This is a genomic window from Streptomyces sp. NPDC026672, assembly GCF_040638185.1.
Classification (GTDB): domain Bacteria; phylum Actinomycetota; class Actinomycetes; order Streptomycetales; family Streptomycetaceae; genus Streptomyces.
Map to the genome: position 1 here is coordinate 108,569 of NZ_JBEZXS010000020.1, position 53,606 is coordinate 162,174.

Sequence of the window (53,606 nt, forward strand, 5' to 3'; positions counted from 1 at the left end):
CACGCCGGCCGCCCACCAGATGGCGACCGTGTAGCCGTGCACCACGCCCGCCGGGACCACGGCCGCCCGGTCGGCGGGGCCGTGCAGATGGGCGGTGATGTAGGCGGCGCTGCTGGTGGTGGCGATCGTGTTGAGCAGTGCCGTGCCGATCGAACCGCCCACCTGCTGGGCGGTGTTGACGGTCGCCGAGGTGACGCCGGAGTCCTCGGGGGCGACGCCCGCGGTGGAGGTGGCGAACACCGGCATGAACGTCAGACCCATGCCGAGGCCCATGAGGATCAGGGCGGGCAGGATCTCCGTGGTGTACGAGGAGTCGACCGTCATCCGGGTCAGGATCAGCATGCCGCCCGCCGCGAGCACCATGCCGGGGACCATCAGCGTGCGCGGCGCCGTGCGCTGGAGCAGCCGGGCGGATATCTGGGTCGAGCCGATGATGATGGCCGCCGTCAGCGGCAGGAACGCCAGGCCGGTGCGCACGGGCGAGTAGCCGAGGATGACCTGGAGGTAGTAGGTCATGAACAGGAACAGCCCGAACATGCCGATCACGGCCAGCGCCATGGTCAGGAAGCAGCCCGCGCGGTTGCGGTCCCGCACGATGCGCAGCGGCAGCAGCGGCATCGGGGTCCTGGCCTGCCACCACACGAAGGCCGCGAGCAGGACGGCGCCCGCCGCGAACAGGCCCAGCACCAGCGGGTCGCTCCAGCCGCGCGGCTGGGCCTCGCTGAAGCCGTAGACGACGGCGACCAGTCCGCCGCAGCCGAGCAGGACTCCGGGCACGTCGAGCCGGGCCCCGGAGCGGGCGGGCCGGTCGTGCAGCAGGGCGAGCGCGCCGATCACCGCGACGACGGCGATGGGCACGTTGACGTACAGGCACCAGCGCCAGTTCAGGTACTCGGTGAGCAGCCCGCCGACGATGAACCCGATCGCCGAGCCGCTGCCCGCGAGCGCGCCGTAGATGCCGAACGCCTTGCCGCGCTCGCGCGGGTCGGTGAACGTCGTCGTCAGCAGGCTGAGCGCGGACGGCGCGAGGACCGCCGCGAACACGCCCTGGAGGGCGCGGGCGCCGAACAGCATGCCCGAGCCGGTGGCTGCGCCGCCCAGCGCGGAGGCCGCCGCGAAGCCGATCAGCCCGACGACGAAGGTCCGCTTGCGGCCGACCAGGTCGGCTATTCGGCCGCCCAGCAGGAGCAGACCGCCGAAGGCCAGGGTGTAGGCGGTGATCACCCACTGCCGGTTCCCGTCGGACATGCCCAGGTCGTGCTGTGCGGACGGGAGCGCGATGTTCACGATCGTCGCGTCCAGCACCACCATCAGCTGGGCGAGGGCGATGATGACCAGTCCCCACCAGCGGCGCGGGTCGACATCACCCTTCTGCGCCTCGGATTCACCTTTTCGGGTGATATTCACCCGGTCAGAAGACCATGATTCGGGAGGCATCGCATCCCGAATCCTGCTGTTCCTGGTCATGGTTCCAGGACCACCTTTCCGATCGTCCTACGGTTCTCCAGCGCACGGTGCGCGGCCGCCGCGGCGGCCAGGGGGAAGCGGGTGAGCGCGGGCCTCAGCCGGCCCTCGGCGGCCTGGGCGAGCGCCCGCAGTTCGAGGGTGCGCAGCGGGTCGGGGCCGCCCGTGCGGGCGAGCATCACCGGCCCGAGGACCTGCTCCGACACCCCGTCGACGAGATACGGCCGCCCGTCCGCGAGACCGGCCGAGGACCAGCCGAAGACCAGGTGCCGCCCGCCGGGCCCGAGCAGGTCCACCGCCTGCCGGGCGACCTCCCCGCCCACCCCGTCGAACACGACGGTGGCCGCCCGGCCGCCCAGGTGTGCGCGGACCTTGTCCGGCCAGGCCGGGTCGGTGCGGTCGACGGCCGGGTCGGCACCGGCCGCCCGTGCCCGCGCGACCTTCGCCGGGCCGCCCGCGATCCCGACGACCGTGGCGCCGACGTTCCGCGCGTACTGCGTGAGCAGGGTGCCGAGCCCGCCGGCCGCCGCCGGGATCACGGCCACGGAGTCCGGGCCCAGCTCGGCGAACTGCACGATCCCCATGGCCGTACGGCCCGTGCCGATCATCGCGACCGCCTCGGCGAAGTCCAGGCCGGCCGGGACCTCGTGCACACGGTCCACGTCGCAGACGGCCAGCTCGGCGTAGCCGCCGGGCGCGAACCCGAGATGGGCCACCACCCGCCGGCCGAGCCACAGCCGGGCCACGCCCTCGCCGAGCGACTCCACGACCCCCGCCACCTCGCGGCCCGGCACGGTCGGCAGGGCGGGCAGCTCGGGCAGCGGGCCCCGGTGGCCCGCGCGCAGGGCGGCGTCGAGCAGATGGACGCCCGCGGCGGCCACGGCGATGCGGACCTGCCCGGGGCCGGGCTCCGGGTCGGCGACCCGCTCGTGTCTGAGGTTCTCGGCCGGGCCGAAGCGGTGCAGACGGATGGCGTGCATCGGGGTTCCCCCGTCGAAGGTCGTCGGTCGTGCGCTGTCCGCCTCACTGTTCGACCTCAAGCCCGCTTGAGGTCAAGGGGGCCGGCGGCCGGGGGCGCCTTACGCGGATAGGACGCCCGCGCCGCCGCGAATGTGACATCGGCCGTGTCGCCGCAGGTCGGGGCGATTGTCAGTGGCGGGGTGCAGCATGGGCGCATGGCGAGGAGAACGACCGGGGGCACCGGGGTGCCCGTACCGCGGCGGCCGGAACTGCGACTGCCGCCCCTGGAGCCGTACGGGGACGAGGAGTTGGCACCCGACGGCGACTACGACGGACTGGCCTTCACGGAGACCGACCTCACCGGTCAGGACGGGGCCGGGGCGCGCTTCATGGACTGCGCGCTGAGCGGCTGCGTCCTCGACGGGACACGGCTGCACCACGCCCGGTTCCTCGACTCCGCCCTCGGCGCGGTGCGAGGGGTGGGCACCGACCTCGCCGAGGCCACGCTCCGCGACGTCGAACTGACCGACGCGCGCCTGGGCGGCACCCAGCTCCACGGCGCCGTCCTGGAGCGGGTCGTCGTCCGGGGCGGCAAGATCGACTACCTCAATCTGCGCACGGCCCGGCTCAAGGACGTCGTCTTCGAGCACTGCGTCCTGGTCGAACCCGACTTCGGCGGCGCCCGCTTGGAGCGGGTCGCGTTCACCGACTGCGTCCTGAGGTCGGCGGACTTCACCGGGGCGACGCTCAAGGACGTGGACCTGCGCGGGGTCGCCTCCCTGGAGGTCGCGCGCGGGATCGACCGGCTCACGGGGGCGGTGATCAGCACGGGGCAACTGCTGGACCTGGCCCCGGTGCTGGCGGCCCAGCTGGGCATCAGGGTCGACGACGGCGCCCCGTAGACCGCCCGCGCGGCCTCACGCCACCCTGGGGAACCTCGCCTGGAGCGTCCAGATCGCCGGGTTCTCCGCCAGGTCCTCGTGGAGGTCGGTCAGGTCGGCGATCACGTCGTGCAGGAAGTCCCGTGCCTCGCGGCGCAGTTCGGCGTGGGAGAAGCTGAGCGGCTTCTCCTCGGCAGGCATCCAGTCGGACTCGATGTCCACCCAGCCGAAGCGGCGCTCGAAGAGCATCCGGTCGGTGGACTCGGTGAAGTCCAGCTCCGCGTGCTGCGGCCGGGACGCGCGGGAGCCCGCCGGGTCGCGGTCCAGCCGCTCCACGATGTCGCACAGCGCCCAGGCGAAGTCCAGCACCGGCACCCATCCCCAGGCCGTGGACAGTTCCCGGTCCGACTCGGTGTCCGCGAGGTAGACGTCCCCGCAGAACAGGTCGTGCCGCAGCGCCCGCACGTCCGCACGCCGGTAGTCGGTCTGCGGGGGGTCCGGGAAGCGGTTGGAGAGGGCGTAGCCGATGTCGAGCACGTACGAGATGGTGTCACGCCCCGTCGGAGGCCCCGGCAGGGCCATGGGGGCGACGGGGCCATGAGGTCGACGGACTGTGGGGTCGACGGGGCCGTGGGGCCGGCGGGCCCTACGCCTCCCACTCGTCCAGGAGCCGGGCCAGGTCCGGGGGCCACACCGGCTCGGCCTCCGCGGCGAGTTCCGCGCGGGTCCACCAGCGCCAGGTGAGGATGCCGTCCGCGGCGTGGGCGGCGGCGAGCTGGGGACCGGTCGGTTCGCGGCGCGGGCCCCGGGTGACGTAGACGTGCTCGTGCTGGTGCACCGGGGTCGAGCCGTGCGTGAAGTCGTGCTCCCACGTGCACAGCAGGTCGCCCGGCGCCAGGTCCGTCCAGCCGGTCTCCTCGCGCAACTCCCGCAGCGCGCCCTCGCGGGGGCCCTCGTCCGCCTCCAGACCGCCGCCGGGCAGGGCCCAGTGGACGCCGATCTCGACGTTGTCGTAGCGCAGCAGGAACACCGCGCCCTCCGGGTCCACCACCGCGACCCGGGCCGCCCGGCGCGGGGTGCGCAGCAGCTTGCGCAGGACGGTGCAGGGGCGGCCGTGCGCGAGGTCGGGGCGGTGGTCGACGACCTGGTGACCGAGGGCGGTCCAGAAGGCCAGCGCCCCGGGGTTGTTGTCGAGGACGGCGAGCCGGACCGCCGTACGGCCGCTCGCCCGCAGGCGTTCCTCCACGAGCTCGGCGATCCGGCGGCCGTGGCCCCGGCCCCGCACGGCCGCGTCCACCATCAGCAGACCGATCCACGGGTCCGGGTCGGCCGGGTCCGGGTGCCGGTCCAGGGTCACCACGACCCCGATCAGCCGCCCCTCGCTGCGGGCCATCAGCACCTCCGCGCCCGGCTGCGCCAGCTCGTCGGCCAGCGCGGCGGCCACCTGCTCGGCCGTGACGTCGTCCGGGTCCGGGAAGTCACCGCTCAGGGCGTGGAACTCCCGGTTGGACGCGTAGAGCGCGGTGAGCTCGGTGAGCACCGCGACGGGAATGTCCCGCCCCCGGGGAAGCCCTTCAAGGATCACCGGGGCAACGTACCCCGAAGCAGGCGCGAACCGCTCCCGCGGCGGGATGCCGGGACGTCCGCCGCGTGGCACGTGGGGCGTAGGGCATCGGGCGTGGGACGGCGGCTCGGGGTGGTCGCCTCGGCATGGGCGGGGGCACCGGGAGAGCGAGTCCCTCCGGTGAGAGCAGGGGCACGGGGGTGCGGGTGCCTCCCCTGGGAGCAGGCGCGTCAGACGCGCGGGTCCCTCCCGTGGGAGTGGGTGCGCGGGGTGTGGGTCTCTCCGGTGGGGCGGGTGCGTCGGGAGCGCAGGTTTCTCCCGTGGGAGCGGGTGTGTCGGGCGGGCGTTTCACTTTCGTGAGATGAGAGGGGTGCGCCGGGAGTGTCGGTCCCCCCCGCGGCAGCGGATGCGCCGCGAGCCCCGGGCGCGGTGTCGGTGCGGCCGGGGCTCGTCGGTGGGGCGTGGTCAGACGTTGACGCCGAAGTCCTGGGCGATGCCGACCAGGCCCGAGGCGTAGCCCTGGCCGACCGCGCGGAACTTCCACTCCGCGCCGTTGCGGTACAGCTCGCCGAAGACCATGGCCGTCTCCGTGGCGGCGTCCTCCGACAGGTCGTAGCGCGCGATCTCGGCGCCGCCGGCCTGGTTGATGATCCGGATGTACGCGTTGCGGACCTGGCCGAAGTTCTGCCCGCGGTTCTCGGCGTCGTAGATGGAGACCGGGAACACGATCTTGTCGATGTCGGCCGGCAGGGCGGCCAGGTTGACGTTGATCGCCTCGTCGTCGCCCGCGCCCTCGCCGGTGCGGTTGTCACCGGTGTGGACGATCGAGTTGTCCGGGGTCTGCTTGTTGTTGAAGAAGACGAAGTGGGCGTCCGAGTAGACCTTGCCCTGCGTGTTGACCGCGATGGCGGAGGCGTCGAGGTCGAAGTCCGTGCCGGTGGTGGTGCGGACGTCCCAGCCGAGGCCCACGGTGACGGCGGTCAGGCCCGGAGCCTCCTTGGTGAGCGAGACGTTGCCACCCTTGGACAGGCTTACAGCCATGGTTTGGGAGTCCCTTCCCTCGTTGCGTACGTACGGCTTCGTACTGGGGACGAAGCTACCGTCACCGGGGACAACGTCGAGGGGGGTACCAGTGGTTCCGGGTGCCTTTACCTTTTTTACCCGGGAAAACCGGATGACGTGGCCCGCCCGCCCCGCGACCATGGACACATGTCCGAACCCCATGTCGTCCGCGGCTCCGTCGTGCTTCCCGACGCCGAGCTCATGTGGCGTTTCTCGCGGTCGTCCGGGCCGGGCGGACAGCACGTCAACACCAGTGACTCCCAGGTGGAGCTGAGGTTCGACCTGGCCCGCACCGAGGCGCTGCCGCCCGTGTGGAAGCAGCGCGCCCTGGAGCGGCTGGCCGGCCGCCTCGTCGACGGCGTGCTCACCGTACGGGCGTCCGAACACCGCTCACAGTGGCGCAACCGCGAGGCCGCCGCCGTACGGCTGGCCGCCCTGCTGGCCGAGGCGACCGCGCCCCCGCCCAAGCAGCGCAGGCCGACCCGCATCCCGCGCGGGATCAACGAACGCCGGCTGCGGCAGAAGAAGCAGCGCTCCGACACCAAGCGGGGCCGCTCGGGCCGGGACTGGACGTAACGGACCGGCACCCGCGTCCACGGCCACGGCCACGCCCACGGCCCCGGACCCTCCGTTGTCACATTCCCGTCCTCCCGTTCGTCAGCACACCGACGGCATCGGCGACAGCGCCGGACGAGAGGCGGGTACGGACATGGGTGGCGACGACGTCCTGGCCGAGCGGTTCGAGGCGCACCGGGCACGGCTGCGGGCCGTCGCGTACCGGATGCTCGGTTCGGCGGCCGAGGCCGACGACGCGGTGCAGGAGGCCTGGCTCCGGCTGAGCCGCAGCGACGGCGCGCAGGTGGAGAACCTGGGCGGCTGGCTGACGACGGTCGTCGGACGGGTCTGCCTGGACATGCTGCGCTCCCGCACGCACCGGGCCGAACAGCCCCTGGAACAGGGCCCCGAGGTGCCCGTCGCCACCGCCGGCCCCGAACAGGACGCGCTGCTCGCCGACTCGGTGGGCGTGGCGCTCCTGGTCGTCCTGGACACGCTCTCGCCGGCCGAGCGGCTGGCGTTCGTGCTGCACGACCTGTTCGCGGTGCCGTTCGAGGAGGTCGCCCGCGTCCTCGGACGCAGCCCGGCCGCGGCACGGCAGTTGGCGAGCCGGGCCAGGCGGCGGGTGCAGGGGGCGCCGGTGCCGGACGTCGACGTGGCGCGGCAGCGGGCGGTCGTGGACGCGTTCCTCGCCGCCGCGCGCGGGGGCGACTTCGACGGGCTGCTCGCGGTGCTCGACCCGGACGTGGTGGCCCGCGGCGAGACCGGGGAGACCGTGGGGGCGGCGGCGGTCGCCTCCGGGGCGTGGCGCTTCGTGTACCTCGCAGCCGCCGCCCGCACCGCCCTGGTGGACGGCGTGCCCGGCCTGGCCCTCCTCGCGGGCACCCGCCCGGACCGCCTGCTGACCTTCGGCTTCGCCGGCGACCGCATCACGGCCGTCACGGTCGTCGCGGACCCGGACCAGGTGTCCCGCATGACGGTCGTGCTCGACTAGTGCCCCGACAGGCGCACCAGCCGCCGGGTGCCAGGGCCGGCACCCCGACCGTCTGGCCCCCGCTGGTCTCCCCGTTCGTCCGGAAGCCGAGGCCCAGGTAGAAGCCCTCGGGGCCGGAGGGGCCGGGGTGCCGGGTGACGTACAGTTCGCGGCCGCCCCGCCGGCGGATCTCCTCGGCGACGGACTCGACCGCGAACCGTCCGTGGCCCCGGCCCTGCCGCTCCGCCGCGATGTTCAGCCGCCACAGGCCCGACCGTCGCACCCGGCCGTCGCCGTACCGGTCGATGCTGCCCGCTCCTGGTCCGGGTGGACGCGAATAGCGGTCGCCGCGTCGAAATTCCGGGGGGTGAGTTCTTCCAGGCGGGGTGTCATCGGGGCACCTTAGTGAGGCGGTTCACATAACTGCCACGGGAATTCCGCCCGCGCCCTCGGCCGCCGTATTAGCCCAACTGTCGGTAGCGGCCCCGGAAATAGAGCAGGGGCCCGCCGTCGGCGCTCGGCACCCGGGCGGTGAGGACCCGGCCGATCACCAGGGTGTGGTCCCCGGCCGGCACCCGCCGCTCGGTCCGGCACTCCAGGGTCGCGAGCGCCCCGCCGACGAGCGGCGCCCCCGTCACCTCGCCGCGCGTGTACGCGATGTCCTCGAACAGCAGCCGGTCGCTGATGCGGCCCTTCATCGCGAAGCGCCCGGCGATGTGCCGCTGGCTCTCCGTGAGCACGGACACCGCCCACAGCGGCTGCTCGTCGAGCAGGTCGTCCATCCGGGCCCCCGTACGCAGGCTGACCAGCACCAGCGGCGGTTCCAGGGACACGGAGAGGAACGCCGTCGCCGTCATGCCGGCGTCCTCGCCGGGCGGCGCCGAGGGGTCGTCCGGGTCGAGCGGGGTCTCCCGCGCGGTCACCAGGACCACCCCCGCGGCCAGCCGGGACATCGCGGCCCGGAACGCGTCGTTGCTCACCCCCACAGCATGCCCGGGGGAGGCCGGGAGGGCGGACGGCGGCAGGGGAGCGGGGTTGTTCGACACGCCGGAAACGCTAGTGTTCGCTGCGCGCGGACCGCATCGGGCCTCCGCCCGAACCGGGTCCTAGGACTACGGAACGACCGTGCGGAAATCCCGGGGAAACGCGGAAACCCCACTCAATTGTTCATGTTCTTCTGTGACTTGAGTCACAAGGGCCATGAATTGTTGACCCTGTGTACCGGGTGGGGAGCGCGCTGTGATTCAGTGGCGGGGAAGATGCAAGGGGCACCACCGATAAGAAGCGCCGAAGACATCCCTTGATTCGCTGCTGAGGTCTCGGGGGGAGGGCGAGCATGGAGACCGAGTCGGAGCCGTACGTCCGCCTTGCGTCCCTGCGACAGCTGCACCAGGTCATGGCCGACATGAACACGGCCCGCAGCCTGGCGGACACACTGCAGACCGTCGCCGACGGCGTGGTGGGCGCCCTGGGGTACGAGATGGCGTGCGTCAACCTCGTGCGCCCCGACGGCGACCTGGTCGTCGCCGCCTTCGCCGGGAACTCCGCCGCGGAGGCCCTCATCACCGGCCGGGTCGGCTCCCGCGGGTCCTGGGAGCGCCGGCTCACCATGGGCGAGTCCTGGGGCGACCTGCGGTTCATACCGCACACCGAGGGCTGGGTCCTGGACGACGACGACGTCCCCCAGTGGTACACCGACGGTCCCGCCCCCCGCTTCGAGGACGAGTGGCACCCCTCCGACCGCCTCTTCGCCCCGATGTACACCCCGGGCGTGCAGGGCTCCTCCGGCGAACTGCTCGGCGTGATCTCCGTCGACCGGCCGCGCAACGGCCGCCACCCGGGCGCCTGGGGCCGCGAGGCGCTCCAGATGTACGCGTTCCAGGCGGCCATCGCCATCAGCAACGCCCGGCTGCGGGCCAACATGCAGCGCGCCCTGGTCCGCCTGGAGCGGGAGCAGCAGGCGTTGCGCGCCAGCGAGGAAAGCTTCCGTCAGGCGTTCGAGTACGCCCCCTCCGGCATGGCCATCGCCGAGATGGGCGGCGACCAGCACGGCCGCATCCTGCGCACCAACGACGCCCTGTGCCGGCTGCTCGGCCGCCCCGCCTCCGCGATGCGCCGCTACTCCTTCTCCGACCTGGTGCACCCCGAGGACATCGGCACCCTGCTGCGCACCTCGGCAGAGGGCGGGCGCGCGGAACTGCGGCTCGGCCGCCGCGACGGCTCCTACGTCTGGGTGTCCCTGCGCAACTCCGTCGTCGCCGACGCCACCGACGGCCCCCGCTTCCTGCTGACCCACGTCGAGGACATCGAGGAGCGCAAGCGCCGCGAGCTCCAGCTCGCCCACCGCGCCTCGCACGACTCGCTCACGGGCCTGCCGAACTCCGCCGAGCTGCGCTCGCGGCTCGCCTCCCGGCTGTGCCGGCGCCCCTCGCACGTCGGGGAGATCGAGTCCGCGGACGCGGCCTACGGCCATCCCGCCTACGACGTCAACGGCCACGGCTTCGACTTCGCGGCCGCGCCCGAGAGCTTCGACGGCTTCGACCACCATGTGCACACCGTCGCCCCCGACAGCGGCCAGGACGACGGCACCAAGGGCCTCGCGGTCCTCTTCTGCGACCTCGACGGCTTCAAGTCGATCAACGACCGGTTCGGGCACAACGCGGGCGACGCCGTCCTCATCGAGGTGGCCCGCAGGCTCAGCAGGGGCGTGCGCGACGGTGACACCGTGGCCCGGCTGGGCGGCGACGAGTTCGTGATCCTCGCCGACGGCCTCGGCAACGCCGACGCCCAGGACCTGGCCGTACGGCTGCGCAACGAGATCATCCAGCCCATCAGGGCGGAGGGCCGGGCCGTGCGGGTGGGCGCCAGCTTCGGCATCGGCTGGGCACATTGCGGGATGACTGCGGACGAAGTGTTGAAATCCGCCGACGAACGGATGTACGTCGAGAAAAGATCTCGTCCCAAACAGCACAGGCGCGCGGGATGATCCCCAGGTCAGCGATGTGATGCCTGTCGAGTCACCCGTTCGGCCCAGCGAGAGCGGGTAGGCTCGCCATTCAAAACCTGTACCGGATCCGCCCGCACCTGTTGAGGAGTACCAAGGGATGACGCCCGGCGACAACGGCGCGAGCACGCCCGAGGACGAGGACCCGTTCGGCTACCTGTACGCCGACGGGCAGGCCAGAGGAGCCCAGCCGCCGTCCGGTGGTTACGGCTACCCGAACGCGGTCAACAGGGTGCGCCCGGTCGGCGAGCGTCAGTACGGACAGCAGCCGCAGCCCACCTACGGCGGCCAGCAGACCGTCGCGCAGCCGCAGGGCGGCTACGGGCAGCCGCAGCAGGGGACGTACGGCCAGCCGAACGCCCACTACCAGGCGCCGGAGACCTACCCGGGCGGTGCCCCGAACGGCCCGCGCGCGCCGCAGGGCGGGGGGCGGGGCCGCGGCCCCAACACCAAGGGGCTGCTGATCGGCGCGATCGCCGTGGTCGCGGCGGTTGTCATCGGCATCGGCGTCGCCATGCTCAACGGCAACTCGGACGACGGCAAGTCCGGGGACCAGGCGCAGACGCAGCCCACCCAGTCCGAGAGCGCGGGTCCCAGCCCGAGCGACGGCGACGAGACCGCCCCGGCCGAGCTGCCCAAGACCGACGCGAAGACGCTGCGCCTCGCCGGCACGGCGGCCACGGCGTCGGACGTCGCGGGCGCGGACTCGGCGGGCGGCGCCTATGTGGGCGGCCTCAACCAGGTCGGTTCCTCCGTCACCTGGACCGTGGACAACATCCCCGAGGACGGCACGTACACGCTGTTCACGCGCTACAGCGCGGCCGGTGAGGACCAGTCGATGACGCTGAGCGTCAACGGCAAGCCGTTCGGCAGCAAGCTGAACCTGTCCAACTTCACGCACAACAACGACCCGGCCAAGGCGTGGACGAAGACCTTCGCCTGGCCGACCCTGTCCAAGGGCACCAACGTCCTGTCGATCTCCTGCGAGGCCGGCGACAAGTGCGACGTCCTCCTCGACCAACTGTGGCTGAAGAAGGGCCAGGTCAAGGACTGACGGCCCGGGGCGTCGTCAGCGTCCGCAGGGGGTCGGTGTGGGGTCGCCGGTCACCGTGACCCGGGCCAGCAGGGCCTCGTACGCCGTGTGGTCGAACTCGCCCGCGGTGGGGGCCAGTACGGTCGCGGCCGACAGGGCCACCGCGCGGGCCAGCCGGTCCGGCCAGGGCAGCCGGTCCGCGAGGCCCGACAGCAGACCCGCGACCGCCGAGTCCCCGGCGCCGGTGGGATTGCCGCGCAGCCGCTCGGGCGGGGCGGCAGACCAGTTCCCCTCGGGGGTGTGCGCCAGCAGGCCCTGTGCGCCCAGGGAGGCCACGACCGCGCGGGCGCCGCGCCGCCGGGCGTCCCGTACCGCACGCAGCGGCTCGTGGGAGCCGGTGAGTTCGGCCAGTTCCTCCGCGTTCGGCTTGACGACGTCCGGACGGGCGGCCAGCCCGCGCCGCAGCGGCTCCCCGCCGGTGTCGAGCAGCACCGGCACCCCGGCGGCGTGCGCGGCCCGTACCAGTCCCGCGTACGCGCCCACCGGCACCCCCGGTGGCAGGCTCCCGCACAGCGCCACCGCCGAGGCGGGGCCGAGGAGTTCCTCGTAGGCGCGCTGGAAGCCGGCCCACTCGGTCGGCGCTATGGGCGGCCCCGGCTCGTTGAGCTGGGTGGTGTCGCCCGTGCGTTCGTCCACGACGGCGATCGTGCGCCGGGTCGCCCCGGCCACCGGCACCAGCGCGTCGACCAGCCCCGGGATGCCCGCGAGACGGTCGCGGACCTCGCGCCCGGTGCCGCCGCCCGCGAACCCGGTGACCGTCACCGGGTGGCCGAGCGCGGCCAGCACCCGGGCCACGTTCAGTCCCTTGCCGCCCGGCCGTTCGGTCACCTCGGAGACGCGGTGGGTGGTCTGCGGGCGCAGGGACCGCACCCGGTAGGTGAGATCGAGCGCGGTGTTCAGCGTGACCGTGAGGATCACCCGGGCCGACCTCCCTCGTGGACATGTGCCGTTCGCGTCCTGATCATGCCAAAGACACGGCGGCCGGCCCAGAGCGCGGGACGGCCGCCGTCGTCTATTGGCGGGACGGATCAGGACAGTCGGGGAGCGACCACCCAACGTCCCTGGCGCATCACGCCCTTGACGTCGAAACCGGCGTCGAGCAGGACCAGGTCGGCGTCCTTGCCGGGCTCCAGGGAGCCCACCCGGTCGGCCATCCCGAGCAGCCGGGCCGGGTTCGCCGACAGGGCCGCCACCGCGTCCTCGACGGGCAGCCGGTCCACGGTCACCGCCCGCTTGAACGCGCGGTCCTGCGTCAGCGTCGACCCCGCGATCGAGCCGCCCTCCACCAGCCGGGCCACGCCCTCCGTGACCTCGACCTCCAGCGGGCCGAGCATGTAGCGGCCGTCGCCGATGCCGGCCGCGTCCATCGCGTCGGTGATGAACGCGACCCGCTCCGCGCCCGCGCGCCGGAACGCCAGCTCCAGCGCCGCCGGGTGCAGATGGGTGCCGTCGTTGATCAGCTCGACCGTGACCCGCTCGTCCTCCAGGAGCGCGGCGACCGGCCCCGGCGCCCGGTGGCCGAGCGCCGGCATGGCGTTGAACAGATGGGTCGCGACGGTTGCGCCGGCGTCGATCGCCTCCACGGTCTGTTCGTACGTGGCGTCCGTGTGCCCGACGGCGGCGATCACGCCGTGCTCCGCGAGCAGCCGTACGGAGTCGATGCCGCCCGGCAGCTCGGTGGCGAGGGTGACCATGCGGGCGCTGCCGCGGGCCGCGTCGAGCAGCTTGCGCACCTCCGCCGGGTCCGGGTCGCGCAGCAGTTCCTCGGAGTGGGCGCCCTTTCGGCACGGGGAGATGAACGGGCCCTCGAAGTGGATGCCGGCGATCTCGCCCTGCTCGGTCAGCTCCGACAGCAGCCCGGCCTGCTGGGCCAGGAGGTCCATGTCGTCGGTGACGGTGGAGGCGACGAGTGTGGTGGTGCCGTGCTGCCGGTGGGTGCGGACGGCCGTCATGATCTCGTCGGCCGTGCCGGAGAAGGACGCGCCGCCGCCGCCGTGGTTGTGGAGGTCGACGAAGCCCGGGACCAGCCAGTGGCCCCGTACGTCGACGGTCTCCGCGTCCGCGCGGGCGGCACCCGCGACGCGGGTGCCCTCGACGATCACGCGCCCGTCGTCCACGATCCCGGTGGGCAGCACCACCCGGGCACCGGCGAGAACCAAACTGGGGGCCATCAGGCGCTTACCTCCGAGGGGTCAGTGGTGTCGAGGAGATCCCGGGCGAGCAGTCCCGCGCCCAGGCAGCCGGCGGTGTCGCCCAGGGCGGCGGGGACGATCGAGGGGAGCTTCTGGAAGGTGACGCGCCGCCGGACGGCCTCGCGCAGCGGCGCGAACAGGACGTCCCCCGCCTCGGCGAGCCCGCCGCCGACGATGAGGGTGCGCGGGTCCAGCAGGGTGAGCGCGGTCACCAGTCCGTCGGCGAGCGCGTCCACGGCCTCCTGCCACACCCGGACGGCGTTCGGGTCGCCGGACACGACGGCCTTCGCGCAGTCCGCGGCGTCCGCGTCCTGCTGCCCGCCGGCCGCGGCCCACGCCTCGCTGACGGCGGCGGCGGACGCGTACCGCTCCAGACAGCCCCGCTGCCCGCACGGACAGGCGGCGCCGCCGGGCCGTACGACGATGTGGCCGATCTCGCCCGCGAAGCCGTGCGCGCCCGCCTCTACCCGGCCGTCGGAGCCGATCGCGCCCGCGATGCCGGTGCCCAGCGCCACGAACAGGAAGCGGTCCGCGCCCCGGCCCGCGCCGATCCGGCCCTCGGCGAGGCCGCCGGTGCGCACGTCGTGCCCGAGCGCCACCGGCACCCCGAGCCGCCCGGCGATCAGCGCGCGCAGGGGGACGTCACGCCAGCCGAGGTTGGCCGAGTAGACGGCGGTGCCGTGCGCCTCGTCGACGATGCCGGGGACGGCGACGCCGACGGCGGAGGCGGGCGCCCCGAACACGGCGGCGCCGTGGGCGCTCAGCTCGGCGGCGAAGTCGACGATGTCCCGGACCACGGCGTCGGGCCCGCGCTCGCGCCCCGTCGCCCGGCGTCCCTGGTGGAGCAGTGTGCCGCCGGAGTCGATGAGGGCGGCCTTCATCCCGGTGCCGCCCACGTCGAGGGCGATGACATGTCTCACGGGGAACAGTGTGGACCTCCGACCCGCAAGAGGTCTAGTCCACTTCCGTGGTGTAGACCTTTACGAGTCCAAATGTCGAACAAGAGTCAGGACAGGAGCTGCGACTGTGGGGCGGCACAAGGCAGGTATCACCGCGATCGTGTCGGCGCTGGGGATGACGGCGGTCCTCGGCGGCTGCGGAACCACGGGGTCCTCCGACGTCACACTCAGACTCGTCGCGGCCGACTACGGCGACTCGCCCGCCAACAGCTCCCGCAAGTACTGGGACGAACTGGTCCGGGCGTACGAGAAGGAGCACCCCGGCGTCCGGATCGACGTCGGCGTCTACTCCTGGAACGACGTTGACCGCAAGGTCAGGGAGATGGTCGACGCCGGGAAGGCCCCCGACCTCGCCCAGATCGGCGCCTACGCCGACTACGCCGCGGAGGGCAGGCTCTACGAGGCGTCCGACCTGCTCTCCATACCCGTGCAGGCCGACCTCCTCTCCCAGCTCGCCGAGGCCGGCCAGGTCAACCACGTCCAGTACGGCATCCCCTTCGCCGCCTCCACGCGCGTCCTCTTCTACAACAAGACCCTCTTCGCCAAGGCCGGCATCACCCCGCCCACCACCTGGGACGAACTCGAGTCCGACGCTGAGGCCCTCAAGGCGGACGGCGTCACCTACCCCTACGCGCTGCCCCTCGGCCCCGAGGAGGCGCAGGCCGAGACCATGCAGTGGCTGCTCAGCGGGGGCGACGGCTACACCGACACCATCGGCACCTACACCATCGACTCCGCGCAGAACGTCCAGACGTTCACCTGGCTCAAGAACGAGCTCGTCGGCAAGGGCCTCACCGGGCCGGTCGCGCCGGGCGAACTCAACCGGGCCGACGCCTTCGGCGCCTTCGCGGACGGGCGGGTCGGCATGCTCAACGGGCATCCCACGCTGATGCGGCAGGCCGCCGCGAAGGGCGTGAAGTTCGGCATGGTGCCCATGCCCGGCCGCACCGGCGGGGCCAAGGCGTCCATGGGCGTCGCCGACTGGATGATGGCCTTCCGGAAGAACGGCCACGCCGAGCAGATCGGCGACTTCCTCGACTTCGTGTACAGCGAGCGGAACGTGCTCGACTTCTCCCGCGAGTACGGGCTGCTGCCGGTCACCGCGTCCGCCTCCGACGCCATGGGCCAGGATGCCGGAGACAAGGACCTGCACGCCTTCCTCGACCAGCTCACCACCGCCCAGCTGTACCCGGTCGGCAAGACGTCCTGGGCCGCGGTCAGCGCCGAGATCAAGAAGTCCGTCGGGCAGGCGGTCGCCCCCGGCGGCAGCCCCGCGAGCGTGCTCAGCCGCATCCAGGCCACGGCCACCACGGCGGACAGCGCCGCGGCCGGCTGAGCCGCTGTCGGTGCCCGGCGCTACGGTTCGGGGATGGAACCGGACGAGCTGGGCCCGCGCGAACGGGCCGTCCTCGCGCTGGAGCGCCGCGGCTTCGCGGGCCCCGGCGCGAAGGAGCGCGCCATACGCGAGGAGCTGGGCCTGGCGCCCGTGCGCTACTACCAGCTCCTGAACGCCCTCCTCGACGACGTCCGTGCCCTGGCCCACGACCCCGTCACCGTCAACCGCCTCCGCCGCCTCAGGGACTCTCACAGAAACCAGCGCTGACGGGGCCCTCCGGGGGTTCGCGGGACGGTCAGGTCCCGGCCGGGGGCCGGCCGTGCCGCGAGGGCGTGCGCCGGTCGCGCCGCGTCGGGGACCTGGAACGCCGAGGGGCGGAACCCCGGGGTGCGGGCGGTCGGGAGGGGGAGCGGTGGGGCGGCTCGTCGGGTCGGGGGGCTTGGCGGGGGGTGTGCGTGGATAGGGTCGGGGCATGGGTATGCGTGTGAGCGACTCGGACGAGACCGCGGGACCGTTGCCGACCCCCGTCACCCCGGCCGGGCGGGAAGGGCTCGCTGCGCTGCTCGACCGGCCCCGCACCGCGGTGGTCGGCCTCGACTTCGACGGCACGCTCGCCCCCATCGTCGCCGACCCCGAACAGGCCCGCGCCCACCCGGACGCCGTGCCCGCCCTCGCCGCCCTCGCCCCGAAGGTGGCCTCCGTCGCGGTGGTCACCGGCCGCCCCGCGGGCGTGGCCGTCCGCCACGGCGGCTTCGCCGACGTCCCCGGCCTGGAACACCTCGTCGTTCTCGGCCACTACGGCGCGGAACGCTGGAACGCCGCCACCGGTACGCTCACCGCGCCCCCGCCGCACCCCGGCATCGCCGCCGTCCGCGCCGAACTGCCCGGCCTCCTCGATCGGATCGGCGCCTGGCGCGGCACCTGGATCGAGGAGAAGGGACGGGCCGTCGCCGTCCACACCCGCCGCGCCGAGGACCCGCAGGCCGCGTTCGAGGCCCTGCGCGCGCCCCTCACCGAGCTCGCCACCCGGCACGGCCTGATCGTCGAACCCGGCCGCATGGTCCTCGAACTGCGCCCGCCGGGCATGGACAAGGGCGTCGCCCTGCTGGACCACGTCCGCGAGACCGGCGCCGGCGCGGTGCTCTACGCCGGCGACGACCTCGGCGACCTCCCCGCCTTCGCGGCGATCGACAAACTCCGCTCCGACGGCGTCCCCGGCCTGCTGGTGTGCAGCGGCAGCACGGAGGTCACCGAACTGGCGGAACGCGCCGACCTGGTCGTGGCCGGCCCGGAGGGCGTCGTGGCCCTGCTACGGGCCCTGGCCACGAGACTGGACTGACCCCCGGCTCGATCACCGCACCGAGCCTCCGGCAGATCCCTGTCCCGGGCTTCCGGCCGATCGCCGTTCCGGGCCTCTGGCCGATCGCTGTTCCGGGCCCCCGGCCGATCCTCGCGCCGGGCTTCCGGCCGACCTCCGTTCCGGGTTTCCCGTCGATCTCCGCACCGGACCTTCGGCCGATCCTCGCGCCGGGCTTCTGGCCGATCACCGCGCCGGGCCTCTGGCCGATCGCCGCGCCGGGCTTCCGGCCGATCGCCGCGCCGGGTTTCCCGTCGATCTCCGCACCGGACCTTCGGCCGATCTCCGCACCGGGCCTCTGGCCGATCGCTGTTCCGGGCTTCCGGCCGATCGCCGCACCGGCCCCCGGCCGATCTCCGTTTCGGGTTTCCCGTCGATCTCCGCACCGGACCTTCGGCCGATCCTCGCGCCGGGCCTCTGGCCGATCGCTGTTCCGGGCCTCCGGTCGACCTCCGCACCGGGCCTCCGGCCGATCTCCGTTTCGGGTCTCCCGTCGATTGTCGGACCGGTCCCCGGCCGGTCTTCGTGCCGGGGCTTCCCGGTCCGGCGTTCCGTGGTCAGGCGTCCAGTGCCCGCAGCTGGTCCAGGAACCACTGGGTCGGGGGCAGGGCGGTGGCCGCGGCGGCGAGACGCTTCGTGCGTTCCGCCCGCTCACCGGAGGGCATCGTCAGCGCCCGCTGCAACGCCTCCGCCGTCCCCACCACGTCGTACGGGTTCACCGTGATCGCGTCCTCGCCCAGCTCCTCGTACGCCCCCGCCTCCCGGGACAGCACCAGCGCGCACCCCTCGTCGGAGACGACCGGCACCTCCTTGGCGACCAGGTTCATCCCGTCCCGGATCGGGTTCACCAGCGCCACGTCGGCCAGCCGGTACGCCGCCAGCGACCGGGCGAAGTCGTCCTCCAGGTTCAGCAGCACCGGCGTCCAGCCGGGCGTCCCGTAACGCGAGTTGATCTCCTCCGACAGCCGCCGCACCTGCGCCGTGTACTCCCGGTACACCGCGAGGTCCTGCCGGGACGGATAGGCGAACGCGACGTGCACGACCCGCTCGCGCCACTCGGGCCGCTCCTCCAGGAGCTGCCGGTAGGCCAGCAGCCCGCGCACGATGTTCTTCGACAGCTCGGTCCGGTCCACCCGTACGACGGCGCGCCGCGCGCTCCCGTCCGGCCCCGTGCCGATCTCCTCCCGCAGCGTAGCCATCCGCTCGTCGACGTCCGCCCGGTGCGAGCGCTCCCGCAGGAACTCCGCGTCCGCGCCCAGGCCGTGCACCCCGATCCGGGTGCCCGCGGGGATGCCGGGCCCGAGGACGTCGTGGCAGCAGGCCGTGAACGCGTCCGCCCAGCGGCGCGTCAGGAACGCCGCCCGGTCCGCGCCGAGGATCCCGCCGAGCAGCTCGGCCGCGATGTCGTCGGGCAGCAGCCGGAAGTAGTCCGGCGGCGCCCACGGGGTGTGCGAGAAGTGCCCGATGCGCAGATCGGGCCGCAGTTGCCGCAGCATCCGCGGCGCCAGCGCCAGGTGGTAGTCCTGGATCAGCACGGCCGCGCCCTCGGCGGCCTCCTCGGCCAGCGCCTGGGCGAACGCCCGGTTGTAGGCCCGGTACGACTCCCACCGGCGCCGGAACTCCGCGTCGAAGACGGGCTCCAGCGGTGTCTGGTAGAGCATGTGGTGGACGAACCACAGCACCGAGTTCGCGATCCCGTTGTACGCGTCCCCGTACACGTCCGCCGGGATGTCCAGCATCCGCACGCCCGGCTCGCCGACCCCCCGCCGTACCGCCTCGCGGTCGCCGTCGCCGAGCGCGGCGCACACCCACAGCGAGTCCGCGTCCGAGCCGATCGCGGACAGCCCGGACACCAGTCCGCCGCCGCCGCGCCGGGCGTGCAGCGAGCCGCCCGCGTCGTCGGGCCGGACCTCGTACGAGACCGGGCCGCGGTTGGAAGCCACCAGCACCTGTGCAGCACCCTGCGTCGAAGCCATAAGCCTCAACCTAGCCCGGCCCGTAAACGCTCAAACGTACGGTCCACCCCACGTGGGCGCTGTATACGGCCGTTCTCGCGAGGCCGCCGCCCGCGGTCAGGCGACCCGGCGCGCCGCGTACTCCGCGATCTCCGTCATCGGCGGCCGCTCCTCGGTGTCCACCGAGTAGGTGCGCGGCTCGAACCCGTCCTCGCCGCGCTCGAACTGGGTCAGCGACGGGCGGACCAGATGGCCGCGGGCCAGCCGCAGCTGCGCGGTGCGGTAGATCGCGGCGGCCATCCTGCCCAGCGCCTGCCCGTCCTGGTGCCGGTGCTTGCGCACGCCGACGTCGACCTGCGCGAGGGCGTCCAGACCCACCAGGTGCAGGGCGTCGACCAGCATGCCCAGCTCCACGCCGTAGCCGACGGGGAACGGCAGCTGTTCGAGCAGCGAGCGACGGGCGGCGTACTCCCCGCCGAGCGGCTGCACGAAGCCCGCCAGCCGCGGCCAGTGCATGTTCAGCAGCGGGCGGGCCATCAGCTCGGTGACCCGGCCGCCCTGCCCCGAGGCCCCGCCGAGCGGCCGGTCGTACATCGCCTTGACCAGGTCCACCCCGGGGTCGGTGAGCAGCGGGCCCACGATCCCGGAGACGAAGTCGGAGGAGAACTCGCGCAGGTCGGCGTCGACGAAACAGACGATGTCCCCGCTCGTGACCAGCAGCGAGCGCCACAGCACCTCGCCCTTGCCGGGCACGGCGGGCATCCGCGGCAGGATCGCGTCCCGGTGGACGACCCGGGCGCCCGCGGCGGCGGCCACCTCCGCGGTGCGGTCGGTGGAGCCCGAGTCGACGACCACGATCTCGTCGACGAGCGGGACCTGTTGCACGAGGTCGTGACGGATGATCGCGACGATGTCGCCGACCGTCTCCTCCTCGTTGAGGGCGGGCAGGACCACGGAGACCGTGTGTCCCGTGCGCTGTTTCGCGGCCACGATCCGGTGGAGCGGGCGATCGGTCACCGACCAGGAGCGGGTGGCCAGCCAGCGCTCGACTTCTTCCAGCACAGTCAGCGGCTCCTCACTGTCGTGATCACACCAGGTGACCGTGTGATCCATCTCGCGGTTCGGACGACTATCTCAACTGTCCTGGCCTTCGGTTACAGTCTTGAACAACGCCGGTGACCATCGCATGTCGGGGGTCGAGGGCGTCCACAACCGCATACAGCTCATCCAGAGGGGCAGAGGGACACGGCCCGATGAAGCCCCGGCAACCCTCCAGCCGGTTCTCGTTCTCCGCGAGGCTCCCGGCTAGGGAAGGTGCCAAATCCGTCTCACGACGAGATGCGTCGTGAGGAAGATGAGGAGAAAGGGCCTCGCCTCACATGGCTGCGCAGACTGTTGCCACCACTTCGGACCCCACGGTCGACCTCGGTCCCGCCACCGCCCTGAGCTGCCGCGAATGCGGCCACCGCGTGCCCCTCGGCCCCGTGTTCGCCTGTGAGGAGTGTTTCGGCCCGCTGGAGATCGCCTACGACTTCTCGGCGTACGACACCGAGGACCTGCGCAAGACGATCGAGTCGGGCCCCGCGAACATCTGGCGCTACGCACCGCTGCTGCCCGTCCCCGCCGACGTGGCCGGCAAGCCCAACATCAACCCCGGCTGGACCCAGCTCGTCAGGGCCGACAACCTCGCCCGTGAACTCGGCGTCACCGGCGGCCTGTTCGTCAAGGACGACTCCGGCAACCCGACGCACTCCTTCAAGGACCGGGTCGTCGCCCAGGCCCTGGAGGCCGCCCGCGCCTTCGGCTTCACCACCCTGTCCTGCTCCTCCACCGGCAACCTCGCCGGTGCCGTCGGCGCCGCCGCCGCCCGCGCCGGCCTCCGCTCCTGCGTGTTCATCCCGCACGACCTGGAGCAGGCCAAGGTCGTCATGGCCGCGGTCTACGGCGGCGACCTCGTCGGCATCGAGGGCACCTACGACGACGTGAACCGGTTCTGCTCCGAGCTGATCGGCGACCCGGTCGGCGAGGGCTGGGGCTTCGTCAACGTCAACCTGCGGCCGTACTACGCGGAGGGCTCCAAGACCCTGGCGTACGAGATCTGCGAGCAGCTCGGCTGGCGGCTGCCCGACCAGATCGTGGTCCCGATCGCCTCCGGCTCCCAGCTCACGAAGATCGACAAGGGGCTCCGGGAGCTGATCGCGCTCGGCCTGGTCGAGGACCGGCCGTACAAGATCTTCGGCGCGCAGGCCGAGGGCTGCTCGCCGGTGTCGACGGCGTTCAAGGCGGGGCACGACGTGGTCCGGCCGCAGAAGCCGAACACGATCGCCAAGTCCCTCGCCATCGGCAACCCGGCCGACGGGCCGTACGTCCTCGACATCGCGCGCCGCACCGGTGGCGCCGTGGAGGACGTGACGGACGAACAGGTCGTCGACGCCATCCAGCTGCTGGCGCGCACGGAGGGCATCTTCGCGGAGACCGCCGGCGGGGTGACGGTCGGTGTGACGAGGAAGCTGATCGAGTCCGGCGCCCTCGACCCCACCCTGACGACCGTCGTGCTCAACACGGGCGACGGCCTGAAGACCCTCGACGCGGTGGCCGGCACCGGCCTGACCGCGACCATCCGTCCGACCCTGGACTCCTTCCGAGAGGCTGGCCTCGCATGAGCGTGACCGTTCGCATCCCCACCATCCTGCGCACCTACACGGGCGGGCAGGCCGAGGTCGACGCCGAGGGGGGCAACCTCGGCGAGGTCATCGCCGACCTCGACCGGAACCACACGGGCATCGCCGCCCGCGTCCTGGACGACCAGGGCAAGCTGCGCCGCTTCGTCAACGTGTACGTGAACGACGATGACGTCCGCTTCGAGCAGGGGCTGGAGACCGCCACGCCGGACGGCGCGGGCGTGTCGATCATCCCGGCCGTCGCCGGCGGCTGATCATTACCTTCGGTAATCCCGGTTACCGACCGTTCGTTGAATTGCCCCCTCCGTGAGAGAAGCGGAGGGGGCAATTCAGTGGGGTTGAACGCGGTAGAGTTGGGGAACGCGCTCCCCGACTTCGGGTCGGGAGCCCCGGATTCTTTGTGCGCGCCCGGCAAGAAGCAGCCAAAGTACCTGGGCCTTTTGTGGCTTACACCCCCTTTGTGTGGCCCGACTTGACCAGAATTCAGATGAATTCTTGGTAGATTCCGGACCGCGCCCGTCCAGATTTCTCGTCCGATTGACCTGTTGCAGACGGCAGTTGGGCAGATACATTCAGCCGCGGTCGACGCGTTCCGGCGCACGCCCCCAACCTTGGGGGGTGAGGTCTGACCCGGGTCCGCGAAGTGTGGATCTGTGCAAGGGCCAGTAATAGGGGAGTTAGGCATGGCTCAGGGCACCGTCAAGTGGTTCAACGCGGAGAAGGGGTACGGCTTCATCGCGGTCGACGGTGGTGCGGACGTCTTCGTCCACTACAGCGCGATTCAGATGGACGGCTACCGCACCCTGGAAGAGGGTCAGCGGGTCGAGTTCGAGATCTCGCAGGGCCAGAAGGGCCCGCAGGCCGACATGGTTCGCGTCACCGCCTGAACGTCTTACCACGAAGGGCCCGCGCCTCCCGGGGTGCGGGCCCTTCGTGCTGCCCGCCCCGGGGCGGCCCGACGCCCCGCGCTCCCCGCCGATCCCGGGAGGCGCTTGCACTCGACCATGCCGAGTGCTAATCATTGGCGTTAGCACTCTGAAGGTGAGAGTGACAATGAAGGACCGGGTCGGTGAGGCCCGCAGGCCGGGTGGGGCAAGGAACCACGAGGCCGGCGAGCCGTCCGTCGCGGGCGCGGGCGCGGTCCGAAGGAATCACCCCCAGTCCTGGAGGGACCACTTCACATGGCCAAGATCATCGCGTTCGACGAGGAGGCGCGGCGCGGCCTCGAGCGCGGCATGAACCAGCTCGCGGACGCCGTCAAGGTGACCCTCGGCCCCAAGGGCCGGAACGTCGTCCTCGAGAAGAAGTGGGGCGCCCCCACGATCACCAACGACGGTGTCTCCATCGCCAAGGAGATCGAGCTCGAGGACCCGTACGAGAAGATCGGCGCCGAGCTGGTCAAGGAAGTCGCCAAGAAGACGGACGACGTCGCCGGTGACGGTACGACCACGGCGACCGTCCTCGCTCAGGCCCTGGTCAAGGAGGGTCTGCGCAACGTAGCCGCCGGCGCCAACCCGATGGCCCTCAAGCGGGGCATCGAGAAGGCCGTCGAGGCCGTCTCCGCCGCCCTGCTGGAGCAGGCCAAGGACGTCGAGACCAAGGAGCAGATCGCCTCCACGGCCTCCATCTCCGCCGCCGACACCCAGATCGGCGAGCTCATCGCCGAGGCCATGGACAAGGTCGGCAAGGAAGGCGTCATCACCGTCGAGGAGTCGCAGACCTTCGGTCTGGAGCTCGAGCTCACCGAGGGCATGCGCTTCGACAAGGGCTACATCTCGGCGTACTTCGCCACCGACATGGAGCGTATGGAGGCGTCCCTCGACGACCCGTACATCCTGATCGCCAACTCCAAGATCGGCTCCGTCAAGGACCTGCTCCCGCTCCTGGAGAAGGTCATGCAGTCGGGCAAGCCGCTGCTGATCATCGCCGAGGACGTCGAGGGCGAGGCCCTGTCGACCCTGGTCGTCAACAAGATCCGCGGCACCTTCAAGTCCGTCGCCGTCAAGGCCCCGGGCTTCGGCGACCGCCGCAAGGCCATGCTGAACGACATCGCCATCCTCACCGGCGGCGAGGTCATCTCCGAGGAGGTCGGTCTCAAGCTCGAGAACACCTCCCTGGACCTCCTGGGCAAGGCCCGCAAGGTCGTCATCACCAAGGACGAGACCACCATCGTCGACGGCGCCGGCTCCTCCGAGCAGGTCGCTGGCCGGGTCAACCAGATCCGCGCCGAGATCGAGCAGTCGGACTCGGACTACGACCGCGAGAAGCTCCAGGAGCGCCTGGCGAAGCTGGCCGGCGGCGTGGCCGTCATCAAGGCCGGTGCCGCCACCGAGGTCGAGCTCAAGGAGCGCAAGCACCGCATCGAGGACGCCGTCCGCAACGCGAAGGCGGCCGTCGAGGAGGGCATCGTCGCCGGTGGCGGCGTGGCCCTGCTCCAGGCCTCCCAGGTCTTCGAGAAGCTGGAGCTCGAGGGTGACGAGGCGACCGGCGCGCAGGCCGTGAAGCTCGCGCTGGAGGCCCCGCTGAAGCAGATCGCCGTCAACGCCGGCCTCGAGGGCGGTGTCGTGGTGGAGAAGGTGCGCAACCTGACCCCGGGCCACGGCCTGAACGCCGCGACCGGCGAGTACGTCGACCTGGTCGCCGAGGGCATCATCGACCCGGCGAAGGTGACCCGTTCCGCGCTGCAGAACGCCGCCTCCATCGCCGCGCTGTTCCTCACCACCGAGGCCGTCATCGCCGACAAGCCGGAGAAGGCCGCCGCGGCCGCTCCGGGCGGCATGCCGGGCGGTGACATGGACTTCTGATCGACCCAGGTCGATCGACTGTCCTTCGCCGAGGGCGGCACTCCCGGACACGGGGGTGCCGCCCTCGGGCGTGTCCGGGATCACAGGGACCGGGGCGGTTGTGCGTTCTGGCACTTCGATGCGCGTACACATACCATGCGGTTTGTGCAGAGGCGGGCCGCGCACAGGCGGACCGTGCGCACCACCCCACACATCCCCTGAGGAGTTCTCCACGTGACCGTCACCGCGTCCCCCGCGTCCCGCGCGGCCCGGATCCTCGCCAGGCCCTTCACCCTGGGCGGCCTCACCGTCGCCAACCGGATCATGATGGCCCCCATGACCCGGCAGTTCTCCCCGGGCGGTGTCCCCGGCGAGGACGTCGTGGCGTACTACGCCCGCCGTGCCGCCGCGGGTGTGGGACTCATCGTCACCGAGGGGACGTACATCGGTCATGAGTCGGCCGGCTCGAGCGACCGCGTCCCGCGGTTCCACGGCGAGGAGCAGCTGGCGGGCTGGGCGAAGGTCGCCGAGGGCGTGCACGCGGCCGGCGGCCGGATCGTCCCGCAGCTGTGGCACATCGGCATGGTGCGCGAGCAGGGCCAGCCGCCCTACGCCGAGGCGCCCGCCGTCGGCCCCTCCGGGCTGCGGGTCGACGGCACCGAAGGCACCGGCCGGGCGATGACGCGGGCGGACCTGGACGCGGTGATCGGCTCCTTCGCCGAGGCCGCCGCCGCGGCCGAGCGCATCGGGTTCGACGGCGTCGAGCTGCACGGCGCGCACGGCTACCTCATCGACCAGTTCCTGTGGTCCGGCACCAACCGCCGTACGGACGCGTACGGGGGCGACGCCGTGGCCCGCACCCGGTTCGGCGCCGAGGTCGTGGCCGCCGTGCGCGAGGCCGTGTCGGCGGACTTCCCGGTGATCTTCCGTTACTCGCAGTGGAAGCAGGGCGCGTACGACGCGCGGCTCGCCGAGACGCCGCAGGAGCTGGAGGCGATCCTGGCGCCGCTCGCCGCGGCCGGGGTCGACGCCTTCCACGCCTCCACCCGCCGCTACTGGCTCCCCGAGTTCGACGGCTCCGACCTCAACCTGGCGGGCTGGACGAAGAAGCTGACCGGCAGGGCGGCCATCTCGGTCGGGTCGGTGGGCCTCGACGGCGAGTTCCTCCGCAGCTTCAGGGGCGAGGGCGCCCCCGTCAGGGGCATCGACAACCTGCTGGACCGGCTGGAGGCCGACGAGTTCGACCTCGTAGCCGTCGGCCGGGCGCTGCTCCAGGACCCCGAGTGGGTGGTGAAGGTGCTGGCCGGCCGCTTCGACGAGCTGGCCCCCTTCGACGCGAAGGCGCTCACGACGCTCGTCTGACGCGGTTCCGACGCCGGCCGGTCGCTCCCCGGAAGCCGCTCCCCGAGAGCCATTTCCCGAGAGCCGCTCCCCGGAAGCCGCTTCCCGGGAGGGGAGCGATCGGCCGCCGTTCACCGTCCGGGCCGGACCGGACCGCCCTCGCCGCGGGAGCGCGGGGCGCCGGGCGTCGCGTCCGGCGTCACGGGGCGGGACCGGGCGATGTGCTCACCGGTGGGCCGATCCATGGGGTGCCGCGGTCAGGGCCTCGCGGAGGTGGCCCGTGGAGCGGGTCAGGAGCCGGGCCGCGGTGGGGGCGTCCACGCCGGTCAGGAGGGTGAGGATGGCGTTCTTCACCTCGCCGCCGGTCGCGGTGAGGGCCGCCTCGATCTCCTCGTCCGGCGCTCCCGTGGCGAGCGCGACGATACGGCGGGCGCGGGCGCGGAGCTTGTCGTTGGTGGCGCGCACGTCGACCATCAGGTTCCCGTACGTCTTGCCGAGCCGGATCATCGTGATCGTCGACAGCATGTTGAGGACGAGCTTCTGCGCCGTGCCGGCCTTGAGGCGGGTGGAGCCGGTGAGTAGTTCGGGCCCGACGACGACCTCGATGCCGTGCTCGGCCGCCGCGGCGAGCGCGCTGCCGCTGTTGCAGGACAGCCCCACGGTCAGGGCGCCCCGGGTCCGGGCGTGCTCGACCGCGCCGACCGCGTACGGCGTGCGCCCGGAGGCGGAGACGCCGACCACCGTGTCGTCGGCGGTGAGGCCGAGCGAGTCCAGGTCCTCGCGGGCCAGCTCCCCGGAGTCCTCGGCGCCCTCCACGGAGGTGACCATCGCGTCCGGGCCGCCCGCGATCAGCCCGACGACCCGGTCGGGGTCGGTGCTGAAGGTGGGCGGGCACTCGGAGGCGTCCAGCACCCCGAGCCGCCCGGCGGTGCCTGCGCCGGCGTAGACCAGTCGCCCGCCGCGGGCCATGCGGGCGGCGATGGCGTCGATGGCCGCGGCGATCTCCGGCAGCCGCTCGGCGACGGCGGCGGGCACCCGGGTGTCCTCGCCGTTCATCAGCCGGGCGATGTCGAGGGTGGGCAGCCGGTCGATCTCGGCCAGTTCGGGCCGGAAGGCTTCGGTGGTCAACTGCTCCAACTGGGCACGCAGAGCGTGGGAATCGGACGTGGAGGTCATACGAAGCGGCTCTTTCCGGGTTCGTGCGAATACGGGTCGGGGCGCCCATGGATCCCCACCATGATCGGCCCCGGAGGTCACCTGGGCGAACGGTGGCGGTGGGCCAGCGCCTCGTAGGACGCGGCGAGGGCCGGCGCCGCCGACTCGTAGGTCCGCTGTGCCACCCCGATGAACAGGCAGTCCACGACGAGCAGTTGGCTGGTCCGGGAGGACATCGCGGCGGGCCGCAGCTCGCTCTCCCGGGACGTCGACGTGGTGAGCACGTGGTCGGCGTACTGCGTCACCGCGGAGTCGGGCCGTCCGGTGATCGCGACGGTGGTCGCCCCGCGTTCGAACGCCACCCGCAGTGGCTCGATCACGTCGCCGGTCGACCCGGAGTGGGTGATCGCGATGGCCACGTCCCCGGCGCGCAGCTGCACCGCGTTGGTGACGGCGAGATGGGGGTCGCCGTGCGCGTGCGCTATGAGACCTATGCGCAGCAGCTTCTGGGTGAGGTCCTGGGCGACGAGCCCGGACGCGCCGATGCCGTACACATCGGTGCGGCGTGCGCCGGCCAGCGCGCCGACGGCCGCGCCGAGCTGGGCGGTGTCGAGGCCGGCGGCCGTGTCGGCGAGCGTCTGCTGCTCCTCGTAGGCAAGTTTGGCGACGACGTCGGCGATCGGGTCGTCCACGGCGATGTCGGTGGTGAGGGCGGGCGCGCGGCCCGACTGCTGCTGCGCGGCGAGGCCGGCGAGGGCCAGGCGCAGGTCGCGGTAGCCGGGGTAGCCGAGCAGCCGGGCGGTGCGCACGACGGTCGCCTCGCTGGTGCCGGTGAGTTCGGCGAGGCCGGTGACCGTGAGGGCCGCGCAGCCGGCCGGGTCGCCCGCGACGGCCTCGGCGACGCGCTGCATGGAGCGGGTCATGGACGGCGCGAGCGTACGCACCTTGGCGGCGAGGGCGGCCGGCGCGGGTGGCGTGCCCCCGGGTCCGCCGAAAATTTCCTTCACGTCCTGGGTCACCAGTGAAAGATATTTTCGTCCCGGTGTCGGGGTCAAGACCACGCACAATGGGAGCATGGATCCCATCAACCCGCTGGAGCAGTCGCTGCACGCGGCACGCGCCCGTGTCCTCGCCGATCTGGTCGCGGGCGAGGTCGCCGAGGCGGACGTGGTCTCGCTGGTCGAGGACTCCGTCGCACAGCGCCGCTGGTGGGTCGAGCAGTGGCCGGACGGCGTGGCCTATGTGGCGGGTCTGGTCGCCCAGGACGTGCAGGACGCCCTGCTGGAGCGCTACGGACGCTGGCCGCTGTGCCCGGTGTGCGGCTCCGGCGACCCGCACGCGCTGGACGTCGAGCCCGAACTCGGCCCCGATCCGCACTGGGTGTGCCACAAGGCGGGTGTGAAGGTCGCCGCCGTCGGGACGCTCGGGCGGGCCGAGGGCGGGGCGCCGCTCTCGTGACGGTCTACATCGACCCGCCGGACTGGCCCGGTCACGGCCGGATGTGGTCGCACCTGGTGAGCGATGTGTCCTACGACGAACTGCACCTGTTCGCCGAGGAGTTGGGCGTGCCCCGGCGGGCCTTCGAGCGCGACCACTACGACCTCCCCGCGCACCGGTACGGGGACGCGGTCGCCGCCGGCGCGGTGGAGGTCCGCAGCCGTGAGGTGGTGCGGCTGCTGTACACGGCCGGGCTGCGCCGGCCCAAGGGGCGTCAGGCCCGGCGAACGTAGAGCAGCAGCGAGCCCGCCACCGCGTCGTGCCGTGCGTGCGCGGCCCGCTCCTCGGCCACGCTCGCCGGGGCGAACCCGGCGCGGGCCACCACGCCCTGCGAGGCCGTGTTGTCCGGCTCTATCGCCGCGCACACCGCCGTCACGTCCTCGCGCGCCAGCGCCCACGCGGACAGCGCGCGCAGCGCCTCGGTGGCGTACCCGTGGCCGCGGGCGGCCTCGACCAGGTCGTAGCCGACCTCGACGCGGCCCTCCTCGTCCGGGGCGCCGTGGAAGCCCATGCCGCCGACGGCCCGTCCGTCCTCGCGGCGCACCAGCGCGAACAGCCCGAACTCGGGCCGCAGCACACCCTCCTCGTACGCGGTGACGGTCATCGCGGCGGCCTCCCGCGTGCCCTCGTACGGCCCGCCGTCCAGCCAGTCGAAGCCGCCGTCGCCGCCCAGGCGCAGATCGCGGGCCTCGGACGGGCGCACACCCCGGAGGGTGAGGCGTCCGGCGGGCAGGACCAGGTTGTTGTGCCAGCGCCAGTCCGCGACCGGGGCGCGGCCGGGCAGGTCGCCGCGGCCGGTGGCCCACAGCAGTGTCGGCCAGGCGGCCGGGCCGGGCCGGACGTGCGGGAAGATCCGGGTCAGGACCGCCTCGGCCAGCTCCTCGGAGGGCGTGTACGCGAGTCCGAGGCCCTCGGCGACGTCATGGGTGTGCAGCAGCACCTCGGTGACGCCCATGGCGGCGAAGCCCTCCCGGTCCGCGGCGCCGAACGGGTAGGGGTGGAAGGCGCGGACGTCGCGGGGAGCGGTGCGGACGGCGGCGGCGAACAGGGCGCCCGCCGTCTCGATCACCTGGACGAGGTCCGTGTTGTCCGCGCCCTCGTCGAGGGTGATCCCGAAGGGGACGTACGCGTCCGGCGCGCGGGCCGCCAGCTGGCCGGCGTACGCGATCAGGTCCTCGGCGACGTGGAACGCCGTCCGGTGGCAACTCCACTCCAGCCGCCCGGCGTTCACCGCCGTCCAGTCCCGGTCCAGCGCCGTGCGCAGCGCCGCGGCACAGCCCGCGACCGCCTCGTCCACCTGATCCCCGCCCCAAGCACGCATGGGGGGCACCCTAGGGGGCGGGCTCCGCCGGGGGCGACAGCATTTCCAGCTCGGCGGCGAGGTTCCAGCGGGCGGTGGCCTCCCACTCGGCGGCGCCGTACGGGGTGTGGAAGAGGCGCGGCAGGGCGAGGAGCCGGCGCAGGATCTCGGCCCGGCCCGCGCGGAACGCGTCGTTCGGCACGAAGCGGTACTCCTCGCGCACGGCCGCGGTGTAGGCGGCGTACGCGGACGGCGACGCCGCCAGGATCGCGAGGTCGGCGTCGCACAGCACCTGGCCGTCGCGGTCGTCGTCGGCCGGGTCGTGTCCGACGGTCAGCCGGACCAGCCGGACCACCTCGGCGGTCCGCGCGCCGGACACGCCCGCCTCGGGCAGCGCGCGCTCGGCGAGCCGCGCCGACCGGTCCTCGTTCTCGGAGCGCTCGGGCCGGTAGACGGCGTCGTGGAACCAGGCGGCAAGGCGCACGACGTCCGGGTCGGCCGCGTGGCGCTCCAGCGTGTCGACGTGGTCCAGGACCGCGGTGAGGTGCGTGAGCGTGTGGTAGTGCCGCTGCGGCTCGGCCCACCGGGCGAGCAGGTTGTCGGCGTACGGCAGCGGGTCCGGGCCGCCGCCCGGCCCCCGGGCCCCTTCCAGGGCCAGGGCCCAGCGCCTGCGCAGCGCGTCGAGATCGACCATGCGCTCATTCTCCCGCCTCCCGCGCCGCCGGGTGCCGGGGGCGGCCTCGCGGCGCCGTGGGCTTCCGACGTACCCTGATATTGGACTAGACCTGTAGCCGCTCCAGGGAACACCGACGGAAGGGGTCCTATGAGCACGCGTACGGTCCTGGAGGTGATCGCCCTCGGTGTCGAGGACGCGGTCGCCGCTCAGGAGGGAGGCGCGGACCGTCTCGAACTGGTCACCGACATGGCGGCCGACGGGCTGACCCCGTCGGCCGTGACCTTCGCGGGCATCCGGGCCGCCGTCGACATCGACCTGCGCGTGATGCTGCGGCTCGCGGACGGGTTCTCGGCGGGCGGCCCCGCCGGGGTGGACCGGCTCGTCGCCGTGGCCCGGGAGCTGCGGGGCGCCGGGGCCGACCAGTTCGTGCTCGGCTTCCTCGACACGGACGGGAGCGTCGACCTGGGCGCCGTCGAGCGGGTCGTCGCGGAGCTCGACGGGTGCGCGTGGACGTTCCACCGGGCGATCGACCGGGCCGCCGACCGGGACGCGCTGCGCAAGCAGCTCGCCGAGCTGCCCGGCCTCGACAACTACCTGACCGCGGGATCGGCGGCGGGGGTGGACGACGGCATGGCGACGCTGCTCGCCGAGGCGGGCCGGGGCGGGGAGCCCGGGTACGGGCCGACGATCCTCGTGGGCGGCGGGCTGCGCCTCGACCACGTCCCCGCGCTCCGCGACGCCGGCCTCACCGCCTTCCACATCGGCGGCGCGGCCCGTCCCCAGGGCTGGTCGGGCCCGGTCTCCGCGAGCTCGGTGGCCCAGTGGCGAACCATCCTGGACGCCGACTGACCTGCACCGCCGGGCGGGCACCCTTCGGCGCAGGCGCGCGGCGTCTCCCGCCCGGCCGCGGCCACTGCCCGGCCGCGGCCGGGTGGGCGCCGGGGGCCCGGCGGCTCCCGGCGGCGCCGGGGCGCTCGCCTGCCGTTGCCAGGGGGTGTCGCCGGTACCGTGCCGCGCCAGGGCCTCGGGGCCGCCCGACCGGGGCTTGGTGCCCCAACAGGCGACGTTCGCCCCGTCGCGACGCCCGGCACGCACTCTCGCACCGGACGCCGCTCCTCGACGGGCAGACGTCGCCCGCCGGGGCCCTAGGCCAACTGCTCAGGGAGCGGTGCCTCGTGGGTCACGATCAGGCCCGAGACCGCTCGGGTCAGGGTGACGTACAGACGGCGCAGGCCCGTGCGTTCGTCCGGTTCGCCGTCGACCACCGCGCGGGGCTCGTCCAGGACCACGTAGTCGTACTCCAGGCCCTTCGCCAGTGACGCGGGGACCAGCGTCAGCCGGGTGTCCCGGGTGGTCTCCTCACCGGGGGAGAGGTACGTGATCCCCGCCGCCGTCAGCGCCCCGGCCAGCTCGGGGACGCGGGCGTCCGCCGCGATCAGCCCCGTCGACCCCTCGTTGCGCAGCAGTTCCCCGCACGCCGCGAGCACCTCGCCGGTCCCGGCCACCGCACGGACCTCGAAGAAGCCCGGGTTCTCCCGGACCGACGCGACCGGCGTGAGACCGGGCGCGATGTGCGGCAGCAGCCGGGAGGCGTAGGTGATCACGTCCGTCGGCACCCGGAAACCCGCCGTCAGCTCCTCGATCACCCCGTCCGTCTTGCCCAGGTGCGCCAGCGCCTCGTCCCAGCTGCGCGTCGCCCACGGCGTCGTGCCCTGCGCCAGGTCCCCGAGCACCGTCGCGCTGCCCGTCGTGCAGCGGCGCCCCACCGCCCGGTACTGCATCGGCGAGAGGTCCTGCGCCTCGTCGAGCACCACGTGCCCGAGCGAGTGCGTGCGCTGCACGAGGTCGGCGGCCTCGTCGATGAGCACCGCGTCCGCGGGCGACCACTTCGCCGACTTCACACTGCGCACCGGCTTCGCCCACAGGACCGTCTTCTGCTCGTCGGCGGACAGGACGCCCTCCGCGTGCTCGGCGAGGAAGTCCGCGTCGGTCAGCAGCCGCAGCACCAGCTTCGCCGGGTCGACCGCCGGCCAGATCTCCCGGACCGCCGCCTTCACCGCACTGTTGCGGGCGACCGCGTCCTGGACCCGGTCGTCCGGCGCCTCCCCTGCCCGCTCCATCTGCACCAGCACCATGTGCGCGATCCGCTGCGGCAGGGCGTCGCGGGCGGCGCCGTACCGGATGTCCCGCCCGTCGCGGTAGCGACTGATGTTACTGATCAACTCCCGGACGATCTCCTCCAGTTCGTACACCGGCACTCGCCAGCGGCGCGAACCGCGCACCACCACGACCGGCTCCGTCGGCAGGGTCACGTGTGCCCGCACCGCCCGCCGCAGCACCTCCGCCATGCGCGCGTCGCCCTTGACCACCGCGGCCGCCGCCTCGTCGGTGCCGCGCACCTCCACACCCCGCGCGACCAGGTCGTCCACGGTGGCCTGCTGCACGGCCAGCTCGCCGAGCGCCGGCAGCACCTGCTCGATGTAGTGGAGGAAGGACCGGTTCGGCCCGATGACCAGCGTCCCGGTGCGGGCCAGCCGCTCGCGGTGGGCGTAGAGGAGGTAGGCGACCCGGTGCAGCCCTACCGCGGTCTTCCCGGTGCCGGGGCCGCCCTGCACACACACCGTCCCGGACAGTCCGGAGCGGACGATCTCGTCCTGCTCGGGCTGGATCGTCGCCACGATGTCCCGCATCGGGCCCACACGCGGGCGCTCGATCTCCTGCTGGAGCAGTTTGCTGGTGGTCGCCGCCTCCGCCGGGTCCGACAGGTGCTCGTCCTCGTACGCCGTGAGGTCGCCGCCGGTGTAGCCGAAGCGGCGGCGCAGCGCGACGTCCAGGGGGTCCTTCCTGGACGCCCGGTAGAACGGCTGCGACACCGGTGCCCGCCAGTCGATGACCATGGGGTCGCCGCCCGCGTCGTGCACATGCCGCCGCCCGATGTAGAACCGCTCTCCCCCGGCGCCTTCCGCCCGGTCGGCGCCGGGAGCGTGCAGGTAGTCGAGGCGGCCGAAGAACAGCGGGGTGTCGCTGAGGTCGGCCAGCGACTTGATGCGCTCCTCGATCTGACGGGCCAGGACCTCGGCGTTCACCCAGTTCGCGGTGACGTCCTTGATGTCCAGCGACTCGGCGTCCTCGCGCATGGCGCGCAGGGCGGAGCGGGACTCGGAGAGGTGGGAGCGTTCCCTGGACAGGGGGTCGTCGGCGGGCGCGGACAAGGGGGTGCCTCCGGAGGTGCGGGACGTCGATGACGGGAGCCGTCCGGTTTCCGGCCGGACGGCGGCACTCCGAGCAGGAGGCGGGCAAGAGAGCGGATTCTAATGAGCGGGGGCGGCCGGGGGCCAATCCTTTTCCCGCCCCGAGGTCTTCCCGCCCCCCGAGGTCTTCCCGCCCCCCGAGGTCTTCCCGCCCCCCGAGGTCCTCCCGGCCCCGTGGTCATGTTTTCCCGGCCCCGAGGTCTTTTCCGTCCCCTAGGGGGCAGGGCCGTACGGCGTAGGGGACGGGTCACCCCGTGGGGGGACGGGACGGTGCCCGGAACCGGTCCTCGGACCGATGTCCCGTCCGGGCCGGCGGAGCCACCATGGAGACATGAGCGCAGCAACCATCCACCCCGTCCCGGCCCGTGCCAACGGCGCCACGGCCGTCGACGCCACCGTCCCGCACCACCGCCTCGGCGACGCCCTGCGCGCCGTGAAGGTGTTCCTGGGCGCGGCGTTCCGCGTCGTGATCCTCGGCGAGTACGGCGAGGAGGCGGGCGTACGCCGAAAGTGACCGCATAGGTTCACCTCCGTGGCCAAACGGACGGTGACCTCCCTCGTTCTCCTCGTACTGTCCCTCTCCTCCCTGACCGCCCTCTGCGTCCTGCGGCAGGTGCCGATGGCGGACGCGCTGGTCTACCGCGCCGAGGGCGAGGCCGTCCTCCACGGCGGCGACCTCTACGGCCTCACGGTCACCGAATGGCGGCTCCCGGCGACCTACCCGCCCTTCGCGGCCGTCCTGTTCGTCCCGGCGGCACTGCTTCCCGTCCCGGTCCTCAAGGCGCTCTTCCTCGCGGGCAACGCGCTCCTGCTCGCCGTGTTCGCCGCCCTCTCCGCCCGCCTCGCCGGCCGGCCCGTACGGCTCCCGCCGCTGTGCGCCGCCACCGCGGGCGCCGTCTGGCTCGAACCGGTCTTCCAGACCCTGCTGTTCGGGCAGATCAACCTGCTCGTGGCCGTGCTCGTCCTGTGGGACCTCACCCGGCCCCCGGGCGCCCGCGGCCGGGGCGTGGCCCTGGGGGTCGCGGCCGGGATCAAGCTCACCCCGGCCGTCTTCGTCGTCCACCTCGCGCTGACCGGCCGCCGCCGCGAGGCCGCCACGGCGGCGGCGACCTGCGCCGCGACCGTCGCCCTCGGCACGCTGCTGCTCCCGGCGGCCAGCGTCGACTACTGGACCAGGCGGCTCTACGAGACCGGCCGCGTCGGCAAGCCCTGGATCGTCGACAACCAGTCGCTCCAGGGCCTGATCGCCCGGATGTCGGGCGACCCGGCGCCCTGGGCCCTGTGGGCACCCGCGGCGGCGGTCGTCGCGGCGGGCGGGCTGTGGCTCGCGGTGCGCGCCCGCGACGAACGGCACGGGCTGCTGCTGACGGCCGGCACCGCGCTGCTCGTCTCGCCGATCAGCTGGTCCCACCACTGGGTGTGGTGCGTGCCGCTGCTCGCGGTCCTGCTGGCCGACGGCCGATTCCGCCTCGCGGCGCTGACCGCGGCCCTGTTCACGGCCCGCACGATGTGGCTGCTGCCGCACGAGGGCGACCGCGACCTGCACCTCGCGTGGTGGCAGCAGCCCCTGGCGTCCCCCTACGCGCTGTTCGCCCTCGCCCTGCTCGCCGTACGGCTGCCCGGGGCACCGCGGCGGGTCGCGGTGCCCGGCGAACCGCGGCGGGCTCAGCTCTCCGTGAGCAGGTCGTCGGCGTCGACGATCCGGTAGGCGTAGCCCTGCTCGGCCAGGAAGCGCTGGCGGTGGGCGGCGAAGTCCTGGTCGATGGTGTCCCGGGCGACCACCGAGTAGAAGTGCGCCTGGTGGCCGTCGGCCTTGGGCCGCAGCACCCGGCCGAGGCGCTGAGCCTCCTCCTGGCGGGAGCCGAACGTGCCCGACACCTGGATGGCGACCGTCGCCTCCGGCAGGTCGATGGAGAAGTTCGCGACCTTCGACACCACCAGCACGCTGATCTCGCCCTCGCGGAACGCGTCGAACAGCTTCTCGCGCTGGGCGTTGGACGTCTCGCCCTTGATGACGGGCGCGTCCAGGTGCTCGCCCAGCTCGTCCAACTGGTCGATGTACTGGCCGATCACCAGGATCTGCTGGCCCGCGAACCGCCGGACCAGCGCCTCCGTGACCCTCCGCTTCGTCGCCGTCGTCGCACAGAAGCGGTACTTCTCCTCCGTCTCGGCCGTCGCGTACGCCAGCCGCTCCGAGTCGGTCAGGTTCACCCGGACCTCGACGCAGTCGGCGGGCGCGATGTAGCCCTGCGCCTCGATCTCCTTCCACGGCGCGTCGAACCGCTTCGGGCCGATCAGCGAGAACACGTCCGACTCCCGGCCGTCCTCGCGCACCAGCGTCGCCGTCAGACCCAGCCGCCGCCGCGCCTGGAGGTCGGCGGTGAACTTGAAGACGGGCGCCGGCAGCAGGTGCACCTCGTCGTAGACGATCAGGCCCCAGTCGCGCGAGTCGAAGAGTTCGAGGTGCGGGTAGACGCCCTTCCGCCTCGTGGTCAGCACCTGGTACGTCGCGATGGTGACCGGCCGGATCTCCTTGCGGGTCCCGCTGTACTCGCCGATCTCGTCCTCGGTCAGCGAGGTCCGCTTCACCAGCTCGTGCTTCCACTGCCGGGCCGAGACCGTGTTGGTGACCAGGATCAGCGTGGTCGACTTGGCCTGCGCCATGGACCCGGCGCCGACCAGCGTCTTGCCCGCGCCGCAGGGCAGCACGACGACACCGCTGCCGCCGTGCCAGAAGTTCTCCACGGCCTGCTTCTGGTACGGCCGGAGCGCCCAGCCGTCCTCGGCCAGCTCGATCGGGTGCGCCTCGCCGTCCACGTACCCGGCGAGGTCCTCCGCCGGCCAGCCCAGCTTCAGCAGCAGCTGCTTGATCTGGCCGCGCTCGGAGGGGTGCACGACCACCGAGTCCGGGTCGATGCGGGCGCCGACCAGCGGGGCGATCCGCTTGGACTTCAGCACCTCCTCCAGGACCGGCCGGTCGGTGGTGGTCAGGACCAGCCCGTGGGCGGGGTGCTTGCTGAGGGTGAGGCGGCCGTAGCGGTCCATCGTCTCGGCGATGTCCACCAGCAGCGCGTGCGGCACCGGATAGCGGCTGTACTGCACCAGCGCGTCCACGACCTGCTCGGCGTCGTGCCCGGCGGCCCGCGCGTTCCACAGGCCGAGCGGTGTCACCCGGTAGGTGTGGATGTGCTCCGGCGCCCGCTCCAGTTCGGCGAACGGGGCGATGGCACGACGGCACTCGTCCGCCCGCTCGTGGTCGACCTCCAGGAGCAGGGTCTTGTCGGACTGGACGATCAGCGGACCATTCACGCGCGGCACCCTTTCCCTACGGCCGACGTCAGCGGCCAAACGTCCAGTGTGCCCTACCGGCCGCCGATCACGACGGGTCGTCCGCCAGCTCCGCCACGCCCGTGACCCGGTGCAGGGGGTAGGTGCGCACCTCGTCCGCGGTGTGGTCGTACGCCGTCACGAAACCGCCCTCGACCCGGATCGGGGCGATGACCCGCTGGCTCGCCGCGCCCTCGGCGTTCACATACCCGATCCACAGCGCCTCACCGGTCAGCACGGCGGCCTGCATCGTGGCCAGGGTCTCGGCGGCGCCGGTGCGGGGCAGCTCGCCGTTGTGCGCGGGGGCGCCGTCGCCGGCCGGCTTGCGCGGGGTCGTGGCGGCCAGGTCGCCCGCCCTGATCGCGCGGATCGCCGCCGACAGCAGGGTCGTGTCCGGCGGCGGCGGACCGTCCGGGACGGGCTCGGGCGCGGTGCGCGGCGGGGTGCGGTGGGCGAGGGCGCGGGTGATGAGCACGTCGCCCTCGGCCGATTCGGCCGCCGGGGCGTAGCCCATCGTGCGCAGCCCCTCCAGGAGGGTCGCCGGGGCGGCCTGGGCGGCGAGCACGGTCGGGGCGAGGAGCCGGAGGCCGAGGGCGGCGGAGCGCCGGTCGGCGAGGATCTCGCCCAGGAGGGTGTCGTCGTCGCAGCGGACGTACGCCGACGCGGCGCCCACACGCAGCCGGCCGTGCCGCCTGGCCACGTCGTCGATCAGGTACGCCAGCGGCTGCGGCACCGGGGTGCGCGAGTGCGCGGTGAGGAAGGCGTGCAGGTCGGACGCGGACCGGCCGGCGTCCAGGGCGCGGCGCACCGAGGCGGGCGTGAACCGGTAGACGGTCGCGCCCCCCTTCGACTCCACGTCCGCCAGCACCCCCAGCACATCCGCCAGCGGCCGCTCCAGCGGTCCCGGTGCGACGGCGGTCAGATCGGCCTGGAGCAGCACGTGGTCCAGCGGCTCCGGCAGCAGCGGCGCGAGCAGTCGCACGGCGGCCCCGGAGGCGACGACCTGCTCCGCGGACGAGAGCGGCACCACGGCCCGCTGCCGATGGTGCGCGGGCAACTTGTCCCCGGCCCCGGCGGGAGCGGACGGAAGGGAGGCGCCGGGGGACGCGGAGTCTCCCGCGCCGGAGCGTGCGGTCGTGCGGCGGGTCGCGGGGGCGGGGGAGGTGCCGGCCGTGGTGGCGGGGTCCCCGGGGGCGAGGGACGCCCCGGTATGTCCCGCACCGGCGCCCGACCCGGCCGTGCCGGTGCGCCGTGTCGGCCTCGTGTCGTCGGTCGTCGGCGCGGGCGGTGGTGCCGGGGCTCCCAGGAGGGCACGGGCGTGGGAGGACAGGGCTCCGCGGCCCGTCAGGCCCAGGAGTTCGGACTCGGTGAGGGTCCAGCGGGCCAGCCGGGAGCGGAGGTCGTCGTCCTGCTGGGGGCCGCGCAGCGGGCGCTCCCAGCGCAGCCGGATCAGCACCGACTCGGGCGCGGGGGCGCAGCCCTCCGGGAGCGCGGCCAGCAGGCTCAGCACCCGGTGCCGTACCTCGGGCGCCGCCGACCGGTCCAGGCCGGGGCCCAGTGCCGACAGCGCCCGGTCCTTCGCGTCCCGCCCGCCGACCAGACCCGGCGTCCGCGTCGCCGTCAGCCACGCCTCCGCCAGCCGCGCCCACCGCTCGGCCGGGGGAAGCTCCAGCCACGAGTCGTACGCCGGGGTCGCCGCGTACCGCTCGTCCGCCTCGCCGTCGGAGGCCAGCAGCCCCGCCGCGTAGGCCAGTTCCACCCAGAACGCGGCGACCGGCTCGGGCACGTCCAGGGCGACCGCCGTCCGCTTCAGGTCCCGCACGCTCAGCCCGCCGGCCCGCAGCACCGCCGGCCCGCCCTCGTCCCAGTCCTTCAGCAGCTCCTCGACGGTGGCCAGCGCCGTGTACGCCTGCCCGGCCGCCGTGGCGTCCACGGTCTCCGGGCGGTGCGTCGCGGCGGCCTCCACCGCGGGCGGCACCGCCTCGGCCACGCGGTGCGCCTGCCCCGCGCGCAGGTGCAGCGCCACCTCGCGGGGCAGGACGACCGTGCCGGGCGCCGTCGGCAGCAGCAGCCCCCGGTCGAGCAGCCAGCGCAGCCGGGGCGCCGGATCGGGCGTGACCTGCCCGTACGGCGGCCCCCACACCAGCCGGTCCAGCACCTCGCGCGACTCCTGCGGCGCCCCCGCAAGCAGCTCCGCCATGCGCGTACGGTCCCCGAACAGCGCGGACAGCGCCGCCGCCGCGGACACCGGGTCGTGCGTCGAGGGCAGTCCGGCCGCGGTGACGATCTCCTGGATGCGGCCCGGGGACATCCCCGCGGTCGCCTCCTGCACGGTGGGTCCGAGACCGGTCGGCGAGGGGTGCTGCGGCGACGGCGCCAGCACCTCGCGGGCCGTGCGCACCAGCCGCAGCCGGTCGTCGGCGCCCCACACCAACGCCTGCTCGCGCAGCACGCCGAGCGCGTGCGGCAGCGCGGCGGCCACGGCGGGGTCCCCGGCGTCGCCCGCCATCAGCCCGAGCAGTTCGCCGTACGCCGCCGGGTCCGCCGCCACGGCCAGCGCCTCCGCGGTCTGGAGCGTGAACCGGTCCAGCCGCTCCAGCGCGCGCAGCACCGAGGCACGGGTGCCCGCCCGGGTCGCCAGCTGCGTCAGATCGGTGGGGACGGGCGTGACGAGGTCGGGGCGGCCGTGCAGCAGCGCGGCCAGGGAGGCGTCGTCCCTGTCGCGGAGCGCCTCCGCGAGGGAGCGGGGCGCCGGGCGGTCCTCGGGGCTCATCTGCCCCACGGTACCGGCGCGGGCTCGCCCGGTGCCGGGGGCCGCCGCCCCAATTCCGTCCGGCCCGGCGCGGCACCGGCCGGCGCACGGGGGAAGGGGGGAGATGCCCGGTCTGTGCCGGCGGCGGTAACGTCTTGCCCCACGGGGTGACAACGCGCCCGCCCCGGAGGGGACTTCGTGGGTATCGAGAGCGACCAGGTCGTCTACGAGTATCTGAGCCGCGTCGGCGACGTGGCCCAGCAACGGCAGCTGCCGTCCGCCACCCGGATGCGGCTGGTGTCCGAGCTGCGCAACGAGATCGACCGGCACCGGGCGAAGACGACCGTCGACAGTCCCGCCGCCGTGCGCCGCATCCTCGACCGGCTGGGCAGCCCGGACGACGTGGTCGCCGCGGCGGGCGGCACCGCCGTGGCGCCGTGGACGCCGCCCACCGCCGTCCCCGCGCAGCCCGCGCCGTCCGAGACCCGGCCCAAGGGACTGCGCCGGGCCGTGCCCCGGCCCCGCCCCGCCGCGCCGGAGCCCCCGGCGGACGTGCCCTCGCCGCCGCACCTTGCGAGCGAGGGGGAACTCGGCGGCAGCGGCAGCGCCGTGCGGAACGACTGGTGGCGGGTGGAGAGCAGCCCCTTCGACGTGGGCGACGGCGTACCCGGGTTCGTCGGGGGCGTCGAGATCCCCGATCTGCTGAAACCGCCGCCGAGGGAGCCCGAGCCGGAGGAGAAGGAGGCGCGGGCGCCGGAGCCGGTGGTGGAGGCCGCCGAACCGGTGGCCGAGCCGCCCGCCGCCCGCCGGCGCCTCGCCCTGCCCCGGCCGGCCGCGGGCTGGAGCAACCCGCTGCTGCTGCTCGCCGCCGCGGCGCTCGTCGTCGGCGCGGTCCTCGGCAACGGGTTCGCGCTGATCCTCGGCTGGGTCATCGCGTACGGCTCCCGTCGGCTGACGCCCGCCGAGACCAAGTGGGCCGTGCTCGGCCTGCCCGGCCTGGCCCTCGCGGGAGGCGTCGTCTGGCTGTGGGGCCGCGGCGACGGCCGCTGGGGCGACCCCATCGCCCAGGGCCACATGAAGGACGCCCTCACCCAGACCTGGCCCTGGATGCTCCGCGCGGCGGCCGTCGCCTCGGCCCTCTACCTCCTCTGGCGTTCCCAGCGCGCCCGTTGAGGCCCGGCACGCCGTGCGGCCGCCGGTCCGGCGCCCGCGCGGACGTCACCCGGCTCACAGGTCCGCGCCGCCTCGGGGCCATGAACGGGTGGGCACAATGGCCCGCATGACCAGTTCCGCACCCGTCGTCGGCTTCGACCTCGACATGACCCTCATCGACTCCCGGCCCGGCATCCACGCCACCTACCGGGCCCTGGCCGAGCGGACGGGGACGTACATCGACGCCGATCTCGCCGTCACCCGGCTCGGGCCGCCGCTCGCCGAGGAGCTGATCAACTGGTTCCCCGAGGACGAGATCGGCCCCGTGGCCGATCTGTACCGCGCGATGTACCCGACCATCGCCGTCGCCGCGACCCCGGCGCTGCCCGGCGCCCGCGAGGCCGTCGCCGCCGTGCGCGCGGCCGGCGGACGGGCGATCGTGGTCACCGCGAAGTACGAGCCCAACGCCAGGCTGCACCTCGCCCACCTCGGCCTGGAACCCGACGCGGTCATAGGCGACCTGTGGGCCGAGCAGAAGGCCCGTGCGCTGCGCGAGCACGGCGCCACCGTGTACGTCGGCGACCACGTCGGGGACGTCCGGGGCGCCCGCGCCGCCGGCGCCCTGTCCGTGGCCGTCACCACCGGCCCCTGCCCCGCCGACGACCTGCACGCCGCGGGCGCCGACGTCGTCCTCGACGACCTGACGGCGTTCCCGGCCTGGCTCACGGCCTACCGCGAGGCGGCCTCCCGCGCCTGACGCCGTCCCGCCGCGGCCGAGCGCAGCACTCCCGCGCCGGCCACGAGGAACCCGATCGCCATCAGCATGCTGAGGCCGAACATGTACGTCGGAAAAGGCTTCGCACCGAGGAACAGCGGGGCCACCGTGACGAGAGTGGCCACCGCGCCGAGGAAGAAGACCACGGCACCGGCGCGGATCAGTCCGTCGCCGGGCCCGGCGGAATTCGTTTGGGTTTTGTCACGCACCGGACCAGGGTAGTTCCCAGCGCGAAGGAACAACCGGGTGACGTCTTGTCACCGGCCGCAAGACCATTAGCCTTGGTACCGGCGGGTCGTGGTCGACCCGCCCGAGTGCTATCAAGAGCCGTTTTCAGAAGCAGTTTTCCGACGAGTACGAGGACGAGGACAGACGTGCCCACCGGCAAGGTCAAGTGGTTCAACAGTGAGAAGGGCTTCGGCTTTCTCTCCCGCGACGACGGCGGTGACGTCTTCGTCCACTCCTCGGTCCTGCCCGCCGGAGTCGATGCGCTCAAGCCGGGACAGCGCGTGGAGTTCGGCGTGGTCGCCGGACAGCGCGGCGACCAGGCACTCTCGGTCGTCCTCCTCGACCCGACCCCCTCGGTGGCGGCCGCCCAGCGCAAGAAGCCGGACGAACTGGCCTCCATCGTCCAGGACCTGACGACCCTTCTCGAGAACATCACCCCGATGCTGGAGAAGGGCCGTTACCCCGACAAGGCGTCCGGCAAGAAGATCGCCGGCCTGCTGCGCGCGGTCGCCGACCAGTTGGACGTCTAGGAACTCTGGGAACGCACGCACGGGAACCGCTCAGGGGAAGTCGAGCGCGTCCGGGCCGAGGGGCGGCAGCAGTCCCTCGGCCGCCGCGCGGGTGAGCAGCCCGCGGATCGCCGCGTGACCGTCCTCGCCGAGGTCCGAGGTGAACTCGTTGACGTACAGCCCGATGTGCTGGTCGGCGACGGCCGGGTCCATCTCCTGGGCGTGCTCCATGACATAGGGCCGGGAGACCTCCGGGTCGTCCCAGGCCGCGTGCACGGACGTACGGATGCTGTCGGCGAGCAGCCGCAGCCGGTCCGCGCCCAGCGAACGCTTCGCGATGATCGCGCCCAGCGGGATCGGCAGCCCGGTCGTGCGCTCCCAGTGCTCGCCCATGTCGGCGAGCTTGTGCAGCCCGTAGTTCTGGTACGTGAAGCGCGCCTCGTGGATGACGAGGCCCGCGTCGACCTTCCCGTCCCGCACGGCCGGCATGATCTCGTGGAACGGCATGACCACGATCTCGCCCACCCCGCCGGGCAGGGTGTCGGCCGCCCACAGCCGGAACAGCAGATAGGCCGTCGACCGCTCGCTCGGCACCGCGACCGTGCGGCCCGTCAGGTCGGCGCCCTCCTCCCGGGTGAGGACCAGCGGACCGCAGCCCCGCCCGAGCGCACCGCCGCACGGCAGCAGCGTGTACTCGTCGAGGACGTACGGCAGCACCGCGTACGACACCTTCAGCACGTCCAGTTCGCCGCGCTCGGCCATGCCGTTGGTGACGTCGATGTCCGCGAACGTCACGTCCAGCGCGGGGGCGCCGGGCACCCGGCCGTGGGCGAGGGCGTCGAAGACGAACGTGTCGTTGGGGCAGGGGGAGTAAGCGATCCTCAGGGACTCAGTCGTCATGCGGGTTCCAACTCTCCAGTACGGGCGCGAGCTTCCCGAAGGCCTCGGTGAGGGCCGCGAGGGCGTCGCCGATGCGCCAGGCGGCGCGGTCGCGCGGACCGACGGGATTGGAGACGGCGCGTATCTCCAGGACGGGCACACCGTGCGCGGCGGCGGCCTCGGCCACGCCGAAGCCCTCCATGCCCTCGGCCAGGGCACGGGGATGGCGGGCGCGCAGCGCGTCGGCGCGGGCGGCGCTCCCCGTCACCGTGGACACGGTCAGGACGGCCCCGAGAGGCGCGGAGATGACCGAGCCCACAACCCGTACGAGTGATTCGGGTGGACGGTGGCCGACGGTCCCGAAGCCGAGTTCGGTGACCGGCAGGAAGCCGTCGGCGGTCTCGGCGCCCAGATCGGCCGCGACGATCTCGTCGGCGACGACCAGCGAGCCGACGGGGGCGTGCGGGGCGAACCCGCCGGCGATCCCGGCGCTGACGACCAGGCCGTAGGGGGTGCCCGCGAGGGCCGCCGCGGTGAGCGCGGTCGCGGTACCGGCGGCGGCGCGGCCCGGGCCGACCCCGGCGGCCAGCAGATCGGCGGTGCCGGGCACCCGGTGCAGGACCGCCCCGGGCAGGGCGACCTCGTCGGCGGCGGGGGCGAACGCCCTCGCCACCGCGTCCCGCTCGGCGGGGACCGCGGTGGCGATCAGGAGGCGGACGCGAGGCGTGATCAGGCGTCCTTCTCGAGCTTGAAGGACCACAGGCCCTTCACCGTCTTGTCGCCCTCCTTGATGGAGACCGTGGTGGTGTTGCCCTGCGCGCCGTACTGGGCGTTGAAGAACACGCTGCCCGGGATCGTGCGGTACGTCTTGCTGCTGGAGTCCGTGAGCGGCTGGCCGTTCATCAGGATCGTCCAGCTGCTGTCCGCGATCGTCGGGTCGACACCGAAGCGGACCGTCTCGTCCGGGTCCACCTTGATGGACTTGATGTCGGTGTTCTTGATGCACTTGGTGAGGGCGGCCGCGTCCAGGGCGTCGCCGTCGTTGTAACAGGTGGCTTCGGAGCTGACCGAGCTGGTGCCGACGGTGATCGTCGCCATCGGGGTCGGCTTGTCGCAGGCCGACAGGACGAGCAGTCCGGCGGAAACGGCGCCGGCGGCGGCGACGGCGCGGCGGCGTCGCGGTGCGGATCGCATGGTCATGGCCGAAGGCTATCGGGCGGTCCTTGCGGACCCCCCACGTGGGGTGCGGCGTGCCCCGTTCGTTACGCCACTCGCGGTCGTGACCTGCCGCCGCGGCGGGCCGAGGCCAGCAGCCCGCGCAGGGTGGTCAGCCAGCCCACGGCCACGAACAGGGCGGCCACCCACAGGCCGAGGCTGCCGTTGAGCGGCATCACGATGCCGACCGCGCCGCCGAACACCCACGCCATCTGGAGCAGCGTCTCCGAGCGGGCGAAGGCCGACGTGCGCACCAGCTCCGGCACGTCCCGCTGGATCAGCGCGTCCAGGGACAGCTTGGCCAGCGCCTGCGCGAACCCGGCGACCGCGGCGAGACAGGCCACGAGGAACGCCCCGAAGAACACGGCGGCCACGATCGCCGTGCCGAGCACCACCGCGACCACCGTCACGATGATGACCTCCGGCGCCCGCGACCTCAGCCAGGCCCCCACCGCCGTGCCCAGCGCGTTGCCCGCGCCCGCCGAGACGCCCACGATCCCCAGCGACACCGCGGCGCTCTCCCCGGTCAGCGGGTGCTCGCGCAGCAGGAACGCCAGGAAGAAGATCAGGAAGCCGGACAGACAGCGCAGGGCCGCGTTGGCACCGAGGGCGTGGGTGACGGCCGTGCCGACCGTGCGCAGCCCGGGGCGCTTGAGCTGTTTGCGGTGCGGGCCGTGCAGGTGTTCCTCGTCCGCCGCCAGCAGCGCGGTGTCCTCGCCCCGCGCGGAGTCCACCTTCGGCGGCAGGGAGAACGACAGGAACGTCCCCGCCACGAAGATCACGAAGGCGCCGTACAGCGGCCAGGGATCGCCGACCGAGTGCAGGCCCGCCCCGATCGGCGCGGCCACACCGGTGGCGAGCAGACCGGCGAGGGTGACCCGGGAGTTCGCCTTCACCAGGGAGAAGCCGGGCGGCAGCAGCCGCGGCACGACGGCGCTGCGCACCACGCCGTACGCCTTCGACGCGACGAGGACGCCGAGCGCCGCCGGGTACAGCTCCAGGCTGCCCGTCGCGACCGCACCCGAGATGATCAGCGCGAGCAGGGCTCGGGCGAGCATCGCGGCGGCCATCGCGGCGCGGCGGCCGTGCGGCAGCCGGTCCAGGAGCGGGCCGATCACCGGGGCCAGGACCGTGAACGGGGCCATGGTGATGGCGAGGTAGAGCGCGACCCGGCCGCGGGCCTCGTCCGTGGGCACCGAGAAGAAGACCGTGGAGGCGAGCGCCACGGTGATCATGACGTCGCCGGCGCCGTTGACCGCGTGCAGCTCGATCAGCTTGCCGAGGCCCGACTCGCCCGCGCCGTGCGCGTGCGTGGCCCTGCGGATGCCGCGGGCGGCACCGGTCACCGGGAAGTGCAGGGCACGGCCGACCGCGCGGACGGTGCCGCCCATCCGGCCCGCACCGCCGCCTCGACTGTTCCCCTTGACCCCGCCGACTCCGGCGGCGCCCTGGGACGACCTCGCGGCTGCCACGACGTTCATAGTGCCCCGAGATCGCCTCCGATAGTGCGGTTACGGCGGGCATGGCGCCGGACTTCACAGGCGCGCGGGGCGCCGGCTTCCGGGTTCGCGCGCACGGAACGGGCCGTCGGTGTAGGCCAGGCGTCCGTGACCGGGTAGCGTGCGTATCTCAGCCATCCCGCAGAATGGATGGCAGAGGTGCGCCCGAGCGCGATCGGACGCGGACGTCGATGCGGCCCACAGGTCCGCTCCGTCCGCTCCGCCGCCTTCAGGCCGGCGCACCCGTGAGACGGCGTAGGAGAGAAGCGATACCCGTGAGCGCAGCGAGCACGCGAAGCCGCACCCCCGACCGCCTGTGCGCCGAGGCGGTCGACCTCGCCCGCGCCGCCGCCGAGGAGGCCGCCGCGCCCGGTGTGGTGGGCGAGCACTCGGGGTTGGTGTCCGAGGGCGACCGCGTGGTCACGCACTTCTTCGAGTGCAAGGAACTGGGCTACCGGGGCTGGCGCTGGGCCGTGACGGTGGCCCGCGCCTCCCGCGCCAAGTTCGTCACCCTGGACGAGGTGGTCCTGCTGCCGGGGCAGGACGCGCTGCTCGCGCCGGAGTGGGTGCCGTGGAGCGAGCGGCTGCGTCCCGGTGACATGGGTCCAGGGGACCTGCTGCCCACCGAGGCGGAGGACCTCCGGCTGGAGCCCGGGTACGCGGGCGACGACGAGCCGGTGCCGAGTTCTCCGGTGTCGCACGAGATGGCCGAGCTGGTCGAGGCGGAGGACGCGGAGGTCACCGCGGGGCCGCCGGCGGCGCTCCCGACGGTGCCGAGCCGGGGTTCCATCGCCTCCGTCGCCGAGGAGCTCGGCATGCGCCGGGCGCGGGTCCTGTCGCGCTACGGCCTCCATGTCGCCGCGGACCGCTGGGAGGAGGCGTTCGGGTCCAAGACGCCGATGGCCCAGGCGGCTCCGGCGGCGTGCGTCTCCTGCGGCTTCCTGGTGCCCCTGGGCGGTTCGCTGGGTCAGGCGTTCGGCTTGTGCGCGAACGAGTTCTCCCCGGCGGACGGCCGGGTGGTCTCCCTGTCGTACGGCTGCGGCGGCCATTCGGAGGCGGCGGTCATGCCCAAGCCGCCCCAGCCGGCCGCCCCCGTCATCGACGAGACCCGCGTCGACCCCTTCCCCCTCCGCCCGTCCCCCGACTCGGGCTCGGTGACGGGCCCTCCGGACGAAACAACGGAAGAACTGGGCCACTCGTAGCTGCGCTGCTTGGCCCGGGAACGCCTCGCCTTCGCCGGGGTTGCGGGCTGCCCCGGCGTGGGACTACGACCGCCCCGGAACGGCGTGCGGCCCTCCTCCGGAGGGAGCACCGATCCCCGGAACGCGCGCCGACACCGGCGGGATGTGCTGGCGAGGGTGGGCGGCGCAGGAGGCGGGGCGCGGTGGAACGGGGCGGGGTGCGGCGCTCCTCCGGAGGGGGTGTTGAACCCGGCCGGGGCATCACCGCGGACCGAGCGGGCCGATCCCGGCGGGGTGCCTGCGATGCGGGTGCGACGGGGCACCGACGGGCGCCGAAGCGAGCCGCCCCTGGCGGGACGTATGCCGTCACCGGCGGAGTGCGCCGGGCGCGGCTGAGCGGGGCGAGGCGCTGGGCACAGCTGGGCTGGACAGGGCGCGCGGCGCGGTTGAACTGGGCGGGGTGCGGGGCACAGCCGGGTACGGCGGGGTGTGCGGGTGTGGCTGACCGGAGTGGGGTTGGGGAGCGCGACTGGGCGGGGCATGGGGCGTCGTGCTGCTGAGCGGAGCGGGGGCGTGGTGCTGTAGGGGTGCAGGGGACGGAGTCCCCGCCGGGGTTCGGGGCGGAGCCCCGGGCGGTCACTCTTGATCCTGCCGAGTCGGGTGGGCGGGTGGGCGAGCAGGGGTGAGGGGCGGAGCCACCGGGGTGGGTGAGGGTCCGGTGGGCGGTACCTTCGTCGTCACGCCCGACGATGGAGAGTGAACGTGAGCAAGTTCGTGCGGCCGGCACCAGAGGGCGCCGACCCCTTCGGCACCGCCCGCCTGCGTCGCGGCGTACTCGACGCCTGGTCCACCAGCCCCGCCCGCTTCCGCGAGGACGCCAACGCCGAGGAGGACCTCGTCCTGGGCGGCTACCGCGACCGCCTCGTCGTGGAACTCGCCCAGAACGCCGCGGACGCCGCCGCCCGCGCCGGCACCGGCGTCCCGGGCCGCCTCCGCCTCACCCTCCGCGACGGGGTCCTGTTCGCCGCCAACACCGGCGCCCCCCTGGACGCGGAGGGCGTCGAATCCCTCGCCACCCTCCGCGCCTCCGCCAAGCGCGACACCCCCGCCACGCCCGGCACACCTGACGCGCCCGGCACAGGAATCGAAACGGGCACCGTGGGCCGCTTCGGTGTCGGGTTCGCCGCAGTGCTCGCCGTCACGGACGAGCCCGCCGTCGTCGGCCGTCACGGCGGCGTCCGCTGGTCCCTCGCCGAGGCCAGAGACCTCGCCGTGGAGGCCGCGGGCGCGAGCCCCGGCCTGGCCGACGAGATCCGCCGCCGCGACGGCCACGTCCCCCTGCTGCGCCTCCCGTTCGCCGCCGAGGGCACCGCCCCGGACCCGTACGACACGGTCGTCATCCTCCCGCTGCGCGACCCCGCCGCCACCGACCTCGCCGAACGCCTCCTGGACGCCGTCGACGACGCCCTCCTCCTCGCCCTGCCCGGCCTGGCGGAGGTCGTCGTCGAGACGGACACCGTGCGCACCCTGCGCCGCCGCACCGACGGCACGGTCACCGTCGTGGAGGACTCCCGCGACGGCACGACCCGCTGGCGCACCGCTTCGGCGCACGGCCGGCTCACCCCCGACCTCCTCGCCGACCGCCCGGTGGAGGAACGGCTGCGTCCGCACTGGTCGGTCACCTGGGCCGTACCCGTGGACGAGGACGGGCGCCCGCTCCCGCCCCGTACCGCACCGGTCGTGCACGCCCCCACCCCCAGCGACGAACCCCTCGGCGTGCCCGCCCTGCTGATCGCGTCGTTCCCGCTGGACACCACCCGCCGCCACCCGGCCCCCGGCCCGCTCACCGACTTCCTGGTGGAGCGCGCGGCGGACGCGTACGCCGGGCTCCTCGCCGACTGGCGGCCGGTGACCGACGGTCTGATCCCCCTCGTGCCGGGTCCGCTCGGCAAGGGCGTGCTGGACGGCGCCCTGCGCCAGGCCGTCCTGGACCGCCTGCCGCGCACCGCGTTCCTGCCGCCCGCCGTGCGGCCCGAGCCCACGGGCCAGGACACGGAAGAAGAGCAGGACACGGAAGAACGGGGCACGGAAGAACGGGGCACGGAAGGGCCGGACGCGGAGGGGCGGGACAACCTGCCCGAGGCGCTGCGCCCGCGGGACGCCGAGATCGTGGAGGGCGCGGGCGCCGACACCGTACGCGTCCTGGCCGAGGTGCTGCCGACCCTGCTGCCGGCCGGCCTGGAGCGCCGGGTCGAACTGCGCACGCTGGGCGTGGCCCGCCTCCCGCTCGCCGACGCGATCGACCGGCTGGCCGGCCTGGAGAAGGACCCCGAGTGGTGGTACCGGCTGTACGACAGCCTGGCCGGCGTCGACCCCGAACGCCTCTCCGGCCTCCCGGTGCCGCTGGCGGACGACAGGACCACCATCGGCCCCCGCCAGGTCCTGCTGCCCACCTCGGACACCGCCCGTATCGACCCGGAGGTCCTGGCCCGGCTCGGGTTGAAGGTCGCTCACCCGGACGCCGCCCACCCGCTCCTGGAGAAGCTGGGCGCCCTGCCGGCGACACCCCGGGCCGTGCTGACCACCCCGCAGGTGCGGGCGGCGGTCGCGGCCTCGCTGGACGACGACGGGGGCGTCGCCTGGGAGGAGGACGCCCCGGAAGCGGAGGAACTCGCCGACACCGTCCTGGCGTTGGTGCGGGACGCGGCCCTCGAACCCGGCGACGAGCCCTGGCTGGGCGCGCTCGCGCTGCCCGACGAGGACGGCGAACTCGCCCCGGCCGGTGAACTCGTCCTGCCCGGAAGCCCGTTCGCCCGTGTCATCCGTGAGGGTGAACTGGCCGCCGTGGACGCCGAGTTGGCAGAGAGGTGGGGCGAGCAGCCGCTGGCCGCGTGCGGGGTCCTCGCCGACTTCGCCCTGGTGCGCGCCACGGACGTCGTCCTCGATCCCGACGAACTGGAGCCCCGCGAGGGGGACTTCGCCGAGCCGGACGACGCGGGTCTGCTGGACGCGGTGGACGTGTGGTGCGAGGACATCCTCGACCGCTTCCCGGACAGCCCCGTGCCCCCGGTCGCCACCGAGCTGGTCGCGGTGCGCGACCTCGACCTGGTGGACGACGACCACTGGCCCGAGGCCCTTGCCCTGCTGGCCCGCCCGCCGCTGCGCGACGCGCTCACCCAGCCGGTGCGCATCCTGCTGCCGGACGGCACCCACGAGGTCGTACGGCCGTACACCGCCTGGTGGTTGCGCGGGCACCCGGTGCTGGACGGCCGCCGCCCGGCCGGTCTGCTCGCGGCGGGCGGCGACCCGCTGCTGCACGGCCTGTACGACGAGGCGGACGCCACCGGCTTCGAGGACGAGCAGGTGCTGCGCGCGCTCGGTGTGCGCACCTCGGTCGCCGCGCTGCTGGACGAGCCCGGCGGCGCCGCCGAACTCCTCGACCGGCTCGGCGACCCGGAGCGCCCGGTCGGCCCGGCCCAACTGCACGGTCTGTACGGCGCGCTGGCCGACCTGGACCCGGAGCAGGTGACCCTGCCCGACGAGGTGCGGGCCGTGGTCGACGGGCGGGTGGAGGTGGTGGACGCGGCCGACGCGGTCGTCGTCGACTCGCCCGACCTGCTGCCCTTCACCGAGGGCGTGCCGCTGCTTCCCGTACGGCCGTCGCGGGCCGCCGGGCTGGCGGAGCTGTTCCAGGTGCGGCGGCTGAGCGAGTCGGTCACCGGGTCGGTGGACTCCGAGGGCGCCGAGCACGACGTGCCCGACCCGGTGCGGGTGCTGCTGGGGCCCGGGACGCCGCGGTTCTACGTCGAGCACGAGGAGCTGGTGGTCGACGGCGTCGAGATCGACTGGCGGCTGACCACGGACGGCGTCCTGCACGCGGCCACCCTGGAGGGCGTCGCCGCGGGACTGGCCTGGGCCGCGGGTCAGTGGCCCCGCCGGTTCGAGGTCGCGGCCCTCCTTGAGGACCCGTCCCGCACGGAGGAACTGGCCCGCGACCGCTGGTTCGACTGACCGCCACGAACCGCACACGGAAAACTCACAACTCCTACAACCTTTCCCGTCCGCCCCGGGTCATGTCTGCGGAACCAGCGGGTTCCGCAGACATGCAGGGTGCGCGGAGGGCGTGAGCCGCGGCGCGCGCCCTTCGAACGTGGGGACAACACATGCGCATGCGTGCCTCTGCCACCGTCGTGACCGGGGCCCTGGCCCTGGCCGTGTCGGCCGTCGCCGTACCGGCCGCCCAGGCCGACGGCGGGTTCGGCGACACCAGGATCACCAAGGTCGTCGTGGACGGCGACAACAAGGTGGACTTCGGCACCTCGGGCCTCAAGACGGTCAAGGTCAGCGTGACCGCGTCCGACAACTCGGGCATCAAGGGCGCCGACTCGTTCTCGCTCGCCGGCCCCGGCTACGGCTTCGAGACGACCGGCAGGCCCACCTGCACGGTCGTGAACGCCACCACCTCGACCTGCACCGCCTCGGTGAAGATCGACCCGCGCGTGGACTACCTGAGCAACAGCAACGCCGGCACCTGGTACGTCGACGCGTGGATCGACGCCAAGGACGGCGACTTCGTGTGGAAGGAGAAGGCCGGCTCCTTCTCCTTCCAGCGCTCCGCCAGGCTCACCGTCAACGCGTCGCCCGAGCCGGTGCGCAAGGGCGCGACCGTCACCGTCACCGGGGCGCTCACCCGCGCCAACTGGGAGACGCTGAAGTACGGCGGCTACGGCTCGCAATCGGTGAAGCTCCAGTTCCGCAAGAAGAGCTCCAGCACCTACACCACGCTGAAGACGATCAAGACGGACGCCAAGGGCAATCTGCGGACCACCGTCAAGGCCACGGTCGACGGTTACTACCGCTACTCCTACGCGGGCGGTTCCACCACCGCGGCGGTCAGCGCGACGGGCGACTACGTCGACGTGAAGTAGCCCCCGCGCGACGGGCGTTCCGGCCCGGGGGAGTACGGGCCGGAACGTTCCTTCCCGGTTGTGCCATCCCTGTGCAATCCCTGTACAAAATCCGCCGTCGTGTCCGGGAATCGGCACAACCAACCCCTTCGGCCGCGCATCTGATCGCGTGGGTCAACAGACCCCACGATCACTCCGGGCCCCGTGCCCCCCTTTCCCACCTGGGGAACTCCATGCGCATACGCGCCACCGCGGCCGCCTCCCTCGGCGCCCTCGCCCTCACCGTCCTCGCCGTCCCGGCCGCGCACGCCGCCACCGCCGCGACGCCCGCCGTCACCTTCTCCGCCATGAAGGTCAACAGCGGCAAGGCGGTCACCGTCGCGGCCACCGGCACCGTGCGGCTCCCCGTCACGTACACCGTGACCCACCCGGCGGGCACCAGCCTCGCCGCCGTCCAGAACGGCCCGCTGATCTACCGCGGCACCTCGCCGCAGAACTACACCACGCGGATCATCAGCGACGACCCCGGCACCTGCACCACCACCTCCTCGACGGCCCTGAGCTGCAAGGCCACCATCTCCGTCCCGGCCGCCGAGCTGTACAACTCCGACGCCGGCACCTGGAAGGCGGGCGGCGTCGCCATCAACACGAAGACGGGCGCCCAGAAGTGGCAGGGCGACCTCGGCACCCTCTCCGTCCGGCGCGCCGCCAAGCTCACCGCCGACGCGACGCCCGAGCCGGTGAAGAAGGGCAGGACGATCACCGTCACCGGACGGCTGACCCGGGCCGACTGGGAGAAGGGCACCTACGCCGGCTTCGGCTCCCAGTCGGTGAAGCTCCAGTTCCGCAAGAGCGGCACCAGCGCCTACACGACCCTCAAGACGATCAGGACCACGTCCACGGGCGCCCTGAGGACGACGGTGACGGCGTCGGCGGACGGCTACTTCCGCTACACCTTCGCCGGGACGACGACCACCGCGCCGGTGACCTCGGCGACGGACTTCGTGGACGTGCGCTAGCCGGGACCGGGCGCCGGCGCCGCGGTCGGCGCTAGGGCGTGTTTCGAAAGTGGCGCCGTCCGCCCGGAGGGCGGGGCCCGCGGCGTCTGGTGCGTGCAGTCGCAAGGCGGAGGATCGCCCTCGT

General features: G+C 73.5%; 48 protein-coding genes, 1 pseudogene and 1 riboswitch (1 of these 50 cut by a window edge). Of the genes and pseudogenes, 25 read left to right on the forward strand and 24 right to left on the reverse strand.

The window, feature by feature from the left end; translation table 11 throughout:
* Positions 1–1,407, reverse strand: the 5' portion of a protein-coding gene (locus AB0F77_RS23575; protein WP_361951932.1) for an MFS transporter. 99 nt of this gene lie to the left of the window's left edge; 1,407 of the gene's 1,506 nt are visible here — the first part of the coding sequence; the start codon lies at positions 1,405–1,407; its stop codon lies beyond the left edge, outside the window.
* A 56-nt stretch (positions 1,408–1,463) separates the two neighbouring features.
* Positions 1,464–2,444, reverse strand: a complete 981-nt coding sequence (locus AB0F77_RS23580) for a zinc-binding dehydrogenase (RefSeq protein WP_361951935.1) — start codon at positions 2,442–2,444, stop codon at positions 1,464–1,466.
* 195 nt (positions 2,445–2,639) lie between these two features.
* Here AB0F77_RS23580 and AB0F77_RS23585 point away from each other — a divergent pair, with 195 nt between their 5' ends.
* Entirely contained in the window at positions 2,640–3,326 is a 687-nt protein-coding gene (locus tag AB0F77_RS23585; RefSeq protein WP_361951938.1) for a pentapeptide repeat-containing protein, read from the forward strand.
* Positions 3,327–3,341: 15 nt separating this feature from the next.
* Here AB0F77_RS23585 and AB0F77_RS23590 read toward each other — a convergent pair whose 3' ends face one another.
* The 3 genes from AB0F77_RS23590 to AB0F77_RS23600 form a co-directional block, all read right to left on the reverse strand.
* Positions 3,342–3,842 carry a hypothetical protein gene (locus tag AB0F77_RS23590; protein WP_361951941.1) on the reverse strand — a complete coding sequence of 167 codons (501 nt, stop codon included), beginning with the start codon at positions 3,840–3,842 and terminating at the stop codon, positions 3,342–3,344.
* Positions 3,843–3,951: 109 nt separating this feature from the next.
* Positions 3,952–4,890: a bifunctional GNAT family N-acetyltransferase/NUDIX hydrolase gene (locus tag AB0F77_RS23595; RefSeq protein ID WP_361951944.1), complete on the reverse strand. Its 939-nt coding sequence runs from the start codon at positions 4,888–4,890 to the stop codon at positions 3,952–3,954.
* A 444-nt stretch (positions 4,891–5,334) separates the two neighbouring features.
* Entirely contained in the window at positions 5,335–5,910 is a 576-nt protein-coding gene (locus tag AB0F77_RS23600; protein ID WP_067005091.1) for a TerD family protein, read from the reverse strand.
* A gap of 168 nt (positions 5,911–6,078) precedes the next feature.
* Here AB0F77_RS23600 and arfB point away from each other — a divergent pair, with 168 nt between their 5' ends.
* Together arfB and AB0F77_RS23610 are read left to right on the forward strand one after the other, a co-directional pair.
* Positions 6,079–6,507, forward strand: coding sequence for an alternative ribosome rescue aminoacyl-tRNA hydrolase ArfB (gene arfB / locus AB0F77_RS23605; RefSeq protein WP_361951948.1), 429 nt, complete (start codon positions 6,079–6,081; stop codon positions 6,505–6,507).
* 133 nt (positions 6,508–6,640) lie between these two features.
* Positions 6,641–7,480, forward strand: coding sequence for a sigma-70 family RNA polymerase sigma factor (locus AB0F77_RS23610; protein WP_361951951.1), 840 nt, complete (start codon positions 6,641–6,643; stop codon positions 7,478–7,480).
* Here the strand turns inward: AB0F77_RS23610 and AB0F77_RS23615 are convergent.
* Both AB0F77_RS23615 and AB0F77_RS23620 read right to left on the reverse strand, forming a co-directional pair.
* Positions 7,425–7,852: pseudogene (locus tag AB0F77_RS23615) on the reverse strand (GNAT family N-acetyltransferase). The gene AB0F77_RS23610 and the pseudogene AB0F77_RS23615 overlap by 56 nt on opposite strands.
* Positions 7,853–7,920: 68 nt before the next feature.
* On the reverse strand, positions 7,921–8,505 hold the full coding sequence (locus AB0F77_RS23620) for a flavin reductase family protein (protein ID WP_361951954.1): 585 nt from the start codon (positions 8,503–8,505) through the stop codon (positions 7,921–7,923).
* Between the two features lie 290 nt (positions 8,506–8,795).
* On the opposite strand from AB0F77_RS23620, the gene cdgB reads away from it, so the two are divergent.
* Together cdgB and AB0F77_RS23630 are read left to right on the forward strand one after the other, a co-directional pair.
* Positions 8,796–10,445, forward strand: coding sequence for a diguanylate cyclase CdgB (gene cdgB, locus AB0F77_RS23625; RefSeq protein WP_361951957.1), 1,650 nt, complete (start codon positions 8,796–8,798; stop codon positions 10,443–10,445).
* 118 nt (positions 10,446–10,563) lie between these two features.
* On the forward strand, positions 10,564–11,517 hold the full coding sequence (locus AB0F77_RS23630; protein ID WP_361951960.1) for a carbohydrate-binding protein: 954 nt from the start codon (positions 10,564–10,566) through the stop codon (positions 11,515–11,517).
* Positions 11,518–11,532: 15 nt separating this feature from the next.
* Here AB0F77_RS23630 and AB0F77_RS23635 read toward each other — a convergent pair whose 3' ends face one another.
* The 3 genes from AB0F77_RS23635 to AB0F77_RS23645 all read right to left on the reverse strand — a co-directional run bounded on the left by AB0F77_RS23635 (position 11,533) and on the right by AB0F77_RS23645 (position 14,668).
* Complete coding sequence (locus AB0F77_RS23635) at positions 11,533–12,474, reverse strand: 1-phosphofructokinase family hexose kinase (protein ID WP_361951963.1); 942 nt, start codon at positions 12,472–12,474, stop codon at positions 11,533–11,535.
* A 110-nt stretch (positions 12,475–12,584) separates the two neighbouring features.
* On the reverse strand, positions 12,585–13,727 hold the full coding sequence (gene nagA / locus AB0F77_RS23640; protein ID WP_361951966.1) for an N-acetylglucosamine-6-phosphate deacetylase: 1,143 nt from the start codon (positions 13,725–13,727) through the stop codon (positions 12,585–12,587).
* Entirely contained in the window at positions 13,727–14,668 is a 942-nt protein-coding gene (locus tag AB0F77_RS23645) for an ROK family protein (protein ID WP_361951969.1), read from the reverse strand. Before AB0F77_RS23645 ends, nagA begins: the two co-directional genes overlap by 1 nt.
* A 154-nt stretch (positions 14,669–14,822) precedes the next feature.
* On the opposite strand from AB0F77_RS23645, the gene AB0F77_RS23650 reads away from it, so the two are divergent.
* The 3 genes from AB0F77_RS23650 to otsB all read left to right on the forward strand — a co-directional run bounded on the left by AB0F77_RS23650 (position 14,823) and on the right by otsB (position 17,382).
* Positions 14,823–16,043, forward strand: coding sequence for an extracellular solute-binding protein (locus AB0F77_RS23650; protein WP_361952077.1), 1,221 nt, complete (start codon positions 14,823–14,825; stop codon positions 16,041–16,043).
* 33 nt (positions 16,044–16,076) lie between these two features.
* Positions 16,077–16,310 (forward strand): DUF3263 domain-containing protein, encoded by a 234-nt coding sequence (locus tag AB0F77_RS23655; RefSeq protein WP_361951972.1) that lies wholly within the window; start codon positions 16,077–16,079, stop codon positions 16,308–16,310.
* Between the two features lie 205 nt (positions 16,311–16,515).
* Positions 16,516–17,382, forward strand: coding sequence for a trehalose-phosphatase (gene otsB, locus AB0F77_RS23660; RefSeq protein ID WP_361951975.1), 867 nt, complete (start codon positions 16,516–16,518; stop codon positions 17,380–17,382).
* 575 nt (positions 17,383–17,957) lie between these two features.
* Here the strand turns inward: otsB and AB0F77_RS23665 are convergent.
* Positions 17,958–19,376 (reverse strand): trehalose-6-phosphate synthase, encoded by a 1,419-nt coding sequence (locus tag AB0F77_RS23665; RefSeq protein ID WP_361951978.1) that lies wholly within the window; start codon positions 19,374–19,376, stop codon positions 17,958–17,960.
* A gap of 96 nt (positions 19,377–19,472) precedes the next feature.
* Positions 19,473–20,417 (reverse strand): glucosyl-3-phosphoglycerate synthase, encoded by a 945-nt coding sequence (locus AB0F77_RS23670; RefSeq protein ID WP_361951981.1) that lies wholly within the window; start codon positions 20,415–20,417, stop codon positions 19,473–19,475.
* 158 nt (positions 20,418–20,575) lie between these two features.
* Positions 20,576–20,716, forward strand: a riboswitch (SAM riboswitch).
* A gap of 18 nt (positions 20,717–20,734) precedes the next feature.
* Between AB0F77_RS23670 and thrC the strand changes: the two genes are divergently transcribed.
* The 5 genes from thrC to AB0F77_RS23695 all read left to right on the forward strand — a co-directional run bounded on the left by thrC (position 20,735) and on the right by AB0F77_RS23695 (position 26,181).
* A complete protein-coding gene (gene thrC, locus AB0F77_RS23675) occupies positions 20,735–22,018 on the forward strand; it encodes a threonine synthase (protein ID WP_361951984.1) in 1,284 nt (427 codons plus the stop codon).
* Complete coding sequence (locus AB0F77_RS23680; protein ID WP_361951987.1) at positions 22,015–22,290, forward strand: MoaD/ThiS family protein; 276 nt, start codon at positions 22,015–22,017, stop codon at positions 22,288–22,290. Before thrC ends, AB0F77_RS23680 begins: the two co-directional genes overlap by 4 nt.
* Before the next feature lie 429 nt (positions 22,291–22,719).
* A complete protein-coding gene (locus AB0F77_RS23685; protein ID WP_004986573.1) occupies positions 22,720–22,923 on the forward strand; it encodes a cold-shock protein in 204 nt (67 codons plus the stop codon).
* Positions 22,924–23,217: 294 nt separating this feature from the next.
* Positions 23,218–24,840 carry a chaperonin GroEL gene (gene groL / locus AB0F77_RS23690; RefSeq protein ID WP_361951990.1) on the forward strand — a complete coding sequence of 541 codons (1,623 nt, stop codon included), beginning with the start codon at positions 23,218–23,220 and terminating at the stop codon, positions 24,838–24,840.
* 213 nt (positions 24,841–25,053) lie between these two features.
* Complete coding sequence (locus tag AB0F77_RS23695) at positions 25,054–26,181, forward strand: NADH:flavin oxidoreductase (RefSeq protein WP_361951993.1); 1,128 nt, start codon at positions 25,054–25,056, stop codon at positions 26,179–26,181.
* A 204-nt stretch (positions 26,182–26,385) separates the two neighbouring features.
* Here the strand turns inward: AB0F77_RS23695 and murQ are convergent, their stop codons facing one another.
* Together murQ and AB0F77_RS23705 are read right to left on the reverse strand one after the other, a co-directional pair.
* Entirely contained in the window at positions 26,386–27,336 is a 951-nt protein-coding gene (murQ, locus tag AB0F77_RS23700; protein ID WP_361951996.1) for an N-acetylmuramic acid 6-phosphate etherase, read from the reverse strand.
* Positions 27,337–27,413: 77 nt separating this feature from the next.
* On the reverse strand, positions 27,414–28,334 hold the full coding sequence (locus AB0F77_RS23705) for a MurR/RpiR family transcriptional regulator (RefSeq protein WP_361951999.1): 921 nt from the start codon (positions 28,332–28,334) through the stop codon (positions 27,414–27,416).
* A 55-nt stretch (positions 28,335–28,389) separates the two neighbouring features.
* Between AB0F77_RS23705 and AB0F77_RS23710 the strand changes: the two genes are divergently transcribed.
* Entirely contained in the window at positions 28,390–28,773 is a 384-nt protein-coding gene (locus tag AB0F77_RS23710; RefSeq protein WP_361952002.1) for a hypothetical protein, read from the forward strand.
* Positions 28,770–29,045 carry a DUF4031 domain-containing protein gene (locus tag AB0F77_RS23715; RefSeq protein WP_361952005.1) on the forward strand — a complete coding sequence of 92 codons (276 nt, stop codon included), beginning with the start codon at positions 28,770–28,772 and terminating at the stop codon, positions 29,043–29,045. Before AB0F77_RS23710 ends, AB0F77_RS23715 begins: the two co-directional genes overlap by 4 nt.
* Here the strand turns inward: AB0F77_RS23715 and AB0F77_RS23720 are convergent.
* Together AB0F77_RS23720 and AB0F77_RS23725 are read right to left on the reverse strand one after the other, a co-directional pair.
* Positions 29,027–30,133, reverse strand: a complete 1,107-nt coding sequence (locus tag AB0F77_RS23720) for a GNAT family N-acetyltransferase (protein ID WP_361952008.1) — start codon at positions 30,131–30,133, stop codon at positions 29,027–29,029. The two genes, AB0F77_RS23715 and AB0F77_RS23720, sit on opposite strands and share 19 nt — an antisense overlap.
* Positions 30,134–30,143: 10 nt before the next feature.
* Positions 30,144–30,806, reverse strand: a complete 663-nt coding sequence (locus AB0F77_RS23725; RefSeq protein ID WP_361952011.1) for a hypothetical protein — start codon at positions 30,804–30,806, stop codon at positions 30,144–30,146.
* A 129-nt stretch (positions 30,807–30,935) separates the two neighbouring features.
* On the opposite strand from AB0F77_RS23725, the gene AB0F77_RS23730 reads away from it, so the two are divergent.
* Positions 30,936–31,637, forward strand: a complete 702-nt coding sequence (locus tag AB0F77_RS23730; protein ID WP_361952014.1) for a copper homeostasis protein CutC — start codon at positions 30,936–30,938, stop codon at positions 31,635–31,637.
* 296 nt (positions 31,638–31,933) lie between these two features.
* On the opposite strand, the gene AB0F77_RS23735 is transcribed toward AB0F77_RS23730, so the two are convergent.
* Positions 31,934–33,925: a UvrD-helicase domain-containing protein gene (locus AB0F77_RS23735; RefSeq protein WP_361952080.1), complete on the reverse strand. Its 1,992-nt coding sequence runs from the start codon at positions 33,923–33,925 to the stop codon at positions 31,934–31,936.
* Between the two features lie 445 nt (positions 33,926–34,370).
* Here AB0F77_RS23735 and AB0F77_RS23740 point away from each other — a divergent pair, with 445 nt between their 5' ends.
* On the forward strand, positions 34,371–34,553 hold the full coding sequence (locus AB0F77_RS23740) for a hypothetical protein (RefSeq protein ID WP_361952017.1): 183 nt from the start codon (positions 34,371–34,373) through the stop codon (positions 34,551–34,553).
* Between the two features lie 105 nt (positions 34,554–34,658).
* Positions 34,659–35,747, forward strand: a complete 1,089-nt coding sequence (locus AB0F77_RS23745; RefSeq protein ID WP_361952083.1) for a glycosyltransferase 87 family protein — start codon at positions 34,659–34,661, stop codon at positions 35,745–35,747.
* Here AB0F77_RS23745 and AB0F77_RS23750 read toward each other — a convergent pair.
* Positions 35,705–37,348 carry a DNA repair helicase XPB gene (locus AB0F77_RS23750; protein WP_361952020.1) on the reverse strand — a complete coding sequence of 548 codons (1,644 nt, stop codon included), beginning with the start codon at positions 37,346–37,348 and terminating at the stop codon, positions 35,705–35,707. The genes AB0F77_RS23745 and AB0F77_RS23750 overlap by 43 nt on opposite strands.
* Positions 37,349–37,415: 67 nt before the next feature.
* On the reverse strand, positions 37,416–40,139 hold the full coding sequence (locus AB0F77_RS23755) for a helicase C-terminal domain-containing protein (protein WP_361952023.1): 2,724 nt from the start codon (positions 40,137–40,139) through the stop codon (positions 37,416–37,418).
* 177 nt (positions 40,140–40,316) lie between these two features.
* Here AB0F77_RS23755 and AB0F77_RS23760 point away from each other — a divergent pair, with 177 nt between their 5' ends.
* Both AB0F77_RS23760 and AB0F77_RS23765 read left to right on the forward strand, forming a co-directional pair.
* A complete protein-coding gene (locus tag AB0F77_RS23760; protein ID WP_361952026.1) occupies positions 40,317–41,291 on the forward strand; it encodes a hypothetical protein in 975 nt (324 codons plus the stop codon).
* A gap of 97 nt (positions 41,292–41,388) precedes the next feature.
* On the forward strand, positions 41,389–42,027 hold the full coding sequence (locus AB0F77_RS23765) for a haloacid dehalogenase-like hydrolase (RefSeq protein ID WP_361952029.1): 639 nt from the start codon (positions 41,389–41,391) through the stop codon (positions 42,025–42,027).
* Here the strand turns inward: AB0F77_RS23765 and AB0F77_RS23770 are convergent.
* The gene (locus AB0F77_RS23770; protein ID WP_361952032.1) at positions 42,000–42,254 is read right to left on the reverse strand and encodes a hypothetical protein; all 255 of its coding nucleotides are present in this window, start codon (positions 42,252–42,254) and stop codon (positions 42,000–42,002) included. The two genes, AB0F77_RS23765 and AB0F77_RS23770, sit on opposite strands and share 28 nt — an antisense overlap.
* A gap of 165 nt (positions 42,255–42,419) precedes the next feature.
* On the opposite strand from AB0F77_RS23770, the gene AB0F77_RS23775 reads away from it, so the two are divergent.
* Positions 42,420–42,803, forward strand: a complete 384-nt coding sequence (locus tag AB0F77_RS23775; protein ID WP_361952035.1) for a cold-shock protein — start codon at positions 42,420–42,422, stop codon at positions 42,801–42,803.
* A 30-nt stretch (positions 42,804–42,833) separates the two neighbouring features.
* On the opposite strand, the gene AB0F77_RS23780 is transcribed toward AB0F77_RS23775, so the two are convergent.
* The 4 genes from AB0F77_RS23780 to AB0F77_RS23795 form a co-directional block, all read right to left on the reverse strand.
* Positions 42,834–43,682 (reverse strand): 1,4-dihydroxy-6-naphthoate synthase, encoded by an 849-nt coding sequence (locus AB0F77_RS23780; RefSeq protein ID WP_361952038.1) that lies wholly within the window; start codon positions 43,680–43,682, stop codon positions 42,834–42,836.
* Positions 43,672–44,421 carry a futalosine hydrolase gene (locus tag AB0F77_RS23785; RefSeq protein ID WP_361952041.1) on the reverse strand — a complete coding sequence of 250 codons (750 nt, stop codon included), beginning with the start codon at positions 44,419–44,421 and terminating at the stop codon, positions 43,672–43,674. The genes AB0F77_RS23780 and AB0F77_RS23785 overlap by 11 nt, the downstream gene beginning before the upstream one ends.
* A complete protein-coding gene (locus AB0F77_RS23790; protein ID WP_361952044.1) occupies positions 44,391–44,861 on the reverse strand; it encodes a DUF2771 domain-containing protein in 471 nt (156 codons plus the stop codon). The genes AB0F77_RS23785 and AB0F77_RS23790 overlap by 31 nt, the downstream gene beginning before the upstream one ends.
* A 62-nt stretch (positions 44,862–44,923) precedes the next feature.
* Positions 44,924–46,348 carry an MFS transporter gene (locus AB0F77_RS23795; RefSeq protein ID WP_361952047.1) on the reverse strand — a complete coding sequence of 475 codons (1,425 nt, stop codon included), beginning with the start codon at positions 46,346–46,348 and terminating at the stop codon, positions 44,924–44,926.
* Positions 46,349–46,650: 302 nt separating this feature from the next.
* Here AB0F77_RS23795 and AB0F77_RS23800 point away from each other — a divergent pair, with 302 nt between their 5' ends.
* The 4 genes from AB0F77_RS23800 (at position 46,651) to AB0F77_RS23815 (ending at position 53,482) form a co-directional block, all read left to right on the forward strand.
* Entirely contained in the window at positions 46,651–47,577 is a 927-nt protein-coding gene (locus tag AB0F77_RS23800; RefSeq protein WP_361952050.1) for a DUF3027 domain-containing protein, read from the forward strand.
* A gap of 741 nt (positions 47,578–48,318) precedes the next feature.
* A complete protein-coding gene (locus AB0F77_RS23805; RefSeq protein ID WP_361952053.1) occupies positions 48,319–51,567 on the forward strand; it encodes a molecular chaperone Hsp90 in 3,249 nt (1,082 codons plus the stop codon).
* A gap of 152 nt (positions 51,568–51,719) precedes the next feature.
* On the forward strand, positions 51,720–52,484 hold the full coding sequence (locus AB0F77_RS23810) for a calcium-binding protein (protein ID WP_361952056.1): 765 nt from the start codon (positions 51,720–51,722) through the stop codon (positions 52,482–52,484).
* A gap of 212 nt (positions 52,485–52,696) precedes the next feature.
* Positions 52,697–53,482, forward strand: a complete 786-nt coding sequence (locus tag AB0F77_RS23815; RefSeq protein WP_361952059.1) for a hypothetical protein — start codon at positions 52,697–52,699, stop codon at positions 53,480–53,482.
* The last annotated feature ends 124 nt before the right edge of the window (positions 53,483–53,606 follow it).

Bases quoted from the DNA above. Each gene is read 5' to 3' on its own strand.
- AB0F77_RS23580 (WP_361951935.1), bottom strand. From the start codon at position 2,444: ATGCACGCCATCCGTCTGCACCGCTTCGGCCCGGCCGAGAACCTCAGA.
- AB0F77_RS23650 (WP_361952077.1), top strand. From the start codon at position 14,823: ATGACGGCGGTCCTCGGCGGCTGCGGAACCACGGGGTCCTCCGACGTC.
- AB0F77_RS23680 (WP_361951987.1), top strand. From the start codon at position 22,015: ATGAGCGTGACCGTTCGCATCCCCACCATCCTGCGCACCTACACGGGC.
- AB0F77_RS23655 (WP_361951972.1), top strand. From the start codon at position 16,077: ATGGAACCGGACGAGCTGGGCCCGCGCGAACGGGCCGTCCTCGCGCTG.
- AB0F77_RS23740 (WP_361952017.1), top strand. From the start codon at position 34,371: ATGAGCGCAGCAACCATCCACCCCGTCCCGGCCCGTGCCAACGGCGCC.
- cdgB (WP_361951957.1), top strand. From the start codon at position 8,796: ATGGAGACCGAGTCGGAGCCGTACGTCCGCCTTGCGTCCCTGCGACAG.
- arfB (WP_361951948.1), top strand. From the start codon at position 6,079: ATGTCCGAACCCCATGTCGTCCGCGGCTCCGTCGTGCTTCCCGACGCC.
- AB0F77_RS23630 (WP_361951960.1), top strand. From the start codon at position 10,564: ATGACGCCCGGCGACAACGGCGCGAGCACGCCCGAGGACGAGGACCCG.
- AB0F77_RS23685 (WP_004986573.1), top strand. From the start codon at position 22,720: ATGGCTCAGGGCACCGTCAAGTGGTTCAACGCGGAGAAGGGGTACGGC.
- AB0F77_RS23810 (WP_361952056.1), top strand. From the start codon at position 51,720: ATGCGCATGCGTGCCTCTGCCACCGTCGTGACCGGGGCCCTGGCCCTG.
- AB0F77_RS23730 (WP_361952014.1), top strand. From the start codon at position 30,936: ATGAGCACGCGTACGGTCCTGGAGGTGATCGCCCTCGGTGTCGAGGAC.
- AB0F77_RS23755 (WP_361952023.1), bottom strand. From the start codon at position 40,139: ATGAGCCCCGAGGACCGCCCGGCGCCCCGCTCCCTCGCGGAGGCGCTC.
- AB0F77_RS23815 (WP_361952059.1), top strand. From the start codon at position 52,697: ATGCGCATACGCGCCACCGCGGCCGCCTCCCTCGGCGCCCTCGCCCTC.
- AB0F77_RS23765 (WP_361952029.1), top strand. From the start codon at position 41,389: ATGGCCCGCATGACCAGTTCCGCACCCGTCGTCGGCTTCGACCTCGAC.
- AB0F77_RS23735 (WP_361952080.1), bottom strand. From the start codon at position 33,925: ATGCGCGAGGACGCCGAGTCGCTGGACATCAAGGACGTCACCGCGAAC.
- nagA (WP_361951966.1), bottom strand. From the start codon at position 13,727: ATGGCCCCCAGTTTGGTTCTCGCCGGTGCCCGGGTGGTGCTGCCCACC.
- AB0F77_RS23610 (WP_361951951.1), top strand. From the start codon at position 6,641: ATGGGTGGCGACGACGTCCTGGCCGAGCGGTTCGAGGCGCACCGGGCA.
- AB0F77_RS23725 (WP_361952011.1), bottom strand. From the start codon at position 30,806: ATGGTCGATCTCGACGCGCTGCGCAGGCGCTGGGCCCTGGCCCTGGAA.
- thrC (WP_361951984.1), top strand. From the start codon at position 20,735: ATGGCTGCGCAGACTGTTGCCACCACTTCGGACCCCACGGTCGACCTC.
- AB0F77_RS23665 (WP_361951978.1), bottom strand. From the start codon at position 19,376: ATGGCTTCGACGCAGGGTGCTGCACAGGTGCTGGTGGCTTCCAACCGC.
- AB0F77_RS23600 (WP_067005091.1), bottom strand. From the start codon at position 5,910: ATGGCTGTAAGCCTGTCCAAGGGTGGCAACGTCTCGCTCACCAAGGAG.
- AB0F77_RS23585 (WP_361951938.1), top strand. From the start codon at position 2,640: ATGGCGAGGAGAACGACCGGGGGCACCGGGGTGCCCGTACCGCGGCGG.
- AB0F77_RS23780 (WP_361952038.1), bottom strand. From the start codon at position 43,682: ATGACGACTGAGTCCCTGAGGATCGCTTACTCCCCCTGCCCCAACGAC.
- otsB (WP_361951975.1), top strand. From the start codon at position 16,516: ATGGGTATGCGTGTGAGCGACTCGGACGAGACCGCGGGACCGTTGCCG.
- AB0F77_RS23745 (WP_361952083.1), top strand. From the start codon at position 34,659: ATGGCGGACGCGCTGGTCTACCGCGCCGAGGGCGAGGCCGTCCTCCAC.
- AB0F77_RS23710 (WP_361952002.1), top strand. From the start codon at position 28,390: ATGGATCCCATCAACCCGCTGGAGCAGTCGCTGCACGCGGCACGCGCC.
- groL (WP_361951990.1), top strand. From the start codon at position 23,218: ATGGCCAAGATCATCGCGTTCGACGAGGAGGCGCGGCGCGGCCTCGAG.
- AB0F77_RS23790 (WP_361952044.1), bottom strand. From the start codon at position 44,861: ATGACCATGCGATCCGCACCGCGACGCCGCCGCGCCGTCGCCGCCGCC.
- murQ (WP_361951996.1), bottom strand. From the start codon at position 27,336: ATGACCTCCACGTCCGATTCCCACGCTCTGCGTGCCCAGTTGGAGCAG.
- AB0F77_RS23720 (WP_361952008.1), bottom strand. From the start codon at position 30,133: ATGCGTGCTTGGGGCGGGGATCAGGTGGACGAGGCGGTCGCGGGCTGT.